Source organism: Bacillus gaemokensis (genome assembly GCF_001590835.1).
Lineage (GTDB): Bacteria > Bacillota > Bacilli > Bacillales > Bacillaceae_G > Bacillus_A > Bacillus_A gaemokensis.
Genome location: NZ_LTAQ01000016.1, coordinates 1 through 55,998 on the forward strand (window position 1 = coordinate 1; position 55,998 = coordinate 55,998).

A 55,998-nucleotide genomic window follows, 5' to 3' on the forward strand; every position below is an offset into this window, starting at 1 on the left:
GATGGTAGTTGGGACCTTGTCCCTGTGAGAGTAGGACGTCGCCAAGCAATCTAAGCACGAGTCAATGGACTCGTGCTTTTTTTGTATATATTTTTATTTAATAGTAATGAACTTAAATTAGAAACATATGAGAAGAATGGTCCCCTTGTATAAAACGTAAATCATGTGATTAAATAACCGAAATTTTGGCTAGTATAGTGAAGAAGCAAAAGAGTTGCAAATTTCTTTAATACGTATATAATTAAAGTCAAAGATAGTCAAAGTCAATAAAGGTGGCGGATAAATGAGAAATATATCTGATATCATTGAGCAATATCTAAAGCAAGTTATTGACTTAAGCAATAATAATGTGATTGAGATTAAGAGAAATGAGATTGCGGATCAATTTGATTGTGTTCCGTCTCAAATTAATTATGTAATCAATACCCGCTTTACGCTAGAAAGAGGATTTGTAGTTGAAAGCAAACGAGGTGGAGGAGGTTACATTCGCATTATCAAAGTCAAATTGCATGACGATATAGACATTATTGATCAAATGCTTCATATGATTGAGCATAGCATTGCGCAAGGAAATGCAGAAAGTATGATTATACGCTTAATAGAGGAGGATATTGTTACACATCGGGAAGCAAAACTTATGTTAAGTGTATTAGATCGTTCAGTATTATTAATGGATTTACCTTCTCGAGATGAACTTAGGGCTCGAATATTATGCGCAATGTTAAGAACACTGAAATATAACTAAATACAGCTTTTGTTAAGAAATGTTTTTGATGGCAATGCATTTCATATTGGTTTTTTTACAAATAACATGTACTTTTGTCAAACAGATTAAATGAAGAGAACAATCTAATTACGTATGAAAAGTATCATGAGATAAATCGTTCCTGTTGCAAAGGTGGGGATAGAAGATGACTTGTCAAAACTGTAATATGAGACCAGCAGCTTTACATTATACAAAAGTAATAAATGGGAAAAAGACGGAAGTTCATCTTTGCGAGCAATGTGCTGAACAAAGTGGCTATACGTCTTTCTTTCAATCATCGCAATCTAGTTTTTCCTTCCATGACTTATTAGCAGGATTGCTACATGGGGAACCAGCCATGTTTAAACAACAAGAGAATCATTTTACAAATACAAAAGTGCTGCAATGTCCGACTTGTAATATGACATATGAAAAATTTACGAAGTTGGGGCGCTTTGGATGTTCCTCTTGCTATGAGACATTTAAAGAGCAAATAAATCTGATGCTGAAGCGTCTTCATGGTGGTCATACACATCATTGTGGAAAAATTCCGGAACGTATGGGAGGAAATATTCACTTAAAGAAAGAATTAGATGAACTAAAACTAAATTTAAAGCAATGTGTGCAGAAAGAAGAATTTGAAAAAGCGGCCCAACTTCGTGATCAAATTCGAAGTATCGAAAATCAGCTTAGTGAGCATAGAGAGGGGGAATAATTCTATGTCACTGGATCGTATTATGAATGAAGCAATCAGTCCATGGATGAGGGGGGATGGCCCTGATTCTGATATTGTTTTAAGTAGTCGTATTCGTTTGGCTCGTAATTTAAAAGATTATCATTTCCCTACTATGTATACAGATGAAGAAGCTAAGCGGATTATTCAATTATTTCAACAGAAGTTTGCAAATGAAAGAGAAAAACTTCCTGAAGGTCTTGAACTATTAAAAATGAATGAACTAAAGCCACTTCAGCGAAGGGTCTTAGTAGAAAAACATTTAATTAGTCCTAATCTTGCAGGAACAGAATACGGTGCTTGTCTATTATCAAGAAGCGAACATATAAGTGTCATGCTTAATGAGGAAGATCATGTGCGAATTCAATGTTTATTCTCAGGATTGCAATTATCAGAAGCTCTTCAAAGTGCAAATCAAATAGATAATTTGATTGAAGAAGTGATTGAATATGCGTTTGATGAATCGCTTGGCTATATTACCAGCTGTCCTACAAATGTGGGGACAGGATTACGAGCTTCTGTCATGATTCACTTGCCAGCACTTGTGTTGACCAAGCGAATAAACCGTATTATACAAGCAATTCAACAATTAGGCTTGGTAGTAAGAGGAATATACGGTGAAGGTAGCGAAGCGTTAGGTAATATATTTCAAGTTTCTAACCAAATGACATTAGGAAAGTCAGAAGAAGATATTATAGCAGATTTAAAGAGTGTTGTTCAGCAGTTGATACAGCAAGAAAAATTAGCTAGAGAATTAATTATAAAAAATTCAAGTATTGAACTTGAAGACCGGGTATATCGCTCTTATGGTGTACTCGCTAATAGTCGTTTAATTCAATCGGCAGAGGCAGCTACTTGCCTGTCTGATGTACGACTTGGGATTGATCTTGGTTATATAAAAAATATATCAAGAAATATTTTAACAGAGTTAATGGTACTTACTCAGCCTGGAATTTTACAGCAATATGCTGGTGGTCCTTTGGGACCAGAAGAAAGGGATTATCGGAGGGCAACATTAATCCGTGAACGATTACGAATTGAACAAAATTGAGCGCAAGTAGGAGGCGATTTCTATGATGTTTGGAAGATTTACAGAACGAGCACAGAAAGTATTAGCTTTATCTCAAGAAGAGGCAATTCGCATTGGACATAATAATATCGGGACAGAACATATTTTACTGGGTCTTGTACGTGAAGGTGAAGGAATTGCAGCTAAAGCACTAATTGCTCTTGGATTAAGCCCAGAGAAGGTACAAAAGGAAGTAGAAGGATTAATTGGGCGTGGAACAGAGGCATCTCAAACAGTTCATTATACACCACGTGCAAAAAAAGTAATTGAGTTATCCATGGATGAGGCGCGTAAGCTGGGCCATTCTTATGTAGGAACAGAGCATGTTTTACTAGGATTGATTCGCGAAGGTGAAGGTGTAGCAGCGCGTGTGTTAAATAACTTAGGTGTAAGTTTAAATAAAGCAAGACAACAAGTGTTGCAGCTTCTTGGAAGTAATGAAGCTACATCGGGGCATCAAGGTGGGGCTTCAGCAAATGCAAATACACCAACACTTGATAGTTTAGCCCGTGATTTGACAGTTGTTGCACGTGAAGGTCGATTAGACCCGGTTATTGGGCGTAGTAAAGAAATTCAGCGTGTTATTGAAGTGCTGAGCCGTAGGACGAAGAATAACCCTGTATTGATTGGAGAACCTGGTGTAGGTAAAACAGCAATTGCAGAAGGTCTAGCACAGCAAATTGTAAATAATGAAGTTCCGGAAACCTTACGTGATAAGCGCGTTATGACATTAGATATGGGTACTGTTGTTGCTGGTACGAAGTATCGTGGTGAATTTGAGGATCGCTTAAAGAAAGTGATGGATGAAATTCGCCAAGCAGGTAATATCATTCTATTTATTGATGAACTTCATACACTAATTGGTGCTGGTGGCGCGGAAGGGGCAATTGACGCATCCAATATTTTGAAACCATCTTTAGCACGTGGTGAATTACAATGTATTGGGGCTACAACCCTGGATGAGTATCGTAAATATATTGAAAAAGATGCAGCGTTAGAGAGACGTTTCCAACCAATTCATGTGGACGAACCAAGTTTAGAAGAATCGATTCAAATTTTAAAAGGGTTGCGTGATCGTTATGAGGCACATCACCGTGTATCTATTACAGATGATGCGATTGATGCATCTGTAAAACTTTCAGATCGCTATATTACGGATCGTTTCTTACCTGATAAAGCAATTGATTTAATTGATGAAGCTGCATCGAAAGTACGTTTGCGTTCGTATACAACGCCGCCAAATTTAAAAGAACTTGAAGTGAAGCTGGAAGAGATTCGAAAAGAAAAAGATGCAGCTGTACAGAGCCAAGAGTTTGAAAAGGCAGCGTCCTTACGAGATATGGAACAACGTTTACGTGAAAAATTAGAAGATACAAAACGCCAATGGAAAGAGCAGCAAGGAAAAGAGAATTCAGAAGTAACAGTAGAAGATATTGCAAATGTTGTTTCTACATGGACGCGTATTCCAGTTTCTAAGCTCGCACAAACAGAAACAGATAAATTGTTAAACCTAGAATCTATTCTGCATAATCGTGTAATTGGTCAAGATGAAGCGGTTGTTGCGGTAGCAAAAGCGGTACGTCGTGCGCGGGCAGGTTTAAAAGACCCGAAACGTCCAATTGGTTCATTTATTTTCTTAGGGCCAACTGGTGTAGGTAAAACTGAGCTAGCACGTGCGCTGGCGGAATCTATGTTCGGTGATGAGGATGCGATGATTCGAATTGACATGTCTGAGTATATGGAGAAACATTCTACTTCTCGTTTAGTTGGGTCTCCTCCAGGATATGTTGGATATGAAGAGGGTGGACAACTGACGGAAAAGGTTCGTCGTAAGCCATACTCTGTTGTTCTATTAGATGAGGTAGAAAAAGCACATCCAGATGTATTTAACATTTTACTGCAAGTGCTAGAGGATGGACGTTTAACGGATTCTAAAGGGCGCACAGTTGATTTCCGTAATACAATCGTTATTATGACTTCTAACGTTGGTGCGGAAGCGTTGAAACGCAATAAATATCTTGGCTTTAACGTACAGGATGAGAGCCGTGATTATTCGGATATGAAGGGTAAAGTAATGGATGAATTGAAAAAGTCATTTCGTCCAGAGTTCTTGAACCGTATTGATGAGATTATTGTGTTCCATATGCTTGAGAAAAAACATATTCAAGAAATTGTAACGCTTATGGTTAATCAATTAGTGAAACGATTAAAAGAGCAAGAGATTGAATTGAAATTAACAAGTGCGGCGATTGAAGCGATTGCGGATAAGGGATTTGACCGTGAATATGGTGCTCGTCCTCTCCGTCGTGCAATCCAAAAACACGTGGAAGACCGACTGTCAGAAGAGCTTCTAAAAGGGGCGATTGAGAAAGGTCAAAAAGTTGTCTTTGATGTAGAAGGAGAATCATTTGTCATTCGCAGTGCAGAAAAGGTAAAATAAGTATAGACAAACGAAGAGGGCTACGTGAGAGCCCTCTTTCTTGTATGAAAAGGATATTATGTTTACATATGAAAGTGAAGTGAAGTATAAAACAAGATGGCTAAAAAGAAAACGAAATTCACATGTCAAGAATGTGGTTATCAGTCACCAAAATATATGGGAAAATGTCCTGGATGCGGGCAATGGAATACGCTTATTGAAGAGATGGAACCAGTTGTATCTTCAAGACGTATCAACTATGCGAATGCGATTCAAACGGAAGTGACGAAACCGCGACGTCTTACAGAAGTAGAAACAAAGTCAGAGGCACGGATTGAAACGAAATTCCAAGAATTTAATCGTGTACTTGGTGGAGGGATTGTTGATGGCTCCCTTGTGCTTATTGGGGGAGACCCTGGAATTGGAAAATCGACATTACTACTACAAATATCATCACAATTAGCAGAGTCTTCGTATGATGTATTGTACATATCCGGCGAGGAATCAGCAAAGCAAATTAAACTTCGCGCAGATCGTCTGCATGTAAAAGGGAGCAATTTATTTGTTGTTTCGGAAACAGATTTACAGCGAATTGCATCACATATTGAGGAAATGAACCCTTCCTTTGTTGTTATTGATTCCATACAAACAATCCATTTACCAGAAGTAACTTCAGCACCAGGAAGTGTAGCACAAGTACGTGAATGTACAGCAGAACTGATGAAGCTTGCAAAAACGAAAGGGATTCCAATTTTTATCGTAGGGCATGTGACGAAAGAGGGGGCAATTGCGGGACCGCGTATGTTAGAACATATGGTCGATGCAGTTCTTTATTTCGAAGGAGATCGTCACCATACATACCGTATTTTACGAGCAGTAAAAAATCGCTTTGGCTCCACGAATGAAATGGGTATTTTTGAAATGAAGGAGCTGGGTCTTGCAGAAGTGTTGAATCCTTCGGAGATTTTCCTAGAGGAAAGACCTGTTGGGGTTGCTGGTTCCACAGTTGTTGCTTCTATGGAAGGAACAAGACCCGTTTTAGTAGAAATACAAGCATTAATTTCTCCTACTAGTTTTGGAAACCCACGAAGAATGGCCACAGGTATTGATCATAATCGTGTATCTCTTATTATGGCAGTGCTAGAAAAAAGGACCGGTTTATTATTACAAAATCAAGACGCTTATTTAAAGGTTGCTGGTGGCCTAAAGTTAGATGAACCGGCAATTGATTTGGCAGTTGCTTTAAGTATCGCCTCAAGTTTCAGGGATAAATCAACGGCACCAACTGATGCGGTGATAGGAGAAGTGGGATTAACTGGAGAAGTAAGAAGGGTATCGAGAATTGAACAACGTGTACAAGAAGCAGCTAAATTAGGATTTCAACGTGCTATTATCCCACGTAAGAATTTAGGGGGATGGACAATTCCTGATGGGATTGAAGTAGTTGGTGTTTCTAATTTAGGAGAGGCGCTTCGTTTGACATTAGGGGGCTAGGCTATGGAAGAAAACAAGCAACGTGTCAAAAGTATAATTAATATTTTACAGCTTGTTGCACCAGGGACACCACTGCGGGAAGGAATAGACAATGTACTTCGTGCACAAACCGGTGGTTTAATTGTTCTTGGTTATAGTGAACAAATTAAAAGTATTGTTGATGGAGGATTCCACATTAATTGTGCATTCTCACCTGCGAGTTTATATGAATTAGCTAAAATGGACGGGGCACTTATTTTAAATGAGACCGGAAGTAAAATTTTAATTGCAAATGCACAGCTGGTTCCTGAGTCAGCTATTGATTCTATTGAAACCGGGATGCGCCATCGTACAGCAGAACGTGTAGCAAAGCAAACGGGAAGTCTTGTTATTGCTATTTCACAAAGACGTAACGTAATTACGCTATATCAGGGGAATTTACGTTATACACTAAAGGACATAGGTGTTATTTTAACAAAAGCAAATCAAGCTATTCAAACTTTAGAAAAATACAAGGCGGTATGGAATGATGGTATTACCAACTTGGGTATTCTAGAATTTGAGGAAGTTGTTACGATGTCTGAAGTGGTTCATGTCTTGCATAGCGTTGAGATGGTGCTACGCATTAAGAATGAGATTCTAAGCTACATCCATGAACTAGGGACGGAAGGTAGGCTTATTCGTTTACAGCTTACTGAGCTCTTGGCAGATTTGGAAGCTGAGGCAGCGCTATTAATTAAAGACTATTATCAAGAAAAGACGCAGGATCACTATCAAATCCTAAAAAAATTACAGGAACTTGCAAATGCACAGCTATTAGAAGATAGTGATTTAGTTAAACTACTTGGTTATCCAGGACAAACAAGCTTAGAGGAAAATGTTACACCGAGAGGATATCGGATTGCCAGCAAAATTTCTAGAGTGCCGCCCCTTATTATTGAAAATTTAATCAATAGATTTAAAACACTGCAAGGGGTTTGCCGTGCGACTATTAGTGAATTAGATGATGTAGAAGGAATTGGGGAAGTTCGAGCGAAAAAAATAAGAGAAGGTTTAAAACGAATTCAAGAGCATCTCTATATGAGTAGACACAATTAAGAATATTACATTGATTCCACAATATAACGACACTATCACATTTTTGGTATATGATATGATATATTGGTAAATAAAACAATTTATGAAAAAAACACATCCGCTTTTGCATTCGGCGTTTTGATTAGCAAAACAATGGTTAATAATGAGTAGGAGGTGGTTGGATGTTAAAACGGATCGTACAGCTCTTCTTTTTAGTAATCGGAGGAGCATTAGGGATTTTCCTAATCCCAAAGGTTATTAATTTATTGAACATTGGTGCAATTCCATTACTTGAAGGATCATATGTTCGTGCGGTTATTGGTGCAATTATTTTATTCTTAACAACATTTTGGCTTGTAGATTATATTGTTCAGCTTATTAAACATATTGAAGAAGCCCTTGTAAAGGCGCCTGTAGCGGATGTTTTATTTGGTACGCTAGGATTAATCTCTGGCCTTATTGTTGCATATTTAATTTTGATACCAATTCGTGAAATTACAATTCAAGTCATTAGTACTGTGTTACAAATTTTCTTTACACTTCTACTCGGCTATTTAGGTTTCCAAGTAGGGTTTAAAAAGAGAAACGAATTGCTAGGATTATTTACATTACCACAACGTGGGGGTAAGAAGAAAAATAGTAATAGTGATAGTGAAGAGGCAGAAGCAGAGAAATCTTCTTCTCATTGGAAAATTCTGGATACGAGTGTAATTATTGATGGACGTATTGCTGATATTTGCCAAACAAAGTTTCTAGAAGGAACAATTGTAATTCCACAATTTGTATTAGAGGAATTACAACATATTGCTGATTCTTCGGATGCGCTAAAACGTAATCGAGGTCGCAGAGGACTGGATATTTTGAATCGTATTCAAAAAGAAATGCCGATTCCGGTAGAAATTTATGAAGGCGATTTCGAAGACATTCAAGAAGTGGATAGCAAGCTCGTGAAATTAGCAAAGATAACTGGTGGTACTGTTGTAACAAACGACTTTAACTTAAATAAAGTTTCTGAGCTCCAAGGAGTAACGGTTTTAAATATTAATGATTTAGCCAATGCAATTAAACCAGTTGTACTTCCTGGTGAGGAATTAAGAGTTTATGTTGTTAAAGATGGAAAAGAGCAAAATCAAGGCGTTGCTTATTTAGATGACGGTACGATGATTGTAGTAGAAGATGGTAGGGAGTACGTTGGTTCACAACTAGATGTGCTTGTTACGAGTGTATTACAAACATCAGCTGGTCGCATGATTTTTGCCAAGCGTAAGCTGTTAGAAAAAGCACTATAAGTAGAGGGTTATTAGCATGTATACATTAATTATTCCGGCAGCCGGCCAAGGGAAACGAATGGGTGCTGGTAAAAATAAATTATTTTTACTTATTAATGAAGTACCTATTATTGTGCATACATTACGTGCTTTCGAGAAAGATGAAGCATGTAGAAGCATTATTATGGCGATTAATGAAGAAGAACGTCCTTATTTTGAAGAGTTAATGAAGAAGTATCGTATTCAGAAAGACGTACGATTTATTCAAGGCGGGGCTGAAAGACAAGATAGTGTGTATAATGCACTTCAATATGTGAAACAAGTTAATTATGTTCTCGTGCATGATGGGGCACGACCATTTGTAACGAATGAAATGATCCATCATGTATTAACTGCAGCAAAGCAGAAAGGTGCCTCTATTTGTGCGGTACCTGTTAAGGATACAGTTAAGAAAGTAGAACAGAATATAGTTGTTGAAACAGTTGAACGTTCTCATCTGAGAGCAGTGCAAACACCGCAAGGGTTTTCTGTTCCACTTTTACTAGAAGCGCATAGGAGTGCAAAGCAAGGGTGTTTCCTTGGCACAGATGATGCAAGTCTTGTAGAGCGTATCGGGAAAGAAGTAGGTGTAGTAGAGGGTAGTTATTACAATATTAAAGTAACGACACCGGAAGATTTATTAATTGCTGAAAGTTTCTTGCGCGTACAGAAGAGATAGTAGCAATGATATGCTATAAAGAAAAGCTCGGTCATTGCCGAGCTTTTCTTTATAGGTGCATAGATATAATATAGAATCATAAAGTTCAGTAGTTTAGCTTGAGGAGGATGTAAACATGTTTCGAATTGGACAAGGTTTTGATGTGCACGAATTTGCAGAAGGTAGACCATTAATCATCGGTGGGATTACGATTCCACATGAAAAAGGATTGTTAGGTCATTCAGATGCAGATGTACTTTTACACACAATTGCTGACGCGTGTTTAGGGGCAATTGCTGCGGGTGACATAGGAAAACATTTTCCAGATACAGATCCTGCCTTTAAGGATGCTGATTCCGCTATATTATTACAAAAAGTTTGGGAATTTGTACGTGAACAAGGATATGAATTAGGAAATTTAGATTGTACAATTATTGCACAGAAGCCAAAAATGGCACCTCATATTGAAAGTATGCGCAAGCGTATTAGTCAGTTGTTAGAAACGTCTACAGATAACATTAATGTGAAGGCAACAACAACTGAAAAGTTAGGATTTACAGGTAGAGAAGAAGGGATCGCTTCTCAAGCAGTTGTTTTATTGCAGAAAAAATAATGGTTTTTGATTTGCAAGATGGATAATCGTATTTTTTTGGTGTACAATTATAGAATGTGTTGACATTAAGAATGGAAGGTGTACCAATTATGGAAAAGCAAGTGAGAGTGCGCTATGCGCCAAGTCCAACAGGACACTTACATATCGGAAATGCGCGTACGGCATTATTTAATTATTTATTTGCTCGTCATCAAGATGGCAAGTTTATTATTCGTATTGAAGATACTGATGTAAAACGTAATGTTGCTGGTGGCGAAGAAAGTCAATTAAAATACTTGAAATGGCTCGGTATGGATTGGGATGAAGGTGTTGATGTTGGCGGTGAATATGGACCGTATCGTCAGACAGAACGTTTAGATATTTATAAAAAATTATATGAAGATTTACTAGAGCGCGGTTTAGCTTATAAATGTTATATGACAGAAGAAGAGTTAGAAGCAGAGCGTGAAGGACAAATCTCTCGTGGTGAAACACCTCGTTATGCAGGTAACCACCGTGATTTAACAGAAGAACAAATGAAGCAATTTGAAGCGGAAGGGCGTATTCCAAGTATTCGTTTCCGTGTGCCAGCTGATCGCGATTATACATTTAAAGATATCGTGAAAGATGAAGTTGCTTTCCACTCAAATGACTTTGGTGACTTCGTTATTGTGAAAAAGGATGGTATTCCAACTTATAACTTTGCGGTAGCGGTAGATGATCATTTAATGGAAATCACACATGTTCTTCGTGGTGATGATCATATTTCTAACACGCCAAAGCAAATGATGATTTATGAAGCATTTGGATGGAATATTCCACAATTTGGTCATATGACATTGATTGTAAATGAAAGCCGTAAAAAATTAAGTAAACGCGATGAATCTATTATTCAATTTATTGAACAATATCAAGCGCTTGGATATCTTCCAGAAGCAATCTTTAACTTTATCGCATTGCTAGGTTGGTCACCAGTAGGAGAAGAAGAAATCTTCTCTAAAGATGAGTTTATTGAAATGTTTGATGCAGCTCGTTTATCAAAATCACCTGCATTATTCGATTCTCAAAAACTAAAATGGATGAACAACCAATATATGAAAAAGCAAGATCTAGATGCTGTTGTTGCATTAAGCTTACCGCATTTAGTGAAAGCTGGTCGTGTAAGTGAAAACTTAGGCGGAGAAGAACTGGCTTGGGTTCGTGATGTAATTGCTTTATATCATGATCAAATGAGCTTTGGAGCTGAAATTGTAGAGCTTTCTGAAATGTTCTTTAAAGACCATGTTGATCACGAAGAAGAAGGGCAAGAGGTATTAAAAGGTGAACAAGTACCTGAAGTACTTCGCGCATTTGCAGCAGAACTAGAAGCTTTAGAGGAAATGGAACCAGCAGCAATTAAAAAGGCGATTAAGACTGTTCAAAAAGAAACAGGACATAAAGGTAAAAACTTATTTATGCCAATTCGCGTTGCAACTACTGGACAAACACACGGTCCAGAACTTCCTAACGCTATTGCACTTCTTGGAAAAGAAAAAGTTTTAAATCGTATTCGTAAAGTAATTGGTTAACATTTAACGAATTTAGAAATATAATAAGAATACTTAAAAACCTAATAAGAAAAAGCGACGAGAAGGAGAAGTAGAAAATCAGGCTTTTTACAGAGAGAACCACCTTTTGGCTGGAAGTGGTTTATAAGCGGATTTTTGAAATGCCCCTTCGAGTCTTCTGCTGAACAACGAAGAGTTTCGGGAAACGTCTAATGGCGCAAAGTAAGTAGAAGCGGTATAAACCGTTATCATGGATGAGTTTGAGGCTTCTTAGCCTAAACAGAGTGGAACCGCGCTTATAAGGCGTCTCTGTCATTTTGACAGAGGCGTCTTTTTTTATATCATGTAAATAGGTATGAGTATAAGCTTTTATACAGAATAGGTAGTAAATAAGAAGTTAGCAATAATCGGTTTACTCGGGAAAACAGCCCATAAAGGGGAGGGGACATCGATGTTTAAGAGGCTTCGGGAAGATATTGAAGTCGTTTTTGAACAAGATCCAGCGGCACGAAGTTATTTCGAAGTCATTTTAACTTACTCTGGATTACATGCAGTTTGGGCTCATCGAATTGCACATGCCTTTTATAAGCGGAATTTTTTCTTTATTGCACGTTGGATTTCGCAAGTTAGTCGCTTTTTTACTGGTATTGAGATTCACCCAGGAGCAACAATTGGCCGGTGCTTTTTCATTGACCATGGTATGGGGGTTGTTATTGGGGAGACATGTGAGATTGGAGATAATGTAACAATTTATCAAGGCGTTACACTAGGTGGTACAGGGAAAGAAAAAGGGAAGAGGCATCCAACCATTCAAGATAATGTGCTAATTGCAACAGGTGCAAAGGTACTTGGTTCCATTACCATTGGAGAAAACTCTAAAATTGGGGCAGGGTCTGTCGTATTGAAAGAAGTTCCTGCACATTCTACAGTTGTAGGTATACCCGGTCGTGTCGTAATTCAAAATGGAGTAAAGGTTGGTCAGGAACTAAATCATTGTGATCTTCCGGATCCGATTTTTGATAAATTAAAAGTGATGGAAGCGGAACTTGAGATATTAAAGAAGCAACTTGCAGTGAAAGTAGAAAGGAAGGATAAAAATGACTATTCACATTTATAATACGTTAACACGTCAAAAGGAAGCGTTTATTCCATTAGAAGAAAATAAGGTAAAAATGTATGTATGTGGACCTACGGTATACAACTACATCCATATTGGGAATGCAAGACCACCTATGGTATTTGATACAGTGCGTCGTTATCTAGAACATAAAGGGTATGATGTACAATATGTTTCTAATTTTACTGATGTAGATGACAAGTTAATTAAAGCGGCGAACGAGTTAGGAGAGGATGTTCCAACAATTGCAGACCGTTTTGTTGAAGCATACTTTGAAGATGTCACTGCATTAGGTTGCAAACATGCAACAGTTCATCCGCGAGTAACAGAAAATATGGATATTATTATCGAGTTTATTCAGGAACTTGTGAATAAAGGTTATGCATATGAATCTGAAGGTGACGTGTATTATAAAACAAAAGAATTTGAAGGATACGGTAAACTATCTCACCAACCAATTGCTGACTTACGTCATGGTGCGCGTATTGAGATTGGAGAAAAGAAACAAGACCCGCTTGACTTTGCTTTATGGAAAGCTGCAAAAGAAGGAGAGATTTTCTGGGAGAGTCCTTGGGGGCAAGGGCGTCCAGGATGGCATATCGAATGCTCCGCAATGGCACGTAAATATTTAGGTGATACAATTGATATTCATGCCGGTGGCCAAGATCTAGCGTTCCCTCATCATGAAAATGAGATTGCGCAATCAGAAGCTTTAACTGGAAAGACGTTTTCACGTTACTGGATGCATAATGGGTATATTAATATTAATAATGAAAAGATGTCTAAGTCGTTAGGGAATTTCATTTTAGTGCACGATATCATTAAACAGTATGATCCACAGTTAATTCGATTCTTTATGTTATCTGTACATTATCGTCATCCAATTAACTTTAGTGAAGAGTTATTGCAGAGTACAAATAACGGATTAGAACGAATCAAGACGGCTTATGGAAACTTAAAGCATCGTATGGAAAGTAGTACAGATTTAACGGATCATAATGAGAAATGGTTAGCTGAAATGGAGAAATTTCAGGCTGCATTTGAAGAAGCGATGAATGATGATTTTAATACAGCGAACGCGATAACTGAGTTATATAATTTAGCGAATCATGCAAATCAATATTTATTAGAAGAGCATACATCAAAGACTGTAATCGAAGCGTATGTAAAACAATTTGAAACGTTGTTTAGTATTTTAGGATTAGAATTGGTGAAAGAAGAACTGCTTGATGAAGAGATCGAAGCATTAATTCAAAAACGTATTGAAGCTCGGAAAAATCGTGATTTTGCATTGTCTGATCAAATTCGTGATGATTTAAAAGAGCGTAATATTATTTTAGAAGATACCGCCCAAGGTACAAGATGGAAAAGAGGATAAACATGATTGATGCAAAGCAATTAAACAGCTTAGCGTTAGCATACATGGGTGATGCGGTATATGAGCAATATATCCGTTATCACCTCCTTCAAAAGGGGACAGTTCGCCCTAACCAGTTGCATCGTTTAGGGACAAGCTTTGTTTCAGCGAAAGCGCAGGCGAAAGTTGTTTATCATTTATTAGAAGTATCATTTTTGACAGAGGAAGAAGAAGCAGTATTAAGAAGAGGGCGTAATGCGAATTCTGGTACTGTTCCAAAAAATACGGATGTACAAACATACCGTTATAGTACAGCTTTTGAGGCATTACTTGGTTACCATCATTTATTAAATAATCGTGAGAGATTAGAAGAACTTGTGTATAAAGCAATTGATGTTTTAGAAGTGAAGGAAGGGGGCGCATCATCATGAGTAGTGAATACATTATCGGACGTAATCCTGTCATTGAGGCGTTACGATCAGGAAGAGATATTAATAAAATTTGGATTGCGGAAGGTGCTGCGAAAGGGCAGGTGCAAATTGTATTAGCGTTAGCGAAAGAAAATAAAATTATTTTACAGCATGCACCAAAGAAGAAGTTAGATCAGCTTGTTGAAGGGAATCATCAAGGTGTAATTGCTCAAGTGGCGGCATATCAATATGCAGAATTAGAGGATTTGTTTGAATTTGCGGCTAAACGTAACGAGGATCCTTTCTTCTTAATTTTAGATGAAATTGAAGATCCACATAACTTAGGATCTATTATGCGTACGGCAGATGCAACTGGTGCACATGGAATCATTATTCCGAAAAGAAGAGCTGTAGGACTTACGGCATCTGTTGCAAAAGCATCAACGGGAGCGATTGAATATATTCCTGTTGCGCGTGTGACAAACTTATCTCGTACAATTGATGAATTAAAGGAACGTGGTCTTTGGATTGCAGGTACAGATGCAAGAGGGAAGACAGATTATCGTAATTTAGATGGTAATATGCCAATTGGATTAGTAATTGGTAGTGAAGGGAAAGGTATGAGCCGTATTATTGGTGAGAAGTGTGATTTTCTAATTAACTTACCAATGGTCGGTAAAGTTACATCCTTAAATGCGTCAGTAGCTGCTAGTCTGTTAATGTATGAGGTATATCGCAAACGTCACCAGATTGGTGAGTAAAAATGAACGATATTTTAATCGTTGATGGTTACAACATTATTGGGGCTTGGAGAGACTTGAAAGCGTTGAGGGATGTAGATTTACAGGCATCAAGGGATGCGCTTATTGATAAGATGGCGAATTATCAAGGATATACAGGAACAAGGGTAATGATTGTGTTTGATGCTTATACGATTCAAGGTATTGAGAAGAAGATGAAACAGGCGCGCGTTGAGGTTATTTTTACAAGGAAAAATCAAACAGCTGATGAGAGAATTGAACAACTTGCGATTGAGCTCCGCAACATTAATACCCAAATTTATGTTGCGACTTCTGATTATACGGAGCAGTGGGTTATTTTTGCTCAAGGAGCACTTCGGAAGTCAGCGCGTGAGTTAGAGATAGAAGTAAATGCGATGGAGCAACAAGTACGCCATCAAACGCAAGTTGTAAAAGAGAAACAACCTGCTATGCGAACGATATTTAGTAAAGATATTACAGAAAAATTAGAAAAATTAAGGCGAGGAGAGCGTTGAAACATTGACGCTCTTCAAGTGCTTACTGTATAATATTGCTAAATAAATAGCGGTCGGAGGGATCAGAGTGGAAACAGGCTTCGTAAGTACCAACAACGTTACGTTTCGCGATTTAGAGGATGAGGCAATAGTTGAGTTAGTTCGAAAAGGTAATATTGACGCTCTTGAATATTTGATTCACAAGTATAAGAATTTTGTTCGTGCAAAATCTAGATCTTATTTTTTGGTAGGTGCCGATCGGGAAGATATTGTTCAAGAGGGTATGATTGGTTTGTTTAAAGCAATTCGCGATTATAAAGAGGACAAGTTATCTTCTTTTAAAGCATTTGCTGAATTATGTATTACTCGTCAAATTATTACTGCTATTAAGACAGCAACGAGACAAAAACATATTCCTTTAAATTCGTATGTTTCTTTGGACAAACCGATTTATGATGAGGAATCTGATCGTACGCTATTAGATGTTATCTCAGAAACGAAAGTGACTGATCCTGAAGAGATGATCATTAGTCAGGAAGAATATACCGACATAGAGCTTAAAATATCTGAATTATTAAGCGATTTAGAAAGGAAAGTCTTATCTTTATACTTAGATGGCCGTTCTTATCAAGAAATCTCAGAACAGTTAAACAGGCATGTGAAATCTATTGATAATGCTTTGCAACGCGTGAAGAGAAAACTTGAAAGGTATATGGAAATGAGAGAAAATACAACTTTAAACTCATAATTTATTTCGCAGGGGAGAAGCGTGTTCTCCTGCATTCTTTTTATAAGAGAGTAAGTGGCATGTCATTGACATTGGCTTTTATTGTATGATACATTTTTAGGGACATAATGTTACAAGGTTGGTGTAACAAATGAGGAAAAAAGTTGTACTCTCATGTGAAGAGTGTAAAAATCGAAACTACTCCACAATGAAAGATACGAGCTCAGTAGAGCGACTTGAGATAAAGAAGTTTTGTAAAACATGCAATATGCATACAGTTCATAAGGAAACAAAATAAATAATCGAAACAATACACTGGAGGTCCCGTAAATGCGTTTGACGAACTTTTTCGGCGATGTAGGTCGCGAAATGAAAAAAGTAAGTTGGCCTAAAAAAGATGAATTACTCCGTTCGACGACTACTGTTATTGCGACAGTTGTATTTGCTGCAATTTTCTTCGCGGTAGTTGATATGGGTATTTCTTCTTTAATTCGGTTAATTCTTGGTTAATTCTTGAATAAGAAGCACTTATCCATGATATAATGTTATTTATACGAACTGTGTAAAAGCCCGGTGAACGGGTTTTTTCATTTGCGCAAAAAAATGTACGTCAGGGAGGGAAGGACGCTCGTCCTAAATGAATGGAAAAAAGTTGGTATGTTGTCCATACTTATTCTGGATATGAAAATAAAGTAAAAGCAAACCTAGAGAAACGTGTAGAATCAATGGGAATGCAAGATAAAATTTTCCGTGTTGTTGTCCCGGAAGAAGTAGAAGTAGAAATGAAAAACGGAAAAGAAAAATTAACAAAAAGAAAAGTGTTCCCAGGTTATGTATTAGTTGAACTAATTATGACTGACGATTCTTGGTATGTTGTTCGTAACACACCAGGTGTAACAGGTTTTGTTGGATCTTCTGGATCAGGTTCAAAACCATCTCCTCTATTAGAAGAGGAAGTTGTTACCATTATGAAGCATATGGGAATGGACAATGAAGTGGTTGATTTCGACTTTGAACTTCATGAAACAGTACGTGTAAATGAAGGACCGTTCGCGAACTATACAGGTGCGATCGAAGAAATCGATATGGAAAAACAAAAAGTAAGAGTGCTTGTAGACATGTTTGGTCGTGAAACGCCAGTCGAGCTGGATTTCCATCAAATTGAAAAATTATAAAATGAAACTTGAAATGAATTGTAAAAAGTGATAATATCTTTTAAGTCAGTACGTCTTCGGCAACGGAGACGTTTTTTGAAAAAGATTTTATCGTTACAGATAAAATATGAAGTGGGAGGGCAAATCACTGCCCAATTGACCACATCACGGACTTAAGGAGGTGTGTCTCGTGGCTAAAAAGGTAATTAAAATGGTAAAACTTCAAATTCCTGCAGGTAAAGCTAACCCAGCTCCACCAGTTGGTCCAGCATTAGGACAAGCGGGTGTTAACATCATGGGCTTCTGTAAAGAGTTCAACGCTCGTACAGCAGATCAAGCTGGTCTTATCATTCCTGTTGAAATTACGGTATTCGAAGACCGTTCATTCACTTTCATTACTAAAACTCCTCCTGCTGCTGTTCTTCTTAAGAAAGTAGCTGGTATTGAGTCTGGTTCTGGTGAACCAAACCGTAATAAAGTGGCAACTGTTAAGCGTGATAAAGTACGCGAAATCGCTGAAACTAAAATGCCTGACCTAAACGCTGCTAGCGTAGAAGCTGCAATGCGTATGGTTGAAGGTACTGCACGCAGTATGGGCATCGTTATCGAAGACTAATTCGATTTGTTTTTTTGTAAAAAAGGTTGCGGGTCTGGAATTCCAATTCGCAACCTTTATTATCGTAAATGATTATCGTTTTTAAATAAAAGGATGGGCGCACATCCTAGGGGACTTCCCTGAAATGAAGGCGTAAACGTGGGAGGTTATTCCGCTAAAACCACAATCAAGGAGGAAATAAACATGGCTAAAAGAGGTAAAAAGTACGTAGAAGCTGCGAAGCTTGTTGATCGTGCAGCTGCTTACTCTGCAACAGAAGCAGTAGAATTAGTAAAGAAAACAAACACAGCTAAATTTGATGCAACTGTAGAAGCTGCATTCCGTTTAGGTGTTGACCCTAAGAAAGCTGACCAACAAATTCGTGGTGCAGTTGTTCTTCCAAACGGTACTGGTAAAGTACAACGTGTATTAGTATTTGCTAAAGGCGAGAAAGCAAAAGAAGCTGAAGCTGCTGGCGCTGACTTCGTAGGCGATGCTGATTACATCGGTAAAATCCAACAAGGTTGGTTCGACTTTGATGTAGTAGTAGCAACTCCTGACATGATGGGTGAAGTTGGTAAACTTGGTCGTGTATTAGGACCAAAAGGTTTAATGCCAAACCCTAAAACTGGAACAGTTACTTTCGATGTAACAAAAGCTGTTAATGAAATCAAAGCTGGTAAAGTTGAATACCGCGTTGACAAAGCCGGAAACATCCACGTACCAATCGGTAAAGTATCTTTCGAAGATGCTAAATTAGTAGAAAACTTCAAAACAATCGCTGATACGCTATTAAAAGCGAAACCAGCTGCTGCAAAAGGTACTTACATGAAGAATGCAACTGTTGCTTCTACAATGGGACCTGGTGTACGCGTAGACGTTTCTACAATCGCGTAAAAATTGGAAGTTGACTTCATAAAGAAGTTTTAATATAATCATTTATGTTGTGAATTTAAATAGTGTACCGTAGACAGTAGGAGCCAACTTGGCTTAATTTCCTACCTAGGTGTTAATATACGAAACGGAATATTTTTCTGTGACTATATGCCTCCATGTCTACAACTGGGCATGGAGGTTTTTTAGTGCACTTTCGGTACATCTTCTATATAATCTACAGGAGGTGTAATAACATGAGCAAAGCAATCGAAACTAAACAACAAGTTGTGACTGAAATCGCTGAAAAACTTCGCGATAGTAAATCTACAATTGTTGTTGACTACCGTGGTTTAACAGTATCTGAAGCAACTGAATTACGTAAAAACTTACGTGAAGCTGGCGTTGAGTTCAAAGTTTACAAAAACTCTTTAACTCGTCGTGCTGCAGAATCTGTTGAAATGGCTGAGTTAAACGAATTCTTAACAGGACCAAACGCAATCGCGTTCAGTAACGAGGATGTAGTTGCTCCTGCGAAAGTATTAAACGACTTCGCTAAAGATCATGAAGCTTTAGAAATTAAAGCGGGCGTAATCGAAGGTAAACTTGTATCACTTGATGAGGTTAAAGCAATCGCTACTCTTCCATCACGTGAAGGCTTACTTTCTATGCTTCTTAGCGTTCTTCAAGCTCCAATCCGTAACCTTGCACTTGCTACTAAAGCAGTTGCAGATCAAAAGGAAGAGCAAGGCGCTTAATTTTTTAAAAGATAATTACGTGTTATCGATAAAACAATACAAACCTATTTAAGGGAGGATATTTACAATGACTAAAGAACAAATCATTGAAGCAGTTAAATCTATGACTGTATTAGAACTTAACGACTTAGTAAAAGCTATCGAGGAAGAATTCGGCGTAACTGCTGCTGCTCCTGTAGCTGTTGCTGGTGGCGCTGGTGAAGCTGCTGCTGAGAAAACTGAATTTGACGTAGTACTTGAAAGTGCTGGCGGACAAAAAATCAAAGTTATCAAAGTTGTTCGTGAAATCACTGGTCTTGGCTTAAAAGAAGCTAAAGAATTAGTTGACAACACTCCAAAAGCAATCAAAGAAGGCGCTTCTAAAGAAGAAGCTGAAGAAATGAAAGCTAAACTTGAAGAAGTTGGCGCTGCTGTAGAAGTTAAGTAATTAACTTTTGAAGCTTTAAAAAAAGCTCGCTCTCATGCGAGCTTTTTTTTTAACTGTAAAGAAAAGAGGTGGCCATATGGCAGACCATTATTTTTCTAATGACCCTTCTAGTAAAAGTGATCGAAAACGATGGGAATATACATTGCGAGAATCAAAATTTGTTTTCTTATCTGATCATGGAGTGTTTTCGAAAAACGAGGTAGACTTTGGTTCGCGTCTTCTAATTGAGGCATTTCAAATGCCGCCTGTTGAAGGTGACGTGTTAGATGTTGGGTGTGGATATGGTCCGATCGGTTTGTCGTTAGCAAAAGAGTTTCAAGACAGAAATATTCATATGGTGGATGTGAATGAAAGAGCGCTTGGGCTTGCGAAAGAAAATGCTGCTAATAACAAAGTTGAGAATATACGTATTTATCAAAGTAGCGTATATGAAAATGTGAATGGACAGTATGCTGCTATTCTATCTAATCCTCCGATTCGTGCAGGTAAGCATATCGTGCACGAGATTTTAGAACAAGCTGTCAAATATCTAGTGCCGGGTGGAGAGCTTTGGATTGTTATTCAGAAGAAGCAAGGTGCACCATCTGCGTTGAAAAAACTAGAAGAGATATTTTCTGAAGTTGAAGTTGTAGAAAAGAAAAAAGGATATTATATCATAAAATCAAAAAAACGTTGACGGTTATTTTTGGCTATGTTAACATTATACAATGCCAATATATGATTTTCTGCGTTGAGAACGATGTATATTTTTGTTTCTCTTGGAAAAGATAGTAAAATCAGCAGATGATGAAACAGAATGATGGTTTTCTTATAGAAGCCATTTTTCTTTTTTGAGCAGGTAGAAAGACTCAACGTATCTATCTTTAAGAGAAAAAGGCTACGCCCAGTGCGTTAGCTGTATTTATTTGTGATTTTGCACATTTTTTTTTGTGCATTTATAATACTCATGATTTGAGGGGTGAAGCAGTTGACAGGTCAACTAGTTCAATACGGACGCCACCGCCAACGAAGAAGTTATGCCCGTATTAGTGAAGTATTAGAGTTACCAAATCTTATCGAAATTCAAACCTCTTCTTATCAGTGGTTTCTTGATGAGGGTTTGCGAGAAATGTTCCAAGACATTTCGCCGATTGAAGACTTTACGGGAAATCTATCGCTTGAATTTATTGACTACAGTTTAGGTGAGCCGAAATACTCTGTAGAAGAATGTAAAGAGCGTGATGTGACGTATGCAGCACCACTTCGTGTGAAAGTCCGTCTAATCAACAAAGAAACTGGTGAAGTAAAAGAACAAGATGTGTTCATGGGAGATTTCCCACTCATGACAGAGACTGGAACATTCGTAATTAACGGTGCAGAACGTGTTATCGTTTCCCAGTTAGTTCGCTCTCCAAGTGTATACTATAGTGGCAAAGTGGATAAAAACGGAAAACGTGGTTTTACTGCTACTGTAATTCCAAACCGCGGAGCTTGGTTAGAGTATGAAACAGACGCTAAGGATGTTGTATATGTGCGTATTGACCGTACGCGTAAACTTCCTGTAACTGTTTTGTTACGCGCATTAGGGTTTGGCTCTGATCAAGAAATCACCGAGCTTTTAGGTGATAACGAATACTTAAGCAATACGCTAGAAAAAGACAACACAGACAGCACAGAAAAAGCATTGCTTGAAATTTATGAGCGTCTACGCCCAGGTGAACCACCGACAGTAGAAAATGCGAAAAGCTTGCTTGTTTCTCGTTTCTTTGATCCGAAGCGCTACGATTTAGCAAATGTAGGTCGCTACAAGATCAACAAAAAGTTACACATCAAAAACAGATTGTTTAACCAACGCCTAGCTGAAACTTTAGTAGACCCAGAAACTGGGGAAATTTTAGCGGCAGAAGGAACAGTCTTAGACCGTCGTACACTAGATCGCATTTTACCTTACTTAGAGAAAAACATTGGATTCAAAACAGCGAAACCAATGGGTGGAGTGGTAGAAGGCGATGTTGAGCTGCAATCTATTAAGATCTATGCTCCGGAATCAGACGGTGAACGTGCTATTAATGTAATTGGGAATGCAAATATCACTCGTGACGTAAAACACATCACACCAGGTGATATCCTTGCTTCTATTAGCTACTTCTTTAACTTACTATACAAAGTAGGGGATACAGATGATATTGACCATTTAGGAAACCGTCGTCTGCGTTCTGTAGGAGAGTTACTACAAAACCAATTCCGTATCGGTCTTTCTCGTATGGAGCGTGTTGTTCGTGAGAGAATGTCGATTCAAGATACAAATGCAATTACACCACAGGCGTTAATTAACATTCGTCCGGTTATTGCATCTATTAAAGAGTTCTTCGGAAGTTCTCAGTTATCTCAGTTCATGGATCAAACTAACCCATTAGCAGAGTTAACGCACAAACGAAGACTATCTGCATTAGGACCGGGTGGTTTAACTCGTGAGCGCGCAGGGTTTGAAGTGCGTGACGTTCACTATTCTCACTATGGTCGTATGTGTCCGATTGAAACACCAGAGGGACCAAACATCGGTTTGATTAACTCATTATCTTCGTTCGCGAAAGTAAATGAGTTTGGTTTCATTGAAACACCATACCGTCGCGTTGATCCAGAAACTGGTCGTGTAACAACACACGTAGATTATCTAACAGCAGATGAACAAGATAACTATGTTGTAGCACAGGCAAATGCTCGTTTATCTGAAGATGGTGAATTCCTTGATGAAGATGTTGTAGCACGTTTCCGCGACGAGAACGTTGTGGTAAAACGCGAGCGCATCGACTACATGGATATCTCTCCAAAACAGGTAGTTTCTGCTGCGACAGCTTGTATTCCATTCTTAGAAAACGATGACTCTAACCGTGCGCTTATGGGTGCGAACATGCAACGTCAGGCGGTTCCGTTATTGAATCCGGAATCTCCGATTGTAGGTACAGGTATGGAGTACGTATCAGCAAAAGACTCAGGTGCTGCAGTAATTTGTAAACATCCTGGTACTGTTGAACGCGTAGAAGCACGTGAAGTATGGGTACGCCGTTATGTAGAAGTTGACGGTCAAAAAGTAAAAGGCGATTTAGATCGCTACAAAATGTTAAAATTCATTCGTTCTAACCAAGGAACTTGTTACAACCAACGTCCAATCGTAAGTGTTGGAGATCAAGTTGTAAAAGGTGAAATCCTTGCGGATGGTCCTTCTATGGAAAAAGGTGAGCTAGCACTTGGACGTAACGTGCTTGTTGGCTTTATGACATGGGATGGTTATAACTATGAGGATGCGATCATTATGAGTGAGCGCCTTGTAAAAGATGATGTGTATACTTCTATTCATATTGAAGAATATGAATCAGAAGCTCGTGATACGAAGCTTGGACCAGAAGAAATTACACGTGACATCCCGAACGTTGGGGAAGATGCACTTCGCAACCTTGACGAGCGCGGTATTATTCGCATCGGTGCTGAAGTAAAAGACGGAGATCTACTTGTTGGTAAAGTAACACCAAAAGGTGTAACAGAATTAACAGCAGAAGAACGTTTATTACATGCAATCTTCGGTGAGAAGGCACGTGAAGTACGTGATACATCACTACGTGTTCCACACGGTGGTGGCGGTATTATCTTAGACGTAAAAGTATTTAACCGTGAAGATGGCGATGAATTGCCACCAGGTGTAAATCAACTTGTACGTGCATATATCGTTCAAAAACGTAAAATTTCTGAAGGTGACAAGATGGCCGGTCGTCACGGTAACAAAGGTGTTATCTCTCGTATTTTACCGGAAGAAGATATGCCTTACTTACCAGATGGTACGCCAATCGATATCATGTTGAACCCATTAGGGGTACCATCTCGTATGAATATCGGTCAGGTGTTAGAGCTTCATCTTGGTATGGCAGCAAGATACTTAGGTATTCATGTTGCAACACCAGTATTCGATGGTGCTCGTGAGGAAGATGTATGGGGAACAATCGAAGAAGCTGGTATGGCGAATGATGCAAAGACAGTTCTATACGATGGACGTTCTGGTGAGCCATTTGATAACCGTGTATCTGTTGGTGTCATGTATATGATTAAACTTGCACACATGGTTGACGATAAGCTTCACGCTCGTTCTACTGGACCATACTCACTTGTAACGCAGCAGCCTCTTGGAGGTAAAGCACAGTTCGGTGGACAACGTTTCGGTGAGATGGAAGTTTGGGCACTTGAAGCTTATGGTGCTGCTTATACTCTTCAAGAAATCTTAACGGTGAAATCTGATGATGTTATTGGCCGCGTGAAGACATACGAAGCTATTGTTAAAGGCGAAAATGTTCCAGAACCAGGTGTTCCGGAATCATTCAAAGTATTAATTAAAGAGCTACAAAGTTTAGGTATGGATGTTAAGATGATGTCTAGCGATGATACAGAAATTGAAATGCGTGATACTGAAGATGATGATCATCAATCCGCAGATAAATTAAATGTTGAAGTTGAGACAACAAAGGAATAATCGGGATAACCTGTAGACTAAAAGGGAGGTAGGCCCCTTGATAGATGTAAATAACTTTGAATATATGAAGATTGGACTTGCTTCACCTGACAAGATTCGCTCTTGGTCATACGGTGAAGTAAAGAAACCAGAAACAATTAACTATCGTACGTTAAAGCCTGAAAAAGATGGCTTATTCTGCGAGCGTATTTTCGGACCACAAAAAGACTGGGAATGTCATTGTGGAAAGTATAAACGCGTACGTTATAAAGGTGTAGTTTGTGATCGATGTGGCGTTGAAGTAACACGTGCGAAAGTTCGTCGTGAACGTATGGGTCACATTGAATTAGCTGCTCCTGTGTCTCATATTTGGTATTTCAAAGGTATCCCAAGCCGCATGGGACTTGTCTTAGACATGTCCCCTCGCGCGCTTGAAGAAGTAATTTATTTCGCTTCCTATGTTGTAACAGAAAGTGGAGATACACCACTTGATAAGAAGCAATTACTTTCTGAAAAAGAATACCGTGCATATCGTGATCGATATGGCAATACATTCCAAGCCGCTATGGGTGCAGAAGCTATTAAGAAGCTATTACAAGACATCGATTTAGATAAAGAAGTAGATTTCTTAAAAGAAGAATTAAAAACAGCACAAGGACAACGTCGTACTCGTGCTATTAAACGTCTAGAAGTATTAGAAGCATTCCGTAACTCTGGAAATGCGCCATCTTGGATGATCTTAGAAGTTCTTCCGGTTATCCCGCCAGAACTACGTCCGATGGTACAGTTAGATGGTGGACGTTTTGCAACTTCTGACTTAAACGACTTATACCGTCGTGTGATTAACCGTAACAACCGTTTAAAACGTCTATTGGACTTAGGTGCACCAAGCATCATCGTTCAAAACGAAAAACGTATGTTACAAGAAGCTGTAGACGCATTAATCGACAATGGTCGCCGTGGCCGTCCAGTTACTGGACCAGGTAACCGTCCATTAAAATCACTATCTCACATGTTAAAAGGTAAACAAGGACGTTTCCGTCAAAACTTATTAGGTAAACGTGTTGACTACTCTGGTCGTTCTGTTATCGTTGTAGGACCGAACTTAAAGATGTATCAATGTGGATTACCGAAAGAAATGGCACTCGAACTGTTCAAACCTTTCGTTATGAAAGATTTAGTGGAAAAAGGTTTAGCGCACAACATTAAGAGTGCTAAACGAAAAATTGAGCGTGTACAACCTGAAGTTTGGGATGTTTTAGAATCTGTTATTAAAGAACATCCAGTACTTCTAAACCGTGCCCCAACGCTTCACCGTCTTGGTATTCAGGCGTTTGAACCTACACTAGTAGAAGGACGCGCAATTCGTCTTCATCCACTTGTATGTACTGCATATAACGCGGACTTTGACGGTGACCAAATGGCGGTTCACGTTCCGTTATCATCAGAAGCACAAGCAGAAGCTCGTCTTCTTATGTTAGCGGCACAAAACATCTTGAACCCGAAAGACGGAAAACCAGTTGTTACACCATCTCAGGATATGGTATTAGGTAACTATTACTTAACACTTGAGCGTGAAGGTGCAATTGGTGAAGGTATGGTGTTCAAAGATGCAGATGAGGCATTGCTTGCATATCAAAATGGATATGTACATCTGCATACTCGTGTTGCAGTTGCTGCGAATTCAGTAAACAACAACGAAACATTTACTGAAGAACAAAAAAGCAAGCTTCTATTAACAACAGTTGGTAAATTAATATTTAACGAAATCTTACCGAAGTCGTTCCCTTATATTAATGAACCGACAAATTCAAACCTTGAAAAAGAAACACCAGCGAAATATTTCGTTGAAAAAGGTGCGAATATCAAAGAAATTATTGCTAGTCGCGAAGAAGTGGCACCGTTTAGCAAGAAAATCCTTGGTAATATCATCGCGGAAGTATTTAAACGTTTCAAAATTACCGAGACGTCTCGCATGCTTGACCGTATGAAAAACCTAGGATTTAAATACTCTACTAAAGCTGGTATTACAGTTGGGGTAGCGGATATTCTTGTATTAGGTGAAAAAGATGAAATTCTCCATGAAGCACAAGCAAAAGTAGATAAAGTAATTAAACAATTCCGTCGCGGTTTAATCACGGAAGAAGAACGTTACGATCGCGTAATCTCTATTTGGAGTACTGCGAAAGATGTTATCCAAGGAAAGCTGATGAAATCCTTGAATAAGCGCAATCCGATCTTTATGATGAGTGACTCTGGTGCCCGTGGTAACGCATCGAACTTCACTCAGCTTGCTGGTATGCGTGGTTTGATGGCCAACCCATCTGGTCGTATCATTGAACTTCCGATCAAATCAAGTTTCCGTGAAGGTTTAACAGTACTTGAGTACTTCATCTCTACGCATGGTGCGCGTAAAGGTCTTGCCGATACAGCACTTAAGACTGCCGATTCTGGTTACTTAACACGTCGTCTTGTAGACGTTGCACAAGATGTTATCGTTCGTGAAGACGATTGTGGAACAGATCGTGGCTTACTAATCGGTGCGATTAAAGAGGGTAATGAAGTTATTGAGTCCTTATATGATCGTCTTGTAGGACGTTTTGCAAGAAAAACTGTAAAACATCCTGAAACAGGTGAAGTGTTAGTTCGTGAAAATGAATTAATTACTGAAGATATCGCTCATATCGTTGAAAACTCAGGTGTTGAAACAGTAAACATCCGTTCAGCGTTTACATGTAACACTCGCCATGGTGTATGTAAGAAATGTTACGGTCGTAACTTAGCTACTGGCACAGACGTAGAAGTAGGGGAAGCGGTAGGTATTATCGCAGCTCAATCTATCGGTGAGCCAGGTACACAGTTAACGATGCGTACGTTCCATACAGGTGGGGTTGCTGGAGATGATATCACACAAGGTTTACCTCGTATTCAGGAGATCTTCGAAGCTCGTAATCCGAAAGGTCAGGCAGTTATTAGTGAAATCGACGGTGTTATCGCAGCGGTTAACGATGTTAAAGATCGTCAAGAGGTAGTTGTACAGGGTGAAGTTGAAGCTCGTACGTACGCAATTCCTTACGGTGCTCGTCTGAAAGTAGCTCCAGGACAGCCGATTGGTCACGGAAAAGAGTTAACAGAAGGTTCTATTGATCCGAAGGAATTACTAAAAGTAACGGACATTACAGCAGTTCAAGAATACTTACTACGTGAAGTTCAAAAAGTATACCGTATGCAAGGGGTAGAAATTGGCGATAAACACGTAGAGGTAATGGTTCGCCAAATGCTTCGTAAAGTTCGTGTAATTGATGCGGGTGAAACTGATGTATTACCAGGAACGTTGCTAGATATCCATCAGTTTACTGATGCGAATGCAAAAGTGCTGCTAAAAGGCAAACAGCCAGCAACAGCAAGACCAGTTCTTCTTGGTATTACAAAAGCTTCGCTTGAAACGGATTCATTCCTATCTGCAGCGTCGTTCCAAGAAACAACTCGTGTTCTAACTGACGCGGCGATTAAAGGAAAACGTGATGAACTTCTAGGATTGAAAGAGAATGTTATTATCGGTAAACTTGTTCCTGCTGGAACTGGTATGAATCGTTATCGCAAAGTGGATCTTGTGAAAACAACACAAGATGACATGAACGTAGAAAACGATGAAATATACGTGGAACAGTAAAATTTTCCGTCGTAAATTTTGTATAAAAACAGATAATCCTAGTTGACATTGTATGAGTCAAAATGTTACTATAAGCAAGGTTGCTCCTGAACGATGCTTTGGAGGATATGTATATGTCTTATCAAAAAGTATCAAATGCTGAAAATGTAGTCGTTGGTCATAAACGCACATTGGAAGCAATCAAAAATGGTACAGTTAAAGAAGTTGTCATTGCAGAAGATACTGACATGCGGTTAACCCATGTTATCACTCGTGCTGCACTGCAACATAACGTGCCCATAACCAAAGTTGAATCAGTTCGTAAGCTTGGAAAGGCTTCGGGGATTCAAGTGGGAGCTTCAGCAATAGGAATAATAAGTTAAAACTGTTTTTGTGAGGAGAGAGCATTTGCTCTTCCTTGCAAAAACTTTGTTTTCAACTAATAATGAACCACCTGGATATGTGGTCATACAAACATGCGAAGGGAGGATAAATCAAATGCCTACTATTAACCAATTAGTGAGAAATGGTCGTACTGATAAAGTATGGAAATCTAAATCACCTGCGTTAAACAAAGGTTTCAACTCTTTAAAGAAAAAATCAACTGATATCTCTGCACCTCAAAAACGTGGTGTATGTACTCGTGTTGGTACAATGACTCCAAAGAAACCGAACTCAGCGTTACGTAAATACGCTCGTGTACGTTTAACAAACGGTATTGAGGTTACTGCTTACATCCCAGGTATCGGTCATAACCTACAAGAGCATAGCGTAGTATTAATTCGCGGTGGTCGTGTAAAGGATTTACCAGGAGTACGTTACCACATCGTTCGTGGTGCGCTTGATACAGCTGGTGTTGACAAACGTATGCAAGGACGTTCTAAATATGGTACTAAGAGACCAAAACCTGCTAAAAAATAATAAACTTAAAATGAAAGGAGGAACTCAATATGCCTCGTAAAGGACCTGTTGCGAAACGTGACGTGTTACCAGATCCAATGTACAATTCTAAACTTGTAACACGCCTAATCAACAAAATGATGGTTGACGGTAAAAAAGGTAAATCTCAAACAATTCTTTATAACGCGTTCGATATCGTTCGTGAACGTGCTGGTAAAGAACCAATGGAAGTATTCGAGCAAGCTCTTAAGAACATCATGCCTGTTCTTGAAGTTCGCGCTCGTCGTGTTGGTGGTGCTAACTACCAAGTTCCAGTTGAGGTTCGTCCAGAACGCCGTACAACTTTAGGTCTTCGCTGGTTAGTAAACTATGCTCGTCTTCGTGGTGAAAAAACTATGGAAGAGCGTCTAGCTTACGAAATCTTAGATGCAGCTAACAACGCTGGTGCATCTGTTAAGAAACGTGAAGACACTCATAAAATGGCAGAAGCTAACAAAGCATTTGCTCATTATCGTTGGTAGGATTCAACGTAAAATAAATGTAAGCATAAACCGCTTTATTTGTCGCTTATGGAAGTGTGGAGAGGGAGAATGCCTCTCCCTTTCATTGGGCGCTCATTTTACATAATGAGGGTACTGGACACACTGACATATGTAATAAAATAAAGTGGCTTTTTTGCTACTTAAAATAAAATAATCCAATCCATATATGGAAGGAGCAAGACACCAAATGGCAAGAGAGTTCTCTTTAGAAAACACTCGTAATATTGGTATCATGGCTCACATCGATGCTGGTAAAACAACAGCAACTGAGCGTATCCTGTACTATACAGGCCGTATCCACAAAATCGGTGAAACTCACGAAGGTGCATCTCAGATGGACTGGATGGAGCAAGAGCAAGAGCGTGGTATCACAATTACTTCTGCTGCAACTACAGCTCAATGGAAAGGTCACCGTGTAAACATCATTGACACTCCAGGACACGTAGACTTCACAGTAGAAGTAGAACGTTCTTTACGCGTACTTGATGGCGCAGTAGCAGTACTTGATGCACAATCTGGTGTAGAACCACAAACAGAAACTGTTTGGCGTCAGGCTACTACTTACGGCGTACCTCGTATCGTATTCGTTAACAAAATGGATAAAATTGGTGCAGACTTCTTATACTCTGTAGGTACAATCCACGATCGTTTACAAGCAAACGCACATCCAATTCAGTTACCAATCGGTGCTGAAGACGAGTTCAATGGTATTATTGACCTTGTTGAAGAGTGTGCTTACATGTACGGTAACGATTTAGGAACAGACATTCAACGTGTTGAAATTCCTGAAGAGCATAAAGAGCTAGCTGAAGAATACCGTGGAAAACTTATCGAAGCGGTAGCAGAGCTTGATGAAGAAATGATGATGAAGTACCTAGAAGGTGAAGAAATCACTGTAGAAGAGCTTAAAGCTGGTATCCGTAAGGCTACAACTTCTGTTGAATTCTTCCCAGTAATCTGTGGTTCTGCATTCAAAAACAAAGGTGTTCAAATTCTGTTAGATGCGGTTATTGACTACTTACCATCTCCACTAGATGTACCTGCTATTAAAGGTACTCTTCCGGATACAGATGAAGAAGTAGAACGTCATTCTAGCGATGAAGAGCCATTCGCAGCTCTAGCATTCAAAATCATGACTGACCCTTATGTTGGTAAATTAACGTTCTTCCGTGTGTATTCTGGTGTGTTAAACTCTGGATCTTACGTGAAAAACTCAACTAAAGGTAAGCGTGAGCGTGTAGGACGTATCCTACAAATGCACGCTAACAGCCGTGAAGAGATTTCAACAGTTTACGCTGGTGACATCGCTGCTGCTGTAGGTTTAAAAGATACTACTACTGGTGATACTCTTTGTGAAGAGAAGAACCTTGTTATCCTTGAATCTATGGAATTCCCAGAGCCAGTTATCTCTGTAGCTATCGAACCAAAATCTAAAGCTGACCAAGATAAAATGGGTACAGCATTATCTAAGCTTTCTGAAGAAGATCCAACATTCCGTGCTCACACTGACCAAGAAACTGGCCAAACAATCATCGCTGGTATGGGTGAACTTCACCTTGATATCATCGTTGACCGTATGCGCCGTGAATTCAAAGTAGAAGCAAACGTTGGTGCACCTCAGGTAGCATACCGTGAGACTTTCCGCGCTGCAGCGAAAGTTGAAGGTAAATTCGCACGTCAATCTGGTGGTCGTGGACAATTCGGTCACGTTTGGATTGAGTTTGAACCTAACGAAGAAGGTAAAGGATTCGAATTCGAAAACAAGATCGTCGGTGGTGTAGTTCCACGTGAATACATCCCAGCTGTTGGAGCAGGTCTTGAAGATGCACTTAAAAATGGTGTACTAGCTGGTTATCCACTAGTTGACATTAAAGCTGCATTAGTTGACGGATCTTACCATGATGTTGACTCCTCTGAGATGGCGTTCAAAATCGCTGCATCTATGGCGCTTAAAGCTGCGGTTTCTAAGTGTAGCCCAGTAATTCTTGAGCCAATGATGAAAGTTGAAGTTGTAATTCCTGAAGAGTACATGGGTGACATTATGGGTGACGTAACATCTCGTCGTGGACGTGTAGAAGGTATGGAAGCTCGCGGTAACGCACAAGTTGTTCGCGCTATGGTTCCACTTTCTGAAATGTTCGGTTATGCAACGTCATTACGTTCTAACACTCAAGGACGTGGAACATTCTCTATGGTATTTGACCATTATGAAGAAGTACCAAAGTCTGTTTCAGAAGAAATTATCAAAAAAAATAAAGGTGAATAATTGATTTTTATCGATTGTTCAAGTATAACTACTTATGTAAGCTTAGAAAGTGAGACTTAAGTTTCACTTTCTAGTCTAAATATAAAATAACCTATATAAACTAAGGAGGAATTTAGAATGGCTAAAGCTAAATTCGAACGTTCTAAACCCCATGTTAACATCGGTACAATCGGCCACGTTGACCATGGTAAAACTACATTAACTGCTGCGATCACTACAGTTCTTGCAAAAGCTGGTGGTGCTGAAGCACGCGGATACGACCAAATCGATGCTGCTCCAGAAGAAAGAGAGCGCGGTATCACAATCTCAACTGCACACGTTGAGTACGAAACTGAAACTCGTCACTATGCACACGTTGACTGCCCAGGTCACGCTGACTATGTTAAAAACATGATCACTGGTGCTGCTCAAATGGACGGCGGTATCTTAGTAGTATCTGCTGCTGATGGCCCAATGCCTCAAACACGTGAGCACATCCTTCTTTCTCGTCAAGTAGGTGTTCCTTACATCGTTGTATTCTTAAACAAATGCGACATGGTAGACGACGAAGAATTATTAGAATTAGTAGAAATGGAAGTTCGCGATCTATTATCTGAATATGGCTTCCCAGGCGATGATATCCCTGTAGTTAAAGGTTCTGCTCTTAAAGCTCTTCAAGGAGAAGCTGAGTGGGAAGAAAAAATCATCGAATTAATGACTGAAGTTGATTCTTATATCCCAACTCCAGAACGTGAAACTGACAAACCATTCTTAATGCCTATCGAGGATGTATTCTCTATCACAGGTCGTGGTACAGTTGCAACTGGTCGTGTAGAGCGTGGAATCGTTAAAGTTGGTGACGTAGTAGAAATCATCGGTCTTGCTGAAGAGAATGCTACTACAACTGTAACTGGTGTAGAAATGTTCCGTAAGCTTCTTGACCAAGCTCAAGCTGGAGACAACATCGGTGCTTTACTTCGTGGGGTTGCTCGTGAAGATATCCAACGTGGACAAGTTCTTGCGAAAAGCGGCTCTGTAAAAGCTCACGCTAAATTCAAAGCTGAAGTTTTCGTTTTATCTAAAGAAGAAGGTGGACGTCACACTCCATTCTTCGCTAACTACCGCCCACAATTCTACTTCCGTACAACTGACGTAACTGGTATCATCCAATTACCAGAAGGTACTGAAATGGTAATGCCTGGCGACAACATTGAAATGACTATCGAACTTATCGCTCCAATCGCAATCGAAGAGGGAACTAAGTTCTCTATCCGTGAGGGTGGACGTACTGTAGGTTACGGCGTAGTTGCTACAATCGTTGAGTAATCTTTAAATAGATTTAAAAAACTCAAGGGACTTTCCCTTGAGTTTTTTTGTTTATGAGAATTAGTATTTTCTAGTTTTAAACGAGTTTCTTCTATAATATAAAAACGACAAAAAACATCCATAAACTGTAAATCGAATTACGACGGATGAAAACTTGAAATTCTTTAAAGTGCCATGTATAATAGCAAAAGTAGAGAAAAGCAGATGCAAACAAAAAGATGCTTGCATCTAGACGAATAACATTGTATAATAGACAATGTTGGTCTTTGACTGCGATGAAGTGGAAGGTTGCTGACACACCCGGCCGCTTTGCCATGGCAAGGTGTGGGGAAATTTCCATGGAGAAGGTCTATTTTAGAAATAGGCGAACGAAGGAGGGAAAATAATGGCAAAAGAGAAAATTCGTATCCGTTTAAAAGCTTACGATCACCGTATTCTTGATCAGTCAGCTGAGAAAATTGTAGAAACAGCAAAACGTTCTGGGGCAACCGTTTCTGGTCCAATCCCATTACCAACGGAAAAAACTGTTTACACAATTCTTCGTGCTGTTCATAAGTACAAAGATTCTCGTGAGCAATTCGAAATGCGCACGCACAAACGTTTAATCGACATCGTGAGCCCTACTCCACAAACAGTAGACTCATTAATGCGTTTAGACTTACCATCTGGTGTAGATATCGAAATCAAATTATAATTTATATAACTTAAAAATGTAGGAGGTGTAACTCATGACCAAAGGAATCTTAGGAAGAAAGATCGGTATGACTCAAGTATTTGCTGAAAACGGTGAGTTAATCCCAGTAACAGTAATCGAATCAACTCCAAACGTTGTTCTTCAAAAGAAAACAACAGAAACTGATGGCTATAATGCAATTCAGTTAGGATTTGGCGATAAACGTGAAAAGTTAACTAACAAACCTGAACAAGGCCACGCTGCTAAAGCAACTACAACTCCTAAGCGCTTCATTCGCGAAATCCGCGATGCAGACGTGGACGGATTAGAGGTTGGTCAAGAGGTAAAAGTTGAAGTTTTCACTGCAGGTGAAATCGTTGACGTAACAGGAATTTCTAAAGGTAAAGGTTTCCAAGGTGTTATTAAACGCCACGGACAATCTCGCGGACCTATGTCTCATGGTTCTCGTTATCACCGTCGTCCTGGTTCAATGGGCCCAGTTGCTCCGAACCGTGTATTCAAAGGCAAAAAACTTGCTGGACGTATGGGTGGAGACCAAGTTACAATCCAAAACTTAGAAATCGTTCAAGTTGACGCTGAGCGCAACTTATTACTAGTAAAAGGTAACGTTCCAGGTGCTAAGAAATCTCTTGTAGTTGTTCAAGGCGCTGTGAAGGTTAGTAAATAATTCACAATAGGAAGGAGGAATTCCAATGCCAAAAGTTACTGTATATAACCAAACTGGTTCACAGGTTGGTGAAATCGAACTAGCTGAAGCTATTTTCGGTATCGAACCAAATGAAGCTGTACTTTTTGAAGCTGTAATGATGCAACGTGCGTCTTTACGTCAAGGTACACACAAAGTAAAAACTCGCTCTGAAGTGCGCGGTGGTGGTCGTAAACCATGGCGTCAAAAAGGAACTGGACGTGCTCGTCAAGGTTCTATCCGCTCTCCTCAATGGCGTGGTGGTGGTACGGTATTCGGACCTACACCAAGAAGCTATGCTTACAAACTTCCTAAGAAAGTTCGTCGCTTAGCTATTAAATCCGCATTAGCTACTAAAGTAGTTGAGAACAACATTGTAGTTCTTGAAGACCTAGTGTTAAATGCACCAAAAACAAAAGACATGGTAGCAGTTCTTAAAGGATTAACTGTTGAGAAGAAAGCTCTTATCGTAACTGCTGATGCAAACGAATCTGTAGAGTTATCTGCTCGCAATATCCCTGGAGTAACAGTAATCACTGCTGATGGCGTAAACGTTTTAGACGTGCTTCATCATGATAAGCTAATCATGACAAAAGCGGCAGTGGAAAAAGTAGAGGAGGTGCTTGCATAATGAGAGATCCTCGTGATATCATTAAGCGCCCAGTTATCACTGAACGTTCTATGGAAATGATGGCTGAAAAAAAATACACGTTCGATGTGGACGTTAAATCTAATAAAACAGAAGTTAAAGACGCTATAGAAGCGATCTTTGGTGTTAATGTAGAGAAAGTAAACATCATGAACTACAAGCCGAAAGCAAAACGCGTTGGTCGTCACGCTGGTTTTACTAACCGTCGTCGTAAAGCAATCGTTAAGCTAACTGCTGACAGCAAAGAAATCGAAATCTTCCAAGGTGTTTAATTCTTACTAAAGAAGGAGGGAAATTGAGATGGCAATTAAGAAGTATAAACCAACTACTAACGGTCGTCGTAACATGACAACGAATGATTTCGCTGAAATCACTACTGACAGACCGGAAAAATCTTTACTTGCGCCTTTAAGCAAAAAGGCTGGTCGTAATAACCAAGGTAAAATTACTGTACGTCACCAAGGTGGCGGACATAAGCGTCAATACCGTATCATCGACTTCAAACGTAACAAAGATGGAATTCCAGGACGCGTTGCTACGATCGAATACGATCCAAACCGCTCTGCGAATATCGCATTAATTAACTACGTTGACGGTGAAAAACGTTACATTCTTGCTCCTAAGACTTTAGAAGTAGGTATGGAAGTTATGTCTGGCCCAGAAGCTGACATTAAAATCGGTAACGCATTACCATTAATCAACATTCCAGTAGGTACTGTTGTTCACAATATCGAGCTTAAGCCTGGTCGTGGCGGACAATTAGTTCGTTCTGCTGGTACATCTGCTCAAGTACTTGGTAAAGAAGGTAAATACGTACTTGTACGTTTAACTTCTGGTGAAGTACGCCTAGTATTATCTGCTTGTCGCGCTACAATCGGTCAAGTAGGCAACGAACAACACGAACTTATCAAAATCGGTAAAGCAGGTCGCTCTCGCTGGTTAGGTAAGCGCCCAACAGTTCGTGGTTCTGTAATGAACCCGGTTGATCACCCACACGGTGGTGGTGAAGGTCGCTCTCCAATCGGACGTAAGTCTCCAATGTCTCCATGGGGTAAACCAACTCTTGGATTCAAGACTCGTAAGAAAAATAAAGCGTCTGATAAATTTATCGTTCGTCGTCGTAAAAAATAATGGGATTGTAGTACGGTTCACTTCTAGAACCGTACGCCAATCACGAAGGGAGGCACCAAAATGGCTCGTAGCTTAAAAAAAGGACCATTTGTCGATGATCACTTAATGAGCAAAATGGAAAAATTAGTTGCATCTGAGCAAAAACAAGTTGTTAAAACTTGGTCTCGCCGTTCAACAATCTTCCCTCAGTTCATCGGTCATACGATTGCTGTATATGATGGTCGTAAACACGTACCTGTGTACATCACTGAGGATATGGTTGGCCATAAGTTAGGTGAATTCGCACCAACTCGTACGTACAAAGGTCACCTTGCTGACGATAAGAAAACTAGAAGATAATGAGAGGAGGCACTTCAATGCAAGCTAAAGCAGTAGCGAGAACAGTTCGTATTGCTCCTCGTAAAGTTCGTTTAGTTGTAGACTTAATCCGAGGTAAGCAAGTGGGTGAAGCGATTGCTATCCTTAACCACACACCAAAAACTGCTTCTCCAGTTGTAGAAAAGGTTTTAAAATCTGCAATCGCAAATGCAGAACATAATTACGAAATGGACATTAACAACTTAGTTGTTGAAACAGTTTTCGTTGACGAAGGTCCAACGTTGAAACGTTTCCGTCCGCGTGCAATGGGTCGTGCAAGCCAAATTAACAAACGCACAAGCCACATTACAGTTGTGGTATCAGAAAAAAAGGAGGGATAATCGATGGGTCAGAAGGTTAATCCAATTGGTCTTCGTGTCGGTGTTATCCGTGATTGGGAATCTCGTTGGTTCGCTGAAAAAGATTACGCTACACTATTACATGAAGACATCAAAATCCGTGAATACATTACTGTACGCTTAAAAGATTCTGCTGTTGCTAAAGTAGAGATCGAACGTGCAGCAAATCGTGTAAATGTAACAATTCACACTGCAAAACCTGGTATGGTAATTGGTAAAGGTGGTACAGAAGTTGAAGCACTTCGTAAAGCTCTTAACCAATTAACAGGCAAGCGTGTACACATCAACATTTTAGAAGTTAAGAGAGCTGATCTTAACGCTAAATTAGTAGGCGAAAACATCGCTCGTCAATTAGAAAACCGTGTATCTTTCCGTCGTGCACAGAAGCAAGTAATTCAACGTGCTATGCGTGCAGGAGCTAAAGGTATTAAAACACAAGTTTCTGGTCGTCTTGGCGGAGCAGATATCGCTCGTGCAGAATCTTACAGTGAAGGAACTGTTCCACTTCATACACTTCGCGCTGATATTGACTATGCAGCAGTTGAAGCTGATACAACATACGGTAAATTAGGCGTAAAAGTATGGATCTACCGTGGAGAAGTCCTTCCTACAAAAAAGAAAGCTTCTGAGGAAGGAGGAAAATAATATGTTAATGCCTAAACGCGTAAAATATCGTAGAGAGCATCGTGGTAAAATGCGTGGTCGTGCAAAAGGTGGTACTGAAATTGCTTTCGGTGAATTCGGTCTACAAGCACAAGCTGCTTCATGGATTACAAACCGTCAAATCGAAGCTGCTCGTCGTGCAATGACTCGTTACATGAAACGTGGCGGTAAAGTATGGATTAAAATTTTCCCTTCTAAGCCTTACACTGCAAAACCTCTAGAAGTACGTATGGGTTCCGGTAAAGGGGCACCAGAAGGCTGGGTAGCAGTAGTAAAACCTGGGAAAATTATGTTCGAAATCGCGGGTGTATCTGAAGAGGTAGCACGCGAAGCATTACGTCTTGCAGCTCACAAATTACCAGTGAAATGTAAATTCGTAAAACGTGAAGAAAATGGTGGTGAATCTAATGAAAACTAATGATATTCGTGAATTAACCACTGCCGAAATCGAAACAAAAGTTAAAGCTTTAAAGGAAGAGTTGTTTAATCTTCGCTTCCAACTTGCTACAGGACAATTAGAGAACCCAACTCGCATTCGTGAAGTGCGTAAAGCGATCGCTCGTATGAAAACTGTAGTTCGTGAAAGAGAGATCGGAATTAATCGATAAATTGAGGGGAGGTTTGCAAAGTGAGCGAACGTAACCAACGCAAAGTTTATACTGGTCGTGTTGTGTCTGACAAAATGGACAAAACGATTACAGTTTTAGTTGAAACTTACAAAACTCATTCCTTGTACGGAAAACGCGTTAAGTATTCTAAGAAGTACAAAGCGCATGATGAGCAAAACCAAGCAAAAGTTGGCGATATCGTAAAAATCATGGAAACTCGCCCGCTTTCTGCTACTAAGCGTTTCCGTTTAGTTGAAATCGTTGAAGAAGCGGTTATTATCTAAATAGACGAATCGGAATTTTTAGTCCGAAGGGAGGTTTCATAACATGATCCAACAAGAATCTCGTTTGAAAGTTGCTGACAACTCTGGTGCACGTGAACTTTTAACAATTAAAGTATTAGGCGGCTCAGGTCGTAAATATGCTAACATTGGTGATATTATCGTTGCTACGGTAAAACAAGCAACACCAGGTGGCGTTGTTAAAAAAGGTGACGTTGTTAAAGCGGTAGTGGTACGTACGAAGAGCGGTGCTCGTCGTACAGACGGTTCTTACATTCGTTTTGATGAAAACGCAGCGGTTATCATTAAAGACGATAAGAGCCCACGTGGTACTCGTATCTTCGGACCAGTAGCTCGTGAATTACGTGATAGCAATTTCATGAAGATCGTTTCTTTAGCTCCAGAAGTTCTATAATTTAAGGTATTGCCTTGCTAAGGAGGTGCAGAATTAAGATGCATGTAAAAAAAGGTGATAAAGTACAGGTAATCACTGGTAAAGACAAAGGAAAACAAGGCGTTATCCTTGCTGCTTTTCCAAAAGAAAGCCGTGTTATCGTTGAGGGTGTTAACATCGTTAAGAAGCACTCTAAGCCATCTCAATTAAATCCACAAGGTGGAATTATTACGAAAGAAGCACCTATCCACGTATCTAATGTTATGGCATTAGATCCGAAGACTGGTGAACCTACTCGCGTAGGCTTCAAAGTAGAAGATGGTAAAAAAGTTCGTATTGCAAAAAAATCTGGTGAATTATTAGATAAATAATTTTCTTAAGAAAGGAGGTCACTTCATTGAATCGCCTTAAAGAGAAGTTCCAAAAGGAAATTACTCCTGCTCTAGTGAGCAAGTTTAACTATAAATCTGTAATGGAAGTACCGAAAATCGAAAAGATTGTAATCAACACTGGTGTTGGTGACGCGGTATCTAACTCAAAAGCTTTAGACAATGCAGTAGAAGAATTAACACAAATCGCAGGTCAAAAACCTGTTGTAACTCGCGCTAAAAAATCCATCGCTGGTTTCCGTCTTCGTGAAGGTATGCCAATCGGTGCGAAAGTTACTTTACGCGGTGAGCAAATGTATGAATTCTTCGACAAATTAGTATCAGTTTCTTTACCACGTGTACGTGATTTCCGTGGTGTTTCTAAGAAATCATTCGACGGTCGTGGTAACTACACATTAGGTGTTAAAGAGCAACTAATTTTCCCTGAGATTGATTATGATAAAGTAAGCAAAGTCCGCGGTATGGACATCGTAATCGTTACAACAGCGAAAACTGATGAAGAAGCTCGTGAACTTTTAACACAATTCGGTATGCCATTCCAAAAATAATGGAAGCCAACGCTAAGTAGAGGAGGCGAAAACGTGGCTAAAAAATCTATGATCGCGAAACAAAAGCGTACTCCTAAGTTTAAAGTACAAGAGTATACACGTTGCGAACGCTGCGGTCGTCCGCATTCTGTATACCGCAAATTTAAACTTTGCCGTATTTGTTTCCGTGAACTTGCATATAAAGGTCAAATTCCTGGTGTTAAAAAAGCTAGTTGGTAAAACCCACAAATGGGAAGGAGGTAAAACACATGGTGATGACAGATCCAATTGCAGATATGCTTACTCGCATCCGTAATGCGAACATGGTACGTCATGAGAAATTAGAGGTTCCTGCTTCTAAAATCAAAAAAGAAATTGCTGAACTTTTAAAACGTGAAGGTTTCATTCGTGATGTAGAATACATCGAGGATAACAAACAAGGTATCCTTCGTATTTTCCTGAAATATGGTGCAAACAACGAACGTGTAATCACTGGATTAAAACGTATCAGTAAGCCTGGCTTACGCGTTTACGCAAAAGCTGATGAAGTACCACGTGTACTTAACGGATTAGGTATCGCTCTTGTTTCTACATCTAAGGGAGTAATGACAGACAAAGATGCTCGTCAATTACAAACTGGTGGAGAAGTAGTAGCATACGTTTGGTAATTAATATTTAAACGAACGGAGGTGTGACCACATGTCTCGTATTGGTAAAAAGATTCTTGAAATCCCTGCAGGTGTTACTGTTACTGTAGCAGAAAATAATACTGTAACTGTAAAAGGTCCTAAAGGTGAATTAACTCGTACTTTCAATGCTGATATGTCTATCAAAATTGAAGAAAACATCCTAACAGTAGAGCGTCCATCTGAACAGAAGGAACACCGTGCATTACACGGTACAACTCGTGCTTTATTAGGTAACATGGTTGAAGGTGTAACTACAGGTTTCGCACGCGGACTTGAATTAGTCGGTGTTGGTTACCGTGCTCAAAAACAAGGTAACAAACTTGTATTAAGCGTAGGTTATTCTCATCCAGTAGAAATGACTCCGGAAGCAGGCCTTGAAGTTGAAGTACCTGCTCCAACTAAGATCGTAATTAAAGGTATCGATAAGCAACGTGTTGGCGAATTCGCTGCTAACATCCGCGCTGTACGTGCTCCAGAGCCATATAAAGGCAAAGGTATTCGTTACGAAGGCGAAGTTGTTCGTCGTAAAGAAGGTAAAACTGCTAAGTAAACCCGTTAGGTGAAAGAAAGGAGTGACAAGAATGATCACTAAAGCTGATAAAAATGCGACTCGTAAGAAAAGACATGCACGTGTACGTGCTAAACTTACTGGTACTGCAGAACGTCCACGTTTAAACGTATTCCGTTCTAACCAACATATTTACGCTCAAGTTATTGATGATGTAAATGGTGTAACATTAGTAAGTGCATCTACTCTTGATAAAGACCTTGCTCTTAACGGTACTAGTAACGTTGAAGCTGCTACGAAAGTTGGCGAATCAGTTGCTAAGCGTGCTGTAGAGAAAGGCGTTAAAGAAGTAGTATTTGATCGCGGTGGTTACTTATACCATGGCCGTGTTAAAGCTCTAGCTGAAGCTGCTCGTGAGGCTGGATTACAATTTTAATGGTCAAAGGAGGGAAAATTGATGCGTCGCATTGACCCAAGTAAATTAGAACTTGAAGAACGTGTAGTTACGATAAACCGTGTTGCGAAGGTTGTTAAGGGTGGTCGTCGTTTCCGCTTTGCTGCACTTGTTGTAGTTGGCGATAAAAACGGTCATGTTGGATTCGGTACTGGTAAAGCGCAAGAGGTACCAGATGCAATCCGCAAAGCTATCGAAGATGCTAAGAAAAACTTAATCGAAGTACCATTAGTTGGTACAACAATTCCACACACAATCAACGGTCACTTTGGAGCTGGTGAAGTATTCTTAAAGCCTGCTGCTGAAGGTACTGGAGTTATTGCTGGTGGACCAGTTCGTGCGGTACTTGAATTAGCTGGTGTACAAGATATTCTTTCGAAATCTCTTGGTTCTAACACACCAATTAACATGATTCGCGCTACTGTGAACGGATTAAGCGAACTTAAGCGTGCTGAAGATGTTGCAAAATTACGCGGTAAATCTGTAGAAGAGCTACTAGGTTAAGAAGGAGGGAAAACAAATGGCGAAAAAGTTAGAAATTACCCTCACTCGTAGTGTAATTGGTCGTCCACAAGATCAACGTGCGACGGTAGAAGCTTTAGGTCTTAAAAAGTTGAATTCAACTGTAGTTAAGGAAGAAACTCCTGCTATTCTTGGTATGATCAACAAAGTTTCTCACCTTGTAACTGTAAAAGAAGCTTAAGGATAACTCATTAATATAAGGAGGTGCCTGGGAATGAAACTTCATGAATTACAACCTGCAGAAGGTTCTCGTAAAGTACGTAACCGTGTCGGTCGTGGTATCGGTTCTGGTAACGGTAAAACTGCTGGTAAAGGTCATAAAGGACAAAACGCTCGTTCTGGCGGCGGTGTTCGTCTTGGCTTCGAAGGTGGTCAAACTCCATTATTCCGTCGTTTACCAAAACGCGGCTTCACAAACATTAACCGTAAAGAGTTTGCTATCGTGAACTTATCAACGTTAAATCGTTTTGAAGATGGTACAGAAGTAACACCTGAATTATTGCTGGAAACTGGCGTTATCAGCAAGTTAAATGATGGTGTTAAAGTTCTTGCAAGCGGAGCAGTTGAGAAAAAACTTACTGTTAAAGCTCACAAGTTCTCTTCAAGTGCTAAAGAAGCAATTGAAGCAGCTGGCGGAACAGTTGAGGTGATCTAATGTTTCGTACAATCTCCAACTTTATGCGCGTTGCTGAGATAAGACGTAAAATATTATTCACTTTAGCGATGTTAATCGTATTCAGGATTGGCACGTTTATCCCAGTGCCATTCACAAATGGAGACGTACTGAAAGCACAAGATCAGTTAAATGCATTAGGGATCCTAAACACATTTGGCGGCGGCGCTTTGAAAAACTTCTCCATCTTTGCGATGGGAATCATGCCGTATATTACAGCATCCATCATCGTGCAATTATTGCAGATGGATGTTGTTCCTAAATTTTCGGAATGGTCGAAGCAAGGCGAAATGGGCCGTCGTAAATTAACACAATTCACGCGTTACTTTACGATTGTTCTTGCGTTTATTCAGGCGTTCGGTATGTCAATTGGTTTTAACGGTATGGTAGGTGGACAGTTAATTTTGAATCCAGGTTGGAGCACTTATTTATACATTGCTACGGTACTGACTGCTGGTACTGCATTTTTAATGTGGTTAGGTGAACAGATTACAGCTAAAGGTGTGGGTAATGGTATTTCCATCCTTATCTTTGGTGGTATTGCCGCAGCTATCCCAAGTGTAATATCTCAAGTGTATTTACAACAGTTTCAAAATATCGGAGATCAACTATTCATGAGTATCGTTAAAGTCGCATTGATTTTACTGGCTGTGCTAGCGGTTGTTGTTGGAGTTATTTTCATCCAACAGGCTGTTCGAAAAATCCCAATTCAATATGCGAAGCGTGTAACAGGAAGCAATGGTAGTCATACTGGAGCACAAAACACACATTTACCTCTTAAAGTAAATAGTGCGGGTGTTATTCCAGTAATTTTTGCCGTTTCATTCTTAATTACACCTCCAACCATTGCACAGTTCTTCCCGAAACATGATGTATCGCAGTGGATTATTGCAAACTTTAACTATTCTCACCCAGTGGGAATGATTATATATGTAGCGCTCATTGTAGCTTTCACATATTTCTATGCTTTTGTTCAGGTAAATCCAGAGCAAATGTCAGAGAATCTAAACAAGCAAGGTGGATATGTTCCTGGTATTCGTCCGGGTAAGAATACAGAACAATATCTAACAAAAATCCTGTATCGTTTGACCTTTGTAGGATCTATTTTCCTAGCAGCGATTGCAATTCTACCAGTTATATTTACTAAAATTGGGAACCTTCCGCCATCTGCACAGATTGGTGGAACGAGTATGTTAATCGTTGTCGGCGTTGCTTTAGAAACAATGAAGCAGCTAGAAAGCCAACTGGTAAAACGCCATTACAAAGGGTTTATCAAGCAGTGAGTAAGTGGGAAGATGTATCTTCCCTACATGCTCATTACGAGGGGGAACTAAGATGAACTTAATTTTAATGGGGCTTCCTGGTGCTGGTAAAGGTACACAAGCCGAACAGATTGTTGCCAAGTATAATATCCCTCACATCTCAACAGGAGATATGTTTCGTGCGGCTATGAAGGCTGAAACTGAACTTGGTTTACAAGCAAAGTCCTTTATTGATAAAGGTGCGCTTGTTCCAGATGAAGTTACAATTGGAATCGTTCGTGAACGTTTAAGTCAAGAAGACTGCGCTAAAGGCTTCTTATTAGATGGTTTCCCACGAACAGTTGCACAAGCATCTGCGCTTGAAGAGATTATGAAAGATCTTGGCAAAAAAATCGACTATGTTTTAAACATTAATGTGGATTCAGGATTGCTATTAAAGCGTCTTACAGGCCGTCGCATTTGTAAAGAGTGCGGTGCGACTTACCACTTAGAATTCAATCCGCCAGCAAAAGCTGATGTGTGCGATAAATGTGGTGGCGAATTATATCAACGCTCTGATGACAATGAAGAAACTGTAGCAAATCGTTTAGATGTAAATATTAAGCAAACAAAACCTTTGCTTGATTTCTACGAGGAGCTAGGTTACTTAAAAAGCATTAATGGTGAGCAAGATATCAATAAAGTATTTGCTGATATCGATGTTCTCATCGGAGGCTTAGCGTAATGATCATTTGCAAAACTCCTCGCGAGATAGAAATTATGCGAGAAGCTGGCAAGATCGTTGCTTTAACTCATCAAGAGTTAAAAAAGCACATTGCTCCAGGAATTACAACGAAAGAGCTCGATCAAATAGCGGAAAAGACGATTCGAAAATATGGTGCTACGCCATCTTTTAAAGGATACAACGGATTTCCGGGAAGCATCTGTGCTTCTGTAAATGAAGAGCTTGTACATGGGATTCCAGGAAAGCGCAAGCTCCAAGAAGGCGATATCATCAGTATCGATATTGGTGCGAAATACAATGGGTACCATGGAGATTCTGCATGGACGTATCCAGTAGGAAACATTTCTGAATCTGTTCAAAAGCTACTTGATGTCACAGAAAAATCGTTGTATCTTGGTCTAGAACAAGTAAAACCAGGCGAGAGATTATCGAATATCTCACATGCGGTTCAAACGCATGCTGAAGATAATGGGTTCTCGATCGTTAGGGAGTATGTTGGTCACGGAATCGGGCAAGACTTACATGAGGATCCACAAATCCCGCACTATGGTCCACCAAATAAAGGTCCTAGATTAAAGCCGGGAATGGTCATCTGTGTTGAACCGATGGTGAACCAAGGAAGACGATATGTAAAAACACTATCTGATGACTGGACAGTGGTAACGGTAGATGGTAAATGGTGTGCCCATTTTGAGCACACGATTGCTCTTACAGAAGCAGGATACGAAATCCTTACCACTTTATAAGTAGCTGGCTCTCCGGTATTTCAGAACAGTGTAAAATGTTACTGATTTGAAGAAGGGAGAACTATTGAATGGCTAAAGATGATGTAATTGAAGTCGAAGGTACCGTTCTTGAAACGTTGCCAAATGCTATGTTCAAAGTAGAATTAGAGAATGGGCATGTCGTATTGGCTCACGTTTCTGGTAAAATCCGCATGAACTTCATTCGTATTTTACCAGGAGACAAAGTTACGGTAGAATTATCTCCGTACGATTTAAATCGTGGTCGTATTACGTACCGTTTTAAATAATATAGCACTCCGTAATCTTTAAGGAGGTTCGAGACATGAAAGTAAGACCGTCAGTTAAACCAATCTGCGAAAAATGTAAAGTTATTCGTAGACGTGGAAAAGTAATGGTTATTTGTGAAAACCCTAAACATAAACAAAAACAAGGTTAATCAGAAGGAGGTGCATTCGGAATGGCACGTATCGCAGGTGTAGATATTCCTCGTGACAAGCGCGTTGTTATTTCTTTAACTTACGTATTCGGCATTGGTCGCACAACTGCTGAAAAAATTCTTGCTGAAGCTGGTGTTTCTGAAGAAACACGAGTTCGTGATTTAACGGAAGACGAATTAGGACGTATCCGTGACATCGTAGACCGCGTTAAAGTTGAGGGAGACCTTCGTCGTGAAGTTTCTCTTAACATTAAACGTCTAATGGAGATCGGTTCTTACCGTGGTCTTCGTCACCGTCGTGGTTTACCAGTTCGTGGTCAAAATTCTAAAAACAATGCTCGTACGCGTAAAGGTCCACGTCGTACAGTAGCAAATAAAAAGAAATAATAAGTAAAGGAGGTTGAACTAACAATGGCACGTAAAACAAACACTCGTAAAAAACGTGTGAAAAAGAATATTGAAGCTGGTATTGCTCATATTCGTTCTACTTTCAACAACACAATCGTAACACTTACAGATACTCATGGTAACGCACTTTCTTGGTCTAGTGCTGGTGCACTTGGTTTCCGTGGATCTCGTAAGTCTACTCCATTCGCTGCACAAATGGCTGCTGAAGCAGCTTCAAAAGTAGCTATGGAGCACGGTTTAAAAACTTTAGAGGTTACTGTAAAAGGTCCTGGTGCTGGTCGTGAAGCTGCAATTCGTGCACTTCAAGCTGCAGGTCTAGAAGTAACAGCAATCAGAGATGTTACTCCAGTTCCTCATAATGGATGTCGTCCGCCAAAACGTCGTCGTGTGTAATTTTTCTGTATAGAATTTTCCCTTTTGTCTATAATGGATATGATGCATTATCGAGAAATTTCGTACAGAAACATCGCTTGTTGTGCACAATCGGGAACTGCCTAAGGGGGACTTTCGGTTAGACAGAGGTTTTTTCCTTTGTTTAGCCGAGGTTTCGACGTTTTGAAGGAGGGTTTAATTAATGATTGAAATTGAAAAACCGAAAATCGAAACGGTTGAACTTAACGAAGATGCTAAGTATGGTAAATTCGTGATTGAACCGCTTGAGCGTGGATATGGTACTACTTTGGGTAACTCCTTACGTCGTATTCTTTTATCCTCACTCCCTGGTGCCGCTGTAACTGCCATCCAAATTGATGGCGTATTACACGAATTTTCAACAGTTGAGGGCGTAGTAGAAGACGTTACAACAATGATCTTAAACTTGAAAAAATTAGCTCTTAAAATCTACTCTGAAGAAGAGAAGACGTTGGAAATCGATGTACAGGGCGAAGGTATTGTCACAGCTGCTGATATTACTCACGATAGTGATGTTGAAATCTTAAATCCAGATTTACACATTGCAACGTTAGCAAAAGATGCGCATTTCCGCGTGCGTTTAACTGCAAAGCGTGGTCGTGGGTATACGCCAGCTGATGCAAATAAAAGCGAAGATCAACCAATAGGGGTTATTCCTATTGATTCTATTTATACACCAGTATCACGTGTGACTTACCAAGTGGAAAAGACACGTGTCGGACAAGTGGCAAATTATGATAAGCTTACGCTTGATGTATGGACGGATGGAAGCATCGGGCCAAAAGAAGCTATCTCTTTAGGTGCCAAAATCTTAACTGAGCATTTAAACATTTTCGTTGGTTTAACTGATGAAGCACAAAATGCTGAGATTATGGTCGAAAAGGAAGAAGATCAAAAAGAAAAAGTTCTAGAGATGACTATTGAAGAACTTGATCTTTCTGTTCGTTCTTATAATTGCTTAAAACGTGCAGGAATTAATACTGTACAAGAGCTTGCGAACAAAACAGAAGAAGATATGATGAAAGTTCGTAACTTAGGACGTAAATCCTTAGAAGAAGTTAAGCATAAGCTTGAAGAATTAGGTTTAGGCTTACGTAAAGACGACTGAGGATTTAAAATCATCAACAAAGGAGGGAACTACGAATGGCATACAGAAAATTAGGCCGTACAAGTGCGCAACGTAAAGCTATGTTACGTGACTTAGCTACTGATTTAATTATCAACGAGCGCATCCAAACGACAGAAACTCGTGCAAAAGAACTTCGTTCTGTAGTGGAAAAAATGATCACTTTAGGTAAACGCGGAGATCTTCATGCTCGTCGTCAAGCAGCAGCTTTCATCCGTAATGAAGTTGCTAATGCTGAGACTGGTCAAGATGCACTTCAAAAATTATTCGCTGATGTAGCTCCACGCTATGCTGAGCGTCAAGGCGGATACACTCGTATTGCAAAAATTGGTCCACGTCGCGGAGACGCTGCACCAATGGTAATTATCGAGTTAGTATAATGATAATTAAAAGGGCAGGACAGTTCTTTTCAAGTAACTGGTCATGGCCCTTTTTTTTTAAATATACAAAAATAGGCTAACTTGTTGGATTCAGGAGAGAGGGTGCCTTGAATTGAAAAAAGAAAAACTTCGTACAAAAAACATATCATTTCAATATCCCGGGGCAACTTCTTATGCATTAAAAGATGTTTCAATCTCTTTAGATGAGGGAGAATGGGTATCTGTTATTGGACAAAACGGTTCAGGGAAGTCTACACTTGCAAAGTTATTAAATGGTTTATTTTTACCAGAGTCAGGAACGATTACTGTAAATGATTCAATGGTTTTATCTGAAGAAACGGTGTGGGACGTTCGAAAACAAATTGGTATGGTATTTCAAAATCCAGACAATCAATTTGTTGGTACAACAGTGCAAGATGATGTTGTATTTGGACTTGAGAATATTGGAATACCCCGGGAACAGATGGTAGAACGTATGAATCAAGCATTGCAGCTTGTTCGTATGGAAGAGTTTCTAAATGAGGAACCGCATTCTTTATCTGGTGGACAAAAGCAACGTGTTGCAATAGCAGGTGTATTAGCGCTTCAACCGTCTATTTTAATATTGGATGAAGCGACATCGATGCTAGATCCACAAGGAAGGCGTGAAGTAGTTGAAACGGTTAGACAACTTGTGGATACAAAAGGTATTACCGTATTATCGATTACACACGATCTAGAAGAAGCTGCACAATCAGACCGCATTATCATTTTAAACCAGGGAGAAGTATTAGAGGAAGGAACACCAGAACAAATTTTCAGATCCTCTCATATGCTCAGGGAAATCGGATTAGATGTACCATTCTCGATTAAAATAGCAGAATTATTAAAAAGAAATAAAATTCAACTGCAAAATACGCATCTTACAATGGAAAGCTTGGTGAACGAACTTTGGAAATTACATTCCAAAAGGTAGAGCATCGTTATCAATATAAGACTCCATTTGAAAGACGCGCGCTTTATGATGTAAACGTGTCGTTTCCAAGTGGAGGCTACTATGCCATTATCGGTCATACTGGTTCGGGCAAATCGACGATGATTCAACATTTAAATGGTTTATTGCAGCCTACAAATGGTATGGTCCAAATAGGAGAACATCAAATTTCCGCTCAAAAGAAAGAGAAGAAGTTGAAGCCGCTGCGAAAAAAAGTAGGGGTTGTCTTTCAATTTCCAGAGCATCAGTTATTTGAAGAGACAGTTGAGAAAGATATTTGTTTCGGTCCCTCAAATTTTGGTGTACCTGAAGAGAAGGCAAAGCAAAAAGCAAGAGATGCAATCGAGCTTGTTGGATTGGATCCAGAATTATTAGCACGGTCTCCCTTTGAACTAAGCGGTGGACAAATGAGACGTGTCGCGATAGCGGGTGTACTTGCGATGGAACCTGAGGTGCTTGTATTGGATGAACCTACAGCAGGACTTGATCCAAAAGGACAGCAAGAGCTTATGGAGATGTTTTATACGCTTCATAAAGAGCAGGGACTAACAGTAATACTCGTTACTCATAATATGGAGGATGCTGCTAAGTATGCGGATCAAATTGTGGTCATGCATAAAGGAACGGTCTTTTTGCAAGGAACAGCGGAGGAAGTATTCTCATATGCGGATGAATTAGAAAAAATCGGCGTGGATCTTCCGATGTCTTTAAAGTATAAACGTGCAATTGAAGAGAAGTTTGGTATTACGATTCCAAAGGCTACCTTATCTTTAGAGGATCTTACTCATGAAGTTGTACAGGTGTTACGAAAAGGTGGTCATGAATCATGCAGCAATTGATTATTGGAAGATATATTCCAGGCGGGTCACTCGTTCATCAACTTGATCCTCGTACGAAGCTGTTGATTGTCTTTTTATATGTATTTGTTGTCTTTTTAGCAAATAATGCGATTTCATATGGACTTTTATTTTTATATGCACTCATTGCTTTATTTTTTGCAAAAGTGCCGATTCGTTATGTACTTTCGGGCTTAAAACCAATTTTATGGATTTTTCTTTTTACATTTTTCCTGCATATTTTTACAAATAAAGAAGGGGATGTACTGTTCCAGCTTGGTTGGTTTTCGATACATGAAAAAGGATTAGAGCAAGGGATATATATTTCCATACGCTTTTTTGTCATTATTTTAATGACAACATTATTGACGTTAACGACAACACCTATTGAAATTACTGATGGTATGGAGACGTTGTTAAAGCCATTAAAGCGAATAAAGGTTCCTGTTCATGAAATCGCATTAATGATGTCTATTTCTCTCCGTTTTATCCCAACATTAATGGATGAGACGAGCAAAATTATGAAGGCGCAAGCATCCCGCGGCATAGACTTTGCTGATGGACCGATAAAAGATAGATTAAAGGCTGTTATTTCTTTGCTTGTACCACTCTTTATTAGTGCTTTTAAACGTGCTGAGGACTTAGCAATTGCGATGGAGGCACGTGGCTATCAAAGCGGTGAAGGCCGTACAAAATTTAGGCAGCTACGCTGGAAATTGAGCGATACGTTAACAATAGTAAGTTTACTTTGTTTAGCGTGTATTTTAGCATGGGTGCGATCGTAATGGAGAATAGAGAAATGGAAAGAATAAAATGTACAGTTGCATATGATGGCATTCATTTTTGTGGATATCAAATTCAACCACAGCATCGTACTGTTCAACAAGAAATAGAGAAAGCCCTTCAAAAACTGCATAAAGGAGAGCTTATTCGTGTTCAGGCGTCTGGGAGAACAGACTCTACGGTCCACGCAAGAGGACAGGTTATCCACTTTGATACACCTTTATCTCTTGAAGGTTGGCAGTGGATGAATGCTTTAAGTACCATGTTGCCAGATGATATTGCCATTCTGCAAGTAGAGAAAAAAACAGAGGATTTTCATGCGCGTTACGGTGTTGAGAAAAAAGAATATCGCTACCGTGTGTTATTATCTAAAAGTGCGGATGTATTCCGTAGAAACTATGTGTATCAGTATCCTTATCCATTGGATATAGAATTTATAAGAAAAGCAATTCCTCATTTTATTGGAACGCATGATTTTACTTCATTTTGTTCGGCAAAAACTGACAAAAAGGATAAAGTGCGAACAATTTATGAAATAGATTTAATTGAGCAAGGTGACGAACTGATTTTTCGCTTTGTAGGAAACGGATTTTTGTATAATATGGTGAGAATTATTGTTGGTACGCTTCTTAGCGTAGGACAAGGAAAGATTGATTCTGACAGCATTCCAGAGATTTTAAGAAAACAGGATCGTCGTTTTGCTGGGAAGATGGTGCCAGGGCACGGACTTTATTTATGGCAGGTAAACTATAACAACTAATCCTGGTGTAACATTTGCTTGACATTAGAATCTCAAAAGGATATCATAACATATGGTATTGTTTCTAAAACCACGATTAGCCCCGGAAGGAAATCGTGTTTAAGATAAACAATAGATTTTTTCTATGGAAAAGATAACGAGGAGGGAAACACATGCGTACGACTTTTATGGCAAAAGCTAACGAAGTTGAGCGTAAATGGTATGTGGTTGACGCTGAAGGTCAAACTTTAGGTCGCCTTGCTAGTGAAGTAGCATCCATTTTACGTGGTAAAAACAAACCAACATTTACACCACACGTTGACACGGGTGATCATGTAATTATTATTAACGCTGAGAAAATTCATTTAACAGGTAATAAATTAAACGATAAAATTTACTACCGTCACACTAACCACCCAGGTGGACTTAAACAAAGAACAGCTCTAGAAATGCGTACAAACTACCCTGTACAAATGTTAGAGCTTGCAATTAAAGGCATGCTTCCAAAAGGACGTTTAGGACGTCAAGTGTCTAAAAAATTAAATGTGTATGCTGGAGCTGAGCATCCACACCAAGCACAAAAACCAGAAGTTTACGAACTTCGCGGATAATTAATTAAAGGAGGGCTTACTTTGGCACAGGTACAATACTATGGTACTGGACGTCGTAAGAGTTCAGTAGCACGCGTGCGTCTAGTTCCAGGCGAAGGACGCGTTATCATTAACGGTCGTGATTTTGAAAATTATATCCCATTTGCTGCATTACGTGAAGTAGTGAAACAACCTCTAGTTGCAACAGAAACTTTAGGTAACTACGATGTACTTGTAAACGTAAATGGTGGTGGATACACTGGTCAAGCTGGTGCTATTCGTCACGGTATTTCTCGCGCTTTATTAAAAGCTGACCCAGAATACCGTCTAACATTAAAACGTGCGGGTCTATTAACTCGTGACGCACGTATGAAAGAGCGTAAAAAATACGGTCTTAAAGGCGCACGTCGTGCACCTCAGTTCTCAAAACGTTAATTTTTGCGAACTTCAAACCCCAGCCCTTCGGCTGGGGTTTTTTATTGTTCTTTACTAGGATAAGAAACGGCATTACATTCCTCGAATATTTTTCATCTTCCTATTTGCAAAAGAGGCTGAAGAACCTCAATGAATAAATTTTCAATTTACTACAACCCTATATAGCTTGGAATATTTTAGTGAGCCGTTCCTACGTATGCTTCTTCTCTAGAAGTTTAGACTAATACGTATTAGGGAGGTTTATAAGTACTATGAATGTCATTATTAGCTTACAAGAAAAACAAAAAGAAAAGCAGTTGAAATATGAACGGAGAATGCTTCGTGAATTATCATTAAACACATTACGAACGAATATTCGTGATGCTTTTGATATGAAAGAATTGCATCGTCAGTACGAGGACTATTGTATTGAATTAGGAATTGAATCGTACTTACTTGGAGCAAGATATAGTAAATTTGGCTATTATGGAGAATCATTTTTTGACGTAAAATATAGAGCTTTAGAAGAAGAACAGCAATTGACGGAAATGTTATTTCATTTTTTGACGAGTATGACTGTAAGGGAGATAGAATCAAAAGATGAAGAATTGCTGTATGAATCTTGCCAACAATTTATTAGTTCATGGTGGCGTGAAGGATACGAAAAGGGTGAAAGAAGATACCGGTTAAAGCTGCATTAAGAAACGCATAAACTTTCCTCTTGTCCCATATAAGTAATTAGAGGGACTAGCTGGAGGGGGAAAGGTATGAAGAGAATTCGAATTATCTCCTTTATGCTTGCTGCTGTTGTGTTGTTTTTCTTGGTAAAACAAGAATTTCAAATTACAAATTCGTGGCGAGCTTGGAACTTACCTTTATCAGGGAAGGTAATTGTATTAGATGCTGGGCATGGCGGACCAGATGGAGGAGCGGTTGGTGGTAAGGATATAGTGGAAAAAAACATTACGCTTGAAATTACAAAAATGGTACGAGATTATTTGCAGGAGCAAGGTGCTTTAGTTATGTTAACAAGAGAGGGAGATTATGATTTAGCTAATAAAGGTACAAAATCATATAGTAGACGCAAAGCAGAGGACTTAAAAAAGCGTGTAGAAATCGTTAATAAGCCTGATGTGGATTTTTTTGCGAGCATTCATTTAAATGCTCTGCCAAGCAGTGGATCAAAGGGGGCACAAACGTTTTACTATCGCTCTTTAATTGAAAACGAACGTGCGGCGAAATTTATACAAGCTGAATTGCGAACGAGTTTAGAAAACACGAATCGTTCAGCTAAAACAATTTCTCACGTCTACTTGCTTAAGTATGCGAAAACACCAGGTGCTTTGATTGAGGCTGGTTTTTTATCAAACGTAAATGAAAGATACATGTTAAATTCGGAAAAATATCAGCAAAAGGTGGCAGCTGCAATATACCGCGGAATACTCCGTTATTTTACGGAAAAAGGAAATCCTCCTGAATAAGGGGGATTTTTGAATTCCTCTCGTTAACGAAGTTTTCGGAAAATATGTTATACTGGAAATGTAAACGTATTTATTTTGTATGCAAATGAACAAACCCAATTCATTTAACATTACTTTATTTTTCATACAGGGGGCTGGGCTGATTATGGTAACGAAAGAGCAAGTAGTGAAAGTGCTTGAAGGGATTACTGATCCGTTTCTACATAAAACATTAAGAGAAACAAATGCAATCAAAGAGATAACGGTAAAGCCTGAGAAAGAGCATGTCAGTATTAAAATTGCAATCGTAAAAACAGGAACTGCCGAACAAATGCAATTGCAGGCAGCTATTGTTAAGCTTGTCAAAGAACTTGGAGCAGCAACAGTTGGTCTGCGCTTTGCTGAATTTACAGAGGATGAACTAGCAGAGTTTGCGCCACCGCAAGAAGAACAAAAAAATGAGTCTTTATTATCACCACATTCTAAAACCACGTTCTTAGCGGTTGCTAGTGGAAAAGGTGGAGTTGGGAAATCAACTGTTTCAGTTAACCTTGCTATTTCATTGGCGCGTTTAGGGAAAAAAGTTGGTATTATTGACGCGGATATATATGGATTCAGTGTGCCGGATATGATGGGAATAGAAAAGCGTCCAATTGTACGAGGGGATAAAATCATCCCGGTGGAGCGTCTAGGAGTAAAAGTCATATCAATGGGCTTCTTTGTAGAGGATAATGCACCAGTTATTTGGAGAGGACCTATGCTTGGAAAAATGCTAAATCATTTCTTTACGGAAGTGGAATGGGGAGATTTGGATTACTTAGTGTTAGACTTGCCACCTGGTACAGGTGATGTGGCATTAGATGTTCACTCGATGTTGCCTGCTTGTAAAGAAATTATTGTCACAACTCCTCATCCAACGGCAGCATTTGTAGCTGCTCGCGCAGGGGCGATGGCTCTGCGTACTGAACACAGCATTCTTGGGGTTGTAGAAAATATGGCATACTTTGAAAGTAGAGTAACTGGTGAAAGAGAGTATGTATTTGGAAAAGGCGGCGGAGATAAATTAGCTGAAGAGCTACAAACTGATGTATTAGGTCGGATTCCACTTCAGCAGCCAGATTGGAATAAAGATGATTTTGCACCATCTGTATACGAGGATACACATAAAACAGGTATCATTTATCGGACGATAGCAGAGCAAGTTATTGATAGAACATTAGTTAAACAATAATAAGCTCCTATTAAGATAAGAAAAATTCCCCATCCTACATGTAGTGATGGGGAATTTACTATATGGAGAGATTGATTTTATTTTTGTTCTTGTTCTTTATTTCCGTCTTGTGAGCCACCTTCTTCTTTCTTCTCAGAGCCGCCGCCTTTTTCGGCTTTTTGAACAGCTTTGCTAATGATATCAATCATTTTTGCTTGGAAGAGTGGGCTTTCGGCTGTTTCATTTAATACTTGCTGTAAATATTGACGATATTCTTTACTTTTCATGGTTTGTAGCATCATTTTTTCCACTTCAGGGTTTTTCATAATTTCTATAACACCGGCTTGGTATTCAGGGTCCTTCAATAAAGTTTTCATTAAATTTGTTTGTTCTTTGCCCATACTTTTTGCGAATTTCGCTGAAAACTCAGGGTCTTTAAATAATTTTTCCCAAAATTGTTGCCCCTTCTCGGATACCATTGC

Annotated in this window: 71 protein-coding genes and 2 other annotated features (1 of these 73 only partly in view); of the genes, 70 read left to right on the forward strand and 1 reads right to left on the reverse strand. The window is 39.4% G+C overall.

Annotated features, from left to right (window positions below):
• Positions 1–283 precede the first annotated feature (283 nt).
• From ctsR to AZF08_RS15615, 70 genes are all read left to right on the forward strand, one after another.
• Positions 284–745, forward strand: a complete 462-nt coding sequence (gene ctsR / locus AZF08_RS15275; protein ID WP_033677229.1) for a transcriptional regulator CtsR — start codon at positions 284–286, stop codon at positions 743–745.
• 166 nt (positions 746–911) lie between these two features.
• Entirely contained in the window at positions 912–1,460 is a 549-nt protein-coding gene (locus AZF08_RS15280; RefSeq protein WP_033677227.1) for a UvrB/UvrC motif-containing protein, read from the forward strand.
• A gap of 4 nt (positions 1,461–1,464) precedes the next feature.
• Positions 1,465–2,529 carry a protein arginine kinase gene (locus AZF08_RS15285; protein ID WP_033677225.1) on the forward strand — a complete coding sequence of 355 codons (1,065 nt, stop codon included), beginning with the start codon at positions 1,465–1,467 and terminating at the stop codon, positions 2,527–2,529.
• A gap of 22 nt (positions 2,530–2,551) precedes the next feature.
• Complete coding sequence (gene clpC, locus AZF08_RS15290; protein WP_033677223.1) at positions 2,552–4,987, forward strand: ATP-dependent protease ATP-binding subunit ClpC; 2,436 nt, start codon at positions 2,552–2,554, stop codon at positions 4,985–4,987.
• A 96-nt stretch (positions 4,988–5,083) separates the two neighbouring features.
• The gene (gene radA, locus AZF08_RS15295) at positions 5,084–6,460 is read left to right on the forward strand and encodes a DNA repair protein RadA (RefSeq protein WP_033677221.1); all 1,377 of its coding nucleotides are present in this window, start codon (positions 5,084–5,086) and stop codon (positions 6,458–6,460) included.
• A 3-nt stretch (positions 6,461–6,463) separates the two neighbouring features.
• The gene (gene disA / locus AZF08_RS15300) at positions 6,464–7,537 is read left to right on the forward strand and encodes a DNA integrity scanning diadenylate cyclase DisA (protein WP_033677219.1); all 1,074 of its coding nucleotides are present in this window, start codon (positions 6,464–6,466) and stop codon (positions 7,535–7,537) included.
• A 161-nt stretch (positions 7,538–7,698) separates the two neighbouring features.
• A complete protein-coding gene (locus AZF08_RS15305; protein WP_033677217.1) occupies positions 7,699–8,805 on the forward strand; it encodes a PIN/TRAM domain-containing protein in 1,107 nt (368 codons plus the stop codon).
• A 16-nt stretch (positions 8,806–8,821) separates the two neighbouring features.
• Positions 8,822–9,502, forward strand: a complete 681-nt coding sequence (gene ispD / locus AZF08_RS15310) for a 2-C-methyl-D-erythritol 4-phosphate cytidylyltransferase (RefSeq protein ID WP_033677215.1) — start codon at positions 8,822–8,824, stop codon at positions 9,500–9,502.
• A 115-nt stretch (positions 9,503–9,617) separates the two neighbouring features.
• Entirely contained in the window at positions 9,618–10,094 is a 477-nt protein-coding gene (gene ispF / locus AZF08_RS15315) for a 2-C-methyl-D-erythritol 2,4-cyclodiphosphate synthase (RefSeq protein WP_033677213.1), read from the forward strand.
• A gap of 89 nt (positions 10,095–10,183) precedes the next feature.
• Positions 10,184–11,641, forward strand: a complete 1,458-nt coding sequence (gltX, locus tag AZF08_RS15320) for a glutamate--tRNA ligase (RefSeq protein ID WP_033677212.1) — start codon at positions 10,184–10,186, stop codon at positions 11,639–11,641.
• 48 nt (positions 11,642–11,689) lie between these two features.
• Positions 11,690–11,934: a binding site (T-box leader), on the forward strand.
• Positions 11,935–12,071: 137 nt separating this feature from the next.
• Complete coding sequence (cysE, locus tag AZF08_RS15325) at positions 12,072–12,737, forward strand: serine O-acetyltransferase (protein WP_033677210.1); 666 nt, start codon at positions 12,072–12,074, stop codon at positions 12,735–12,737.
• Positions 12,718–14,115 carry a cysteine--tRNA ligase gene (gene cysS, locus AZF08_RS15330; RefSeq protein ID WP_033677208.1) on the forward strand — a complete coding sequence of 466 codons (1,398 nt, stop codon included), beginning with the start codon at positions 12,718–12,720 and terminating at the stop codon, positions 14,113–14,115. Before cysE ends, cysS begins: the two co-directional genes overlap by 20 nt.
• A gap of 2 nt (positions 14,116–14,117) precedes the next feature.
• Complete coding sequence (locus tag AZF08_RS15335; protein ID WP_033677206.1) at positions 14,118–14,525, forward strand: Mini-ribonuclease 3; 408 nt, start codon at positions 14,118–14,120, stop codon at positions 14,523–14,525.
• Positions 14,522–15,265, forward strand: coding sequence for a 23S rRNA (guanosine(2251)-2'-O)-methyltransferase RlmB (gene rlmB / locus AZF08_RS15340; protein ID WP_033677204.1), 744 nt, complete (start codon positions 14,522–14,524; stop codon positions 15,263–15,265). The genes AZF08_RS15335 and rlmB overlap by 4 nt, the downstream gene beginning before the upstream one ends.
• Positions 15,266–15,267: 2 nt before the next feature.
• Positions 15,268–15,780, forward strand: a complete 513-nt coding sequence (locus AZF08_RS15345; RefSeq protein ID WP_033677202.1) for an NYN domain-containing protein — start codon at positions 15,268–15,270, stop codon at positions 15,778–15,780.
• A gap of 67 nt (positions 15,781–15,847) precedes the next feature.
• Positions 15,848–16,507 (forward strand): RNA polymerase sporulation sigma factor SigH, encoded by a 660-nt coding sequence (locus AZF08_RS15350; RefSeq protein WP_000447418.1) that lies wholly within the window; start codon positions 15,848–15,850, stop codon positions 16,505–16,507.
• A 130-nt stretch (positions 16,508–16,637) separates the two neighbouring features.
• Positions 16,638–16,784, forward strand: a complete 147-nt coding sequence (gene rpmG, locus AZF08_RS28755; RefSeq protein WP_002055487.1) for a 50S ribosomal protein L33 — start codon at positions 16,638–16,640, stop codon at positions 16,782–16,784.
• Positions 16,785–16,816: 32 nt separating this feature from the next.
• Positions 16,817–16,996 (forward strand): preprotein translocase subunit SecE, encoded by a 180-nt coding sequence (secE, locus tag AZF08_RS15355; protein WP_033677199.1) that lies wholly within the window; start codon positions 16,817–16,819, stop codon positions 16,994–16,996.
• A gap of 131 nt (positions 16,997–17,127) precedes the next feature.
• Complete coding sequence (gene nusG / locus AZF08_RS15360) at positions 17,128–17,661, forward strand: transcription termination/antitermination protein NusG (protein WP_000415795.1); 534 nt, start codon at positions 17,128–17,130, stop codon at positions 17,659–17,661.
• Positions 17,662–17,830: 169 nt separating this feature from the next.
• Complete coding sequence (gene rplK, locus AZF08_RS15365; protein ID WP_001085872.1) at positions 17,831–18,256, forward strand: 50S ribosomal protein L11; 426 nt, start codon at positions 17,831–17,833, stop codon at positions 18,254–18,256.
• 183 nt (positions 18,257–18,439) lie between these two features.
• Complete coding sequence (gene rplA / locus AZF08_RS15370; protein WP_033677197.1) at positions 18,440–19,132, forward strand: 50S ribosomal protein L1; 693 nt, start codon at positions 18,440–18,442, stop codon at positions 19,130–19,132.
• Positions 19,133–19,181: 49 nt separating this feature from the next.
• Positions 19,182–19,325 (forward strand) — a sequence feature (ribosomal protein L10 leader region).
• A 40-nt stretch (positions 19,326–19,365) separates the two neighbouring features.
• A complete protein-coding gene (gene rplJ, locus AZF08_RS15375) occupies positions 19,366–19,866 on the forward strand; it encodes a 50S ribosomal protein L10 (protein ID WP_033677195.1) in 501 nt (166 codons plus the stop codon).
• A gap of 67 nt (positions 19,867–19,933) precedes the next feature.
• Positions 19,934–20,293, forward strand: a complete 360-nt coding sequence (gene rplL / locus AZF08_RS15380; RefSeq protein WP_033677193.1) for a 50S ribosomal protein L7/L12 — start codon at positions 19,934–19,936, stop codon at positions 20,291–20,293.
• Between the two features lie 76 nt (positions 20,294–20,369).
• Positions 20,370–20,969 (forward strand): class I SAM-dependent methyltransferase, encoded by a 600-nt coding sequence (locus AZF08_RS15385; RefSeq protein ID WP_033677190.1) that lies wholly within the window; start codon positions 20,370–20,372, stop codon positions 20,967–20,969.
• 291 nt (positions 20,970–21,260) lie between these two features.
• Positions 21,261–24,791, forward strand: a complete 3,531-nt coding sequence (gene rpoB, locus AZF08_RS15390) for a DNA-directed RNA polymerase subunit beta (RefSeq protein ID WP_033677188.1) — start codon at positions 21,261–21,263, stop codon at positions 24,789–24,791.
• 37 nt (positions 24,792–24,828) lie between these two features.
• A complete protein-coding gene (rpoC, locus tag AZF08_RS15395; protein ID WP_033677186.1) occupies positions 24,829–28,443 on the forward strand; it encodes a DNA-directed RNA polymerase subunit beta' in 3,615 nt (1,204 codons plus the stop codon).
• A gap of 113 nt (positions 28,444–28,556) precedes the next feature.
• Positions 28,557–28,805: a ribosomal L7Ae/L30e/S12e/Gadd45 family protein gene (locus AZF08_RS15400; protein WP_033677183.1), complete on the forward strand. Its 249-nt coding sequence runs from the start codon at positions 28,557–28,559 to the stop codon at positions 28,803–28,805.
• A 115-nt stretch (positions 28,806–28,920) separates the two neighbouring features.
• Positions 28,921–29,343 (forward strand): 30S ribosomal protein S12, encoded by a 423-nt coding sequence (gene rpsL / locus AZF08_RS15405; RefSeq protein ID WP_001142341.1) that lies wholly within the window; start codon positions 28,921–28,923, stop codon positions 29,341–29,343.
• Between the two features lie 29 nt (positions 29,344–29,372).
• Positions 29,373–29,843: a 30S ribosomal protein S7 gene (gene rpsG, locus AZF08_RS15410; RefSeq protein ID WP_003194344.1), complete on the forward strand. Its 471-nt coding sequence runs from the start codon at positions 29,373–29,375 to the stop codon at positions 29,841–29,843.
• 208 nt (positions 29,844–30,051) lie between these two features.
• Entirely contained in the window at positions 30,052–32,130 is a 2,079-nt protein-coding gene (fusA, locus tag AZF08_RS15415; protein ID WP_033677182.1) for an elongation factor G, read from the forward strand.
• A 117-nt stretch (positions 32,131–32,247) separates the two neighbouring features.
• Positions 32,248–33,435, forward strand: coding sequence for an elongation factor Tu (tuf, locus tag AZF08_RS15420; protein ID WP_033677180.1), 1,188 nt, complete (start codon positions 32,248–32,250; stop codon positions 33,433–33,435).
• A 385-nt stretch (positions 33,436–33,820) separates the two neighbouring features.
• The gene (rpsJ, locus tag AZF08_RS15425) at positions 33,821–34,129 is read left to right on the forward strand and encodes a 30S ribosomal protein S10 (protein WP_001040596.1); all 309 of its coding nucleotides are present in this window, start codon (positions 33,821–33,823) and stop codon (positions 34,127–34,129) included.
• Between the two features lie 34 nt (positions 34,130–34,163).
• A complete protein-coding gene (rplC, locus tag AZF08_RS15430) occupies positions 34,164–34,796 on the forward strand; it encodes a 50S ribosomal protein L3 (RefSeq protein WP_033677178.1) in 633 nt (210 codons plus the stop codon).
• Positions 34,797–34,821: 25 nt separating this feature from the next.
• The gene (gene rplD, locus AZF08_RS15435; RefSeq protein WP_001127261.1) at positions 34,822–35,445 is read left to right on the forward strand and encodes a 50S ribosomal protein L4; all 624 of its coding nucleotides are present in this window, start codon (positions 34,822–34,824) and stop codon (positions 35,443–35,445) included.
• Positions 35,445–35,735 carry a 50S ribosomal protein L23 gene (gene rplW, locus AZF08_RS15440; protein WP_033677177.1) on the forward strand — a complete coding sequence of 97 codons (291 nt, stop codon included), beginning with the start codon at positions 35,445–35,447 and terminating at the stop codon, positions 35,733–35,735. The genes rplD and rplW overlap by 1 nt, the downstream gene beginning before the upstream one ends.
• A gap of 28 nt (positions 35,736–35,763) precedes the next feature.
• Entirely contained in the window at positions 35,764–36,594 is an 831-nt protein-coding gene (gene rplB / locus AZF08_RS15445; RefSeq protein WP_033677175.1) for a 50S ribosomal protein L2, read from the forward strand.
• A gap of 60 nt (positions 36,595–36,654) precedes the next feature.
• Positions 36,655–36,933 (forward strand): 30S ribosomal protein S19, encoded by a 279-nt coding sequence (gene rpsS / locus AZF08_RS15450; protein WP_000124454.1) that lies wholly within the window; start codon positions 36,655–36,657, stop codon positions 36,931–36,933.
• A gap of 17 nt (positions 36,934–36,950) precedes the next feature.
• Positions 36,951–37,292: a 50S ribosomal protein L22 gene (gene rplV, locus AZF08_RS15455; protein WP_003194358.1), complete on the forward strand. Its 342-nt coding sequence runs from the start codon at positions 36,951–36,953 to the stop codon at positions 37,290–37,292.
• Between the two features lie 3 nt (positions 37,293–37,295).
• Entirely contained in the window at positions 37,296–37,955 is a 660-nt protein-coding gene (gene rpsC / locus AZF08_RS15460) for a 30S ribosomal protein S3 (protein ID WP_000529958.1), read from the forward strand.
• A gap of 1 nt (position 37,956) precedes the next feature.
• The gene (gene rplP, locus AZF08_RS15465; RefSeq protein ID WP_000928969.1) at positions 37,957–38,391 is read left to right on the forward strand and encodes a 50S ribosomal protein L16; all 435 of its coding nucleotides are present in this window, start codon (positions 37,957–37,959) and stop codon (positions 38,389–38,391) included.
• The gene (gene rpmC / locus AZF08_RS15470) at positions 38,381–38,581 is read left to right on the forward strand and encodes a 50S ribosomal protein L29 (RefSeq protein ID WP_000855718.1); all 201 of its coding nucleotides are present in this window, start codon (positions 38,381–38,383) and stop codon (positions 38,579–38,581) included. Before rplP ends, rpmC begins: the two co-directional genes overlap by 11 nt.
• Positions 38,582–38,601: 20 nt before the next feature.
• On the forward strand, positions 38,602–38,865 hold the full coding sequence (rpsQ, locus tag AZF08_RS15475; RefSeq protein ID WP_011983253.1) for a 30S ribosomal protein S17: 264 nt from the start codon (positions 38,602–38,604) through the stop codon (positions 38,863–38,865).
• 43 nt (positions 38,866–38,908) lie between these two features.
• Positions 38,909–39,277 (forward strand): 50S ribosomal protein L14, encoded by a 369-nt coding sequence (gene rplN, locus AZF08_RS15480; RefSeq protein WP_033677171.1) that lies wholly within the window; start codon positions 38,909–38,911, stop codon positions 39,275–39,277.
• A 38-nt stretch (positions 39,278–39,315) separates the two neighbouring features.
• Positions 39,316–39,627, forward strand: coding sequence for a 50S ribosomal protein L24 (rplX, locus tag AZF08_RS15485; protein ID WP_033677169.1), 312 nt, complete (start codon positions 39,316–39,318; stop codon positions 39,625–39,627).
• 26 nt (positions 39,628–39,653) lie between these two features.
• Positions 39,654–40,193, forward strand: a complete 540-nt coding sequence (gene rplE / locus AZF08_RS15490) for a 50S ribosomal protein L5 (protein WP_001080829.1) — start codon at positions 39,654–39,656, stop codon at positions 40,191–40,193.
• 33 nt (positions 40,194–40,226) lie between these two features.
• Positions 40,227–40,412, forward strand: coding sequence for a 30S ribosomal protein S14 (rpsN, locus tag AZF08_RS15495; protein WP_001085700.1), 186 nt, complete (start codon positions 40,227–40,229; stop codon positions 40,410–40,412).
• A gap of 29 nt (positions 40,413–40,441) precedes the next feature.
• Positions 40,442–40,840: a 30S ribosomal protein S8 gene (rpsH, locus tag AZF08_RS15500; RefSeq protein ID WP_000245511.1), complete on the forward strand. Its 399-nt coding sequence runs from the start codon at positions 40,442–40,444 to the stop codon at positions 40,838–40,840.
• Between the two features lie 31 nt (positions 40,841–40,871).
• The gene (gene rplF / locus AZF08_RS15505; RefSeq protein ID WP_033677168.1) at positions 40,872–41,411 is read left to right on the forward strand and encodes a 50S ribosomal protein L6; all 540 of its coding nucleotides are present in this window, start codon (positions 40,872–40,874) and stop codon (positions 41,409–41,411) included.
• Between the two features lie 31 nt (positions 41,412–41,442).
• Positions 41,443–41,805 carry a 50S ribosomal protein L18 gene (gene rplR, locus AZF08_RS15510; protein WP_033677166.1) on the forward strand — a complete coding sequence of 121 codons (363 nt, stop codon included), beginning with the start codon at positions 41,443–41,445 and terminating at the stop codon, positions 41,803–41,805.
• Positions 41,806–41,826: 21 nt separating this feature from the next.
• Positions 41,827–42,327, forward strand: a complete 501-nt coding sequence (gene rpsE / locus AZF08_RS15515) for a 30S ribosomal protein S5 (RefSeq protein WP_033677164.1) — start codon at positions 41,827–41,829, stop codon at positions 42,325–42,327.
• Between the two features lie 16 nt (positions 42,328–42,343).
• Positions 42,344–42,526 (forward strand): 50S ribosomal protein L30, encoded by a 183-nt coding sequence (gene rpmD, locus AZF08_RS15520; protein WP_001085234.1) that lies wholly within the window; start codon positions 42,344–42,346, stop codon positions 42,524–42,526.
• A gap of 33 nt (positions 42,527–42,559) precedes the next feature.
• The gene (gene rplO, locus AZF08_RS15525; RefSeq protein ID WP_033677163.1) at positions 42,560–43,000 is read left to right on the forward strand and encodes a 50S ribosomal protein L15; all 441 of its coding nucleotides are present in this window, start codon (positions 42,560–42,562) and stop codon (positions 42,998–43,000) included.
• A complete protein-coding gene (secY, locus tag AZF08_RS15530; RefSeq protein ID WP_033677162.1) occupies positions 43,000–44,301 on the forward strand; it encodes a preprotein translocase subunit SecY in 1,302 nt (433 codons plus the stop codon). Before rplO ends, secY begins: the two co-directional genes overlap by 1 nt.
• Before the next feature lie 52 nt (positions 44,302–44,353).
• A complete protein-coding gene (locus tag AZF08_RS15535; RefSeq protein ID WP_033677161.1) occupies positions 44,354–45,004 on the forward strand; it encodes an adenylate kinase in 651 nt (216 codons plus the stop codon).
• Positions 45,004–45,750, forward strand: coding sequence for a type I methionyl aminopeptidase (gene map / locus AZF08_RS15540; protein WP_033677159.1), 747 nt, complete (start codon positions 45,004–45,006; stop codon positions 45,748–45,750). The genes AZF08_RS15535 and map overlap by 1 nt, the downstream gene beginning before the upstream one ends.
• Before the next feature lie 68 nt (positions 45,751–45,818).
• A complete protein-coding gene (infA, locus tag AZF08_RS15545; RefSeq protein WP_001029884.1) occupies positions 45,819–46,037 on the forward strand; it encodes a translation initiation factor IF-1 in 219 nt (72 codons plus the stop codon).
• A 35-nt stretch (positions 46,038–46,072) separates the two neighbouring features.
• Entirely contained in the window at positions 46,073–46,186 is a 114-nt protein-coding gene (gene rpmJ / locus AZF08_RS15550) for a 50S ribosomal protein L36 (protein ID WP_000868344.1), read from the forward strand.
• 21 nt (positions 46,187–46,207) lie between these two features.
• Positions 46,208–46,573, forward strand: a complete 366-nt coding sequence (gene rpsM / locus AZF08_RS15555; protein WP_003194382.1) for a 30S ribosomal protein S13 — start codon at positions 46,208–46,210, stop codon at positions 46,571–46,573.
• Positions 46,574–46,597: 24 nt separating this feature from the next.
• Positions 46,598–46,987, forward strand: a complete 390-nt coding sequence (rpsK, locus tag AZF08_RS15560) for a 30S ribosomal protein S11 (protein ID WP_002009745.1) — start codon at positions 46,598–46,600, stop codon at positions 46,985–46,987.
• 181 nt (positions 46,988–47,168) lie between these two features.
• On the forward strand, positions 47,169–48,113 hold the full coding sequence (locus AZF08_RS15565; RefSeq protein WP_033677157.1) for a DNA-directed RNA polymerase subunit alpha: 945 nt from the start codon (positions 47,169–47,171) through the stop codon (positions 48,111–48,113).
• 35 nt (positions 48,114–48,148) lie between these two features.
• Entirely contained in the window at positions 48,149–48,511 is a 363-nt protein-coding gene (rplQ, locus tag AZF08_RS15570) for a 50S ribosomal protein L17 (RefSeq protein WP_000331490.1), read from the forward strand.
• A 112-nt stretch (positions 48,512–48,623) separates the two neighbouring features.
• Positions 48,624–49,466 (forward strand): energy-coupling factor ABC transporter ATP-binding protein, encoded by an 843-nt coding sequence (locus AZF08_RS15575; protein WP_033677156.1) that lies wholly within the window; start codon positions 48,624–48,626, stop codon positions 49,464–49,466.
• A complete protein-coding gene (locus AZF08_RS15580) occupies positions 49,442–50,323 on the forward strand; it encodes an energy-coupling factor ABC transporter ATP-binding protein (RefSeq protein WP_033677155.1) in 882 nt (293 codons plus the stop codon). The genes AZF08_RS15575 and AZF08_RS15580 overlap by 25 nt, the downstream gene beginning before the upstream one ends.
• Positions 50,311–51,105 (forward strand): energy-coupling factor transporter transmembrane component T family protein, encoded by a 795-nt coding sequence (locus AZF08_RS15585; protein ID WP_033677153.1) that lies wholly within the window; start codon positions 50,311–50,313, stop codon positions 51,103–51,105. Before AZF08_RS15580 ends, AZF08_RS15585 begins: the two co-directional genes overlap by 13 nt.
• 14 nt (positions 51,106–51,119) lie before the next feature.
• Positions 51,120–51,863, forward strand: coding sequence for a tRNA pseudouridine(38-40) synthase TruA (truA, locus tag AZF08_RS15590; RefSeq protein WP_033677230.1), 744 nt, complete (start codon positions 51,120–51,122; stop codon positions 51,861–51,863).
• A gap of 152 nt (positions 51,864–52,015) precedes the next feature.
• Positions 52,016–52,453, forward strand: coding sequence for a 50S ribosomal protein L13 (rplM, locus tag AZF08_RS15595; RefSeq protein WP_001260793.1), 438 nt, complete (start codon positions 52,016–52,018; stop codon positions 52,451–52,453).
• Positions 52,454–52,474: 21 nt separating this feature from the next.
• Positions 52,475–52,867 (forward strand): 30S ribosomal protein S9, encoded by a 393-nt coding sequence (rpsI, locus tag AZF08_RS15600; RefSeq protein ID WP_000079986.1) that lies wholly within the window; start codon positions 52,475–52,477, stop codon positions 52,865–52,867.
• Positions 52,868–53,118: 251 nt separating this feature from the next.
• Positions 53,119–53,547 carry a DUF2521 family protein gene (locus AZF08_RS15605; protein WP_033677152.1) on the forward strand — a complete coding sequence of 143 codons (429 nt, stop codon included), beginning with the start codon at positions 53,119–53,121 and terminating at the stop codon, positions 53,545–53,547.
• A 66-nt stretch (positions 53,548–53,613) separates the two neighbouring features.
• On the forward strand, positions 53,614–54,327 hold the full coding sequence (gene cwlD, locus AZF08_RS15610; protein ID WP_033677151.1) for an N-acetylmuramoyl-L-alanine amidase CwlD: 714 nt from the start codon (positions 53,614–53,616) through the stop codon (positions 54,325–54,327).
• Between the two features lie 145 nt (positions 54,328–54,472).
• Positions 54,473–55,537 carry an Mrp/NBP35 family ATP-binding protein gene (locus AZF08_RS15615; RefSeq protein WP_033677149.1) on the forward strand — a complete coding sequence of 355 codons (1,065 nt, stop codon included), beginning with the start codon at positions 54,473–54,475 and terminating at the stop codon, positions 55,535–55,537.
• Between the two features lie 77 nt (positions 55,538–55,614).
• On the opposite strand, the gene gerD is transcribed toward AZF08_RS15615, so the two are convergent.
• A protein-coding gene (gene gerD / locus AZF08_RS15620) for a spore germination lipoprotein GerD (RefSeq protein ID WP_033677148.1) crosses the window boundary here: on the reverse strand, positions 55,615–55,998 show its 3' portion. It continues 234 nt past the right edge of the window; 384 of the gene's 618 nt are visible here — the last part of the coding sequence; its start codon lies off the right edge, out of view — the gene reads right to left on this strand; the stop codon is at positions 55,615–55,617.

Coding starts and splice junctions, on each gene's coding strand:
- rpsJ (WP_001040596.1), top strand. CDS start 33,821: ATGGCAAAAGAGAAAATTCGTATCCGTTTAAAAGCTTACGATCACCGT.
- rpsS (WP_000124454.1), top strand. CDS start 36,655: ATGGCTCGTAGCTTAAAAAAAGGACCATTTGTCGATGATCACTTAATG.
- ctsR (WP_033677229.1), top strand. CDS start 284: ATGAGAAATATATCTGATATCATTGAGCAATATCTAAAGCAAGTTATT.
- rplB (WP_033677175.1), top strand. CDS start 35,764: ATGGCAATTAAGAAGTATAAACCAACTACTAACGGTCGTCGTAACATG.
- rplO (WP_033677163.1), top strand. CDS start 42,560: ATGAAACTTCATGAATTACAACCTGCAGAAGGTTCTCGTAAAGTACGT.
- rlmB (WP_033677204.1), top strand. CDS start 14,522: ATGAGTAGTGAATACATTATCGGACGTAATCCTGTCATTGAGGCGTTA.
- cysS (WP_033677208.1), top strand. CDS start 12,718: ATGACTATTCACATTTATAATACGTTAACACGTCAAAAGGAAGCGTTT.
- rpsC (WP_000529958.1), top strand. CDS start 37,296: ATGGGTCAGAAGGTTAATCCAATTGGTCTTCGTGTCGGTGTTATCCGT.
- ispD (WP_033677215.1), top strand. CDS start 8,822: ATGTATACATTAATTATTCCGGCAGCCGGCCAAGGGAAACGAATGGGT.
- ispF (WP_033677213.1), top strand. CDS start 9,618: ATGTTTCGAATTGGACAAGGTTTTGATGTGCACGAATTTGCAGAAGGT.
- rpsM (WP_003194382.1), top strand. CDS start 46,208: ATGGCACGTATCGCAGGTGTAGATATTCCTCGTGACAAGCGCGTTGTT.
- rpmC (WP_000855718.1), top strand. CDS start 38,381: ATGAAAACTAATGATATTCGTGAATTAACCACTGCCGAAATCGAAACA.
- rpsG (WP_003194344.1), top strand. CDS start 29,373: ATGCCTCGTAAAGGACCTGTTGCGAAACGTGACGTGTTACCAGATCCA.
- fusA (WP_033677182.1), top strand. CDS start 30,052: ATGGCAAGAGAGTTCTCTTTAGAAAACACTCGTAATATTGGTATCATG.
- AZF08_RS15280 (WP_033677227.1), top strand. CDS start 912: ATGACTTGTCAAAACTGTAATATGAGACCAGCAGCTTTACATTATACA.
- AZF08_RS15305 (WP_033677217.1), top strand. CDS start 7,699: ATGTTAAAACGGATCGTACAGCTCTTCTTTTTAGTAATCGGAGGAGCA.
- rpsL (WP_001142341.1), top strand. CDS start 28,921: ATGCCTACTATTAACCAATTAGTGAGAAATGGTCGTACTGATAAAGTA.
- secE (WP_033677199.1), top strand. CDS start 16,817: ATGCGTTTGACGAACTTTTTCGGCGATGTAGGTCGCGAAATGAAAAAA.
- AZF08_RS15605 (WP_033677152.1), top strand. CDS start 53,119: ATGAATGTCATTATTAGCTTACAAGAAAAACAAAAAGAAAAGCAGTTG.
- disA (WP_033677219.1), top strand. CDS start 6,464: ATGGAAGAAAACAAGCAACGTGTCAAAAGTATAATTAATATTTTACAG.
- rplD (WP_001127261.1), top strand. CDS start 34,822: ATGCCAAAAGTTACTGTATATAACCAAACTGGTTCACAGGTTGGTGAA.
- AZF08_RS15285 (WP_033677225.1), top strand. CDS start 1,465: ATGTCACTGGATCGTATTATGAATGAAGCAATCAGTCCATGGATGAGG.
- rplJ (WP_033677195.1), top strand. CDS start 19,366: ATGAGCAAAGCAATCGAAACTAAACAACAAGTTGTGACTGAAATCGCT.
- cysE (WP_033677210.1), top strand. CDS start 12,072: ATGTTTAAGAGGCTTCGGGAAGATATTGAAGTCGTTTTTGAACAAGAT.
- AZF08_RS15400 (WP_033677183.1), top strand. CDS start 28,557: ATGTCTTATCAAAAAGTATCAAATGCTGAAAATGTAGTCGTTGGTCAT.
- rplW (WP_033677177.1), top strand. CDS start 35,445: ATGAGAGATCCTCGTGATATCATTAAGCGCCCAGTTATCACTGAACGT.
- gltX (WP_033677212.1), top strand. CDS start 10,184: ATGGAAAAGCAAGTGAGAGTGCGCTATGCGCCAAGTCCAACAGGACAC.
- tuf (WP_033677180.1), top strand. CDS start 32,248: ATGGCTAAAGCTAAATTCGAACGTTCTAAACCCCATGTTAACATCGGT.
- rpsE (WP_033677164.1), top strand. CDS start 41,827: ATGCGTCGCATTGACCCAAGTAAATTAGAACTTGAAGAACGTGTAGTT.
- rplA (WP_033677197.1), top strand. CDS start 18,440: ATGGCTAAAAGAGGTAAAAAGTACGTAGAAGCTGCGAAGCTTGTTGAT.
- rpmJ (WP_000868344.1), top strand. CDS start 46,073: ATGAAAGTAAGACCGTCAGTTAAACCAATCTGCGAAAAATGTAAAGTT.
- rplC (WP_033677178.1), top strand. CDS start 34,164: ATGACCAAAGGAATCTTAGGAAGAAAGATCGGTATGACTCAAGTATTT.
- AZF08_RS15585 (WP_033677153.1), top strand. CDS start 50,311: ATGCAGCAATTGATTATTGGAAGATATATTCCAGGCGGGTCACTCGTT.
- rplN (WP_033677171.1), top strand. CDS start 38,909: ATGATCCAACAAGAATCTCGTTTGAAAGTTGCTGACAACTCTGGTGCA.
- clpC (WP_033677223.1), top strand. CDS start 2,552: ATGATGTTTGGAAGATTTACAGAACGAGCACAGAAAGTATTAGCTTTA.
- rplV (WP_003194358.1), top strand. CDS start 36,951: ATGCAAGCTAAAGCAGTAGCGAGAACAGTTCGTATTGCTCCTCGTAAA.
- AZF08_RS15615 (WP_033677149.1), top strand. CDS start 54,473: ATGGTAACGAAAGAGCAAGTAGTGAAAGTGCTTGAAGGGATTACTGAT.
- AZF08_RS15535 (WP_033677161.1), top strand. CDS start 44,354: ATGAACTTAATTTTAATGGGGCTTCCTGGTGCTGGTAAAGGTACACAA.
- rplM (WP_001260793.1), top strand. CDS start 52,016: ATGCGTACGACTTTTATGGCAAAAGCTAACGAAGTTGAGCGTAAATGG.
- rpsK (WP_002009745.1), top strand. CDS start 46,598: ATGGCACGTAAAACAAACACTCGTAAAAAACGTGTGAAAAAGAATATT.
- AZF08_RS15335 (WP_033677206.1), top strand. CDS start 14,118: ATGATTGATGCAAAGCAATTAAACAGCTTAGCGTTAGCATACATGGGT.
- map (WP_033677159.1), top strand. CDS start 45,004: ATGATCATTTGCAAAACTCCTCGCGAGATAGAAATTATGCGAGAAGCT.
- rpmG (WP_002055487.1), top strand. CDS start 16,638: ATGAGGAAAAAAGTTGTACTCTCATGTGAAGAGTGTAAAAATCGAAAC.
- rplL (WP_033677193.1), top strand. CDS start 19,934: ATGACTAAAGAACAAATCATTGAAGCAGTTAAATCTATGACTGTATTA.
- nusG (WP_000415795.1), top strand. CDS start 17,128: ATGGAAAAAAGTTGGTATGTTGTCCATACTTATTCTGGATATGAAAAT.
- infA (WP_001029884.1), top strand. CDS start 45,819: ATGGCTAAAGATGATGTAATTGAAGTCGAAGGTACCGTTCTTGAAACG.
- truA (WP_033677230.1), top strand. CDS start 51,120: ATGGAAAGAATAAAATGTACAGTTGCATATGATGGCATTCATTTTTGT.
- radA (WP_033677221.1), top strand. CDS start 5,084: ATGGCTAAAAAGAAAACGAAATTCACATGTCAAGAATGTGGTTATCAG.
- rplF (WP_033677168.1), top strand. CDS start 40,872: ATGTCTCGTATTGGTAAAAAGATTCTTGAAATCCCTGCAGGTGTTACT.
- secY (WP_033677162.1), top strand. CDS start 43,000: ATGTTTCGTACAATCTCCAACTTTATGCGCGTTGCTGAGATAAGACGT.
- AZF08_RS15345 (WP_033677202.1), top strand. CDS start 15,268: ATGAACGATATTTTAATCGTTGATGGTTACAACATTATTGGGGCTTGG.
- rplP (WP_000928969.1), top strand. CDS start 37,957: ATGTTAATGCCTAAACGCGTAAAATATCGTAGAGAGCATCGTGGTAAA.
- AZF08_RS15385 (WP_033677190.1), top strand. CDS start 20,370: ATGGCAGACCATTATTTTTCTAATGACCCTTCTAGTAAAAGTGATCGA.
- rpmD (WP_001085234.1), top strand. CDS start 42,344: ATGGCGAAAAAGTTAGAAATTACCCTCACTCGTAGTGTAATTGGTCGT.
- rplR (WP_033677166.1), top strand. CDS start 41,443: ATGATCACTAAAGCTGATAAAAATGCGACTCGTAAGAAAAGACATGCA.
- rplX (WP_033677169.1), top strand. CDS start 39,316: ATGCATGTAAAAAAAGGTGATAAAGTACAGGTAATCACTGGTAAAGAC.
- AZF08_RS15565 (WP_033677157.1), top strand. CDS start 47,169: ATGATTGAAATTGAAAAACCGAAAATCGAAACGGTTGAACTTAACGAA.
- cwlD (WP_033677151.1), top strand. CDS start 53,614: ATGAAGAGAATTCGAATTATCTCCTTTATGCTTGCTGCTGTTGTGTTG.
- rplQ (WP_000331490.1), top strand. CDS start 48,149: ATGGCATACAGAAAATTAGGCCGTACAAGTGCGCAACGTAAAGCTATG.
- rpsH (WP_000245511.1), top strand. CDS start 40,442: ATGGTGATGACAGATCCAATTGCAGATATGCTTACTCGCATCCGTAAT.